Source organism: Bacteroides sp. AF29-11, from assembly GCF_003602895.1.
GTDB lineage: Bacteria > Bacteroidota > Bacteroidia > Bacteroidales > Bacteroidaceae > Bacteroides > Bacteroides uniformis.
In genome coordinates, this window is the sequence record NZ_QTLY01000002.1 from 416 (window position 1) to 58,086 (window position 57,671).

The following is a 57,671-nucleotide window of genomic DNA, read 5'->3' on the forward strand; positions in this document are numbered from 1 at the left end:
ATATACCTCCGGAACTGCTCCCCTTAATCCCTGTCATGCGTTGTTGCATACGTATTTTTCTGCTTCTTTTGTCATTCTTTTGTTATCATTACAGAACAAAGTTGGTGTAAAATGAGTTTTTTTTGGAAGAGCAAGAACTTTTCTTCCTTTCTTTCTATTCAATATCAAATGGATTTTTGTAAATTTGGCGTGAATCTAATAGGAAGGGAAAAAATCACGCAATTAATATTGTAATATAAATCATATAATAACTCCTGCAAATATGGAAAACAAGATTCAAGAGCTGACCGATAAGATCTACCGCGAAGGCGTAGAGAAAGGAAACGAAGAGGCACAGAAACTTATCGCAAAAGCTCAGGAAGAAGCCAAGAGAATTATAGAGGATGCTCACAAGGAAGCGGATTCTATCGTGGCTACCGCTCATAAGTCTGCCGATGAACTGGCAGAGAATACAAAATCTGAATTAAAGTTGTTTGCCGGTCAGGCTGTGAATGCTCTGAAGTCCGAAATCGCTACGTTGGTGACGGACAACATTGTGAATGCCGATGTAAAGGCATTTGCTGCAAACAAGGATTATCTTAATGCCTTCATCGTTGCATTGGCGTCCAAATGGAGTGTGAACGAACCAATCGTTATCTCTACTGCCGATGCGGAAGGCTTGACAAAATATTTCGCAGCGAAGGCGAAAGACCTGCTGGACAAGGGTGTGAAGATTGAGCAAGTGAATGGCATCAAAACCTTGTTCTCCGTATCGCCTGCCGATGGTTCGTACAAGGTGAACTTCGGCGAAGAAGAATTTATGAATTACTTCAAGGAATTCCTGCGTCCGCAATTAGTGGAAATGCTGTTCTAAAAACTCCCACAGGATTATGAGTAAATACTATTACTTGGTAGCCGGTTTGCCTGAACTTACTCTGGAAGACAGTAAACTGAGCTATACAGTAGCCGATTTCAAGACGGAACTATATCCTGCCTTGTCGGAAGATGATAAAAAGTTGATAGATTTGTTTTATCTGAAATTCGATAATGCAAATGTCTTGAAACTATTGAAGGATAAGGATGCTGCCATCGACCCGCGCGGAAACTATTCGTCGGAGGAACTGGCGGAATATATCTCACAACTGAAGGATGGCGACGAAGTCTCTGACAGTGTATTCCCATCTTATCTCTCTACGTTCATTTCCGAATACTTCAGCCTGCCTGCCGAGGACGGTTTCTTGTATGAAGACCGCCTGGCAGCGCTCTATTACGCCTATGCCATGGAATGCAGGAATCAGTTTGTGTCTTCCTGGTTTGGCTTCAACCTCACTCTCAATAATATATTGGTGGCGCTCACAGCACGTAAGTTCAAGCTGGACATTGCTCCGCTGATTGTGGGTGATACGGAAGTGTGCGAGGCTCTGCGTACTTCCAATGCCCGTGACTTCGGTCTGGGTACTGAGGTGGATTATCTGGAGCAGCTGGTGAAAATCAGTGAGACGGAGGAACTGGTGGACCGGGAAAAGAAACTGGACCAGCTTCGCTGGGACTGGATGGAGGAGGCCACATTCTTCGATTACTTTACCGTGGAACGTCTGTTTGTCTTCCTGCTACAGCTGGAGATGATAGAACGGTGGATTTCGTTGGATAAAGAGAAGGGTAACCAACTGTTCCGCAGCATTATCGCTGCCTTGAAAGACGAGGTGCAGATACCCGCAGAATTCAGATAAAATAAACAACTAAAAATATATGGCAACAAAAGGAACTGTTAGTGGCGTAATAGCCAACATGGTGACCCTCGTCGTCGACGGACCGGTAGCGCAGAATGAGATTTGTTATATCTCGACCGGAGGAGACAAGTTGATGGCGGAGGTGATTAAGGTAGTAGGTACCCAGGTCTACGTGCAGGTATTTGAGAGTACCCGCGGACTGAAAGTGGGGGCCGAAGCTGCGTTTACCGGACATATGCTCGAAGTAACACTGGGGCCCGGTATGCTTTCGAAAAACTACGACGGTCTGCAAAACGACCTCGATAAGATGGACGGTGTTTTCTTGAAACGCGGGCAATATACCTATCCGCTGGATAAAGGAAGCAAATGGCATTTTGTGCCTTTGGCAAAGGTGGGCGACCAAGTGGAAGCCGCTGCCTGGCTGGGACAAGTGGACGAAAACTTCCAACCTCTGAAAATCATGGTGCCTTTTGAACAGAAAGGTGTGTGCACCGTGAAATCCATTGCAAAGGAAGGTGATTACAGCATTGAGGATACCATTGCAGTGCTGACGGATAGCGAAGGTAATGACATCCGGGTGAACATGATACAGAAATGGCCCGTGAAGCGCGCCATGACCAACTATAAGGAAAAACCGCGTCCTTTCAAATTGCTGGAAACCGGTGTGCGTGTAATCGACACCGTAAACCCGATTGTGGAAGGTGGTACGGGTTTTATCCCCGGTCCGTTCGGTACTGGAAAAACGGTGCTTCAGCATGCCATTTCAAAACAAGCGGAAGCGGACATCGTAATTATCGCTGCCTGCGGTGAGCGTGCCAACGAGGTTGTGGAAATCTTTACAGAATTCCCCGAATTGGTTGACCCGCATACGGGACGGAAGCTGATGGAACGTACGATTATCATTGCCAATACTTCGAACATGCCGGTGGCTGCCCGTGAGGCATCTGTCTACACGGCTATGACGATTGCAGAATACTACCGAAGCATGGGATTGAAGGTACTGCTGATGGCGGACTCCACTTCACGTTGGGCGCAGGCATTGCGCGAGATGTCCAACCGTATGGAGGAGTTGCCCGGTCCCGATGCCTTCCCGATGGACTTGTCCTCCATCATCTCTAACTTCTACGGCCGTGCGGGTTATGTGAAGCTGAACAACGGCGAGTCCGGTTCCATTACTTTCATCGGTACGGTATCGCCTGCCGGTGGTAACTTGAAGGAGCCGGTAACCGAGAATACGAAGAAGGTGGCACGCTGCTTCTATGCCCTTGAGCAAGACCGTGCCGACAAGAAGCGTTATCCTGCCGTAAATCCGATTGACTCGTATTCCAAATATATAGAATACCCTGAATTTGAAGAGTATATCACCAAGCACATCAATGGTGAGTGGATTGGCAAGGTGAATGAAATCAAGACCCGCCTGCAGCGTGGTAAGGAGATTGCCGAGCAAATCAACATCCTGGGTGACGACGGTGTGCCCGTAGAATATCACGTGACTTTCTGGAAATCGGAATTGATTGACTTCGTTATTCTGCAGCAGGATGCCTTTGATGAAATTGATGCCGTGACCCCGATGGAGCGTCAGGAGGAGATTCTGAATATGGTAATAGAAATCTGTCATACTGAATTTGAGTTCGACAACTTCAACGAAGTAATGGATTACTTCAAGAAAATGATTAACATCTGTAAGCAGATGAACTACTCGAAGTTTAAGTCGGAAGAATACGACAAGTTCCATAAGCAGTTGCAGGAACTGGTTGAGGAACGTAAAGCCTAAGGATGTACTATGTGACTATTTACAATTTACTATTTGCCTTGCGGATGCAGGTGTACGGAGGTTGTAGATAGGAAAATAGTAGAATAGGATGGCAGAGATTTAAATAGTAAATAGTAAATTGCTAAATTGTAAATAAATAGATGGCAACAAAAGCATTTCAAAAAATATATACCAAGATTACTCAGATTACGAAAGCTACGTGTTCGCTGAAGGCAACCGGAGTGGGGTATGACGAGTTGGCGACCGTAAACGGCAAGCTGGCCCAGGTGGTGAAGATTGCCGGCGACGAAGTGACTTTGCAGGTGTTTGAGGGTACGGAAGGTATTCCCACCAATGCAGAGGTAGTATTCTTGGGCAAGGCTCCTACAATCAAAGTGAGCGAGCAGCTTGCCGGACGCTTCTTCAACGCCTTTGGCGACCCCATCGACGGTGGTCCGGCCATTGAAGGCGAGGAGGTGGAAATTGGCGGTCCATCCGTGAATCCGGTGCGCCGTAAGCAGCCCTCGGAACTGATTGCAACCGGTATTGCAGGTATCGACTTGAACAATACGCTGGTGTCCGGACAGAAGATTCCGTTCTTTGCCGACCCCGACCAGCCCTTCAACCAGGTGATGGCGAATGTGGCTCTGCGTGCGGAGACCGACAAGATTATCCTTGGCGGTATGGGTATGACGAACGATGACTACCTCTACTTCAAGAACGTATTCTCCAATGCCGGTGCGCTCGACCGTATCGTCAGCTTTATGAATACCACCGAGAATCCTCCGGTAGAGCGTCTGCTGATTCCGGATATGGCACTGACGGCGGCCGAGTATTTTGCTGTAAACAATAATGAAAAGGTGCTGGTGCTGCTGACGGATATGACTTCCTACGCCGATGCGCTCGCCATCGTGTCCAACCGTATGGACCAGATTCCTTCGAAGGACTCCATGCCGGGTTCCCTTTATTCGGACTTGGCGAAGATATACGAAAAGGCGGTGCAGTTCCCAAGCGGCGGTTCCATCACGATTATTGCGGTGACGACTCTGTCCGGTGGCGACATTACGCATGCCGTGCCCGACAATACGGGTTATATCACGGAAGGCCAGTTGTTCCTCCGTCGTGACAGCGATATCGGTAAGGTTATCGTTGACCCGTTCCGTTCCTTGTCCCGTCTGAAACAGCTTGTTACGGGCAAAAAGACACGTAAGGACCATCCGCAGGTGATGAATGCCGCCGTACGTCTGTACGCCGATGCCGCCAACGCCAAAACCAAGCTTGAAAACGGTTTCGACCTGACGAACTACGACGAACGTACCCTTGCCTTTGCCAAGGACTACTCCAACCAGCTACTGGCCATCGATGTCAACCTCGATACCACAGAGATGCTCGATGTGGCATGGAGTCTGTTCGGCAAGTATTTCCGTCCGGAAGAGGTGAATATCAAGAAAGAGCTTGTGGACCAGTTCTGGCCGAAAGCAAACTAAATAAATGTACGATTAGACGATTTACGGTTTACGATTGATATTACTGAAATTGTAAATCTGTAAATTGAGAAATTGAGTAGCTTCAGTCGTCTAATCGTAAATCGTTAAATCGTAAATAAAATGGCTATTAAGTTTCAATATAACAAAACCTCGCTTCAGCAACTCGAAAAGCAACTGAAGGTGCGCGTGCGCACACTCCCCATTATTAAGAATAAGGAGAGTGCCCTGCGTATGGAAGTGAAGCGCTGCAAGGGAGACGCTGCCGCGTTGGACGCGAGGTTGGAAAAGGAAATCCAAGCTTACGAAGCCATGTTCGCCCTTTGGAATGAGTTCGACGCTTCATTGATAAAGGTCAGCGATGTTCATCTCGGTGTAAAGAAGATTGCCGGTGTACGGGTGCCGTTGCTCGAGAATGTAGATTTCGAGATACGCCCTTACAGCTTGTTCAATGCGCCCAAATGGTATGCAGACGGGCTGCATTTGCTTAAGTCACTGGCACATACTGCCATCGAGCGTGAATTTACTGTTGCCAAGTTGAACTTGTTGGAACATGCGCGTAAAAAGACCACCCAGAAGGTGAATCTTTTTGAGAAAGTACAGATTCCGGGTTATCAGGATGCTCTGCGCAAAATCAAGCGGTTTATGGAAGACGAGGAGAACCTTTCCAAGTCATCGCAGAAAATCATGAAATCCCATCAGGAGAAAAGGAAGGAGGCAGAGGCATGATTACGAAAATGAAGAAGCTCACGTTCCTTGTGTATCATAAGGAGTACGAAGCATTTCTGGCACAAATCCGGGAACTGGGCGTGGTGCACGTTGTGGAAAGGCAGTGCGGCGAGATGGACGACACCTTGCAGCAATTCATGCAGAAGCGTACGCTCTACAAGAATATGCTTCAGAGCATGCACACCCTGGCAGACAAACAGCCGGAAGAAAAGGTGCATAAAGAGTTGTCGGCCGATGCTCTGGTGAAATTCTACGAGGACTTGCAGGCGCGGATACAAGACTTGAACCAGCAGATTCCCGCCATCGACAAGGATGTGGTGCAGATGGAAGTCTGGGGCGATTTCGATTGGAGAGCCATCCGCAAGCTGGAAGATGCTGGTTGGTTCGTGCAGTTCTATACCTGCCCGGAGAAAGACTATAACGAAGCGTGGGCAGAGGACTACAATGCCATCGTGGTGAAAGAGAACGGCGGGCATCTTTATTTCGTGACCGTCACTCCCCAACCGGTAGAACTGGATGTGGAACCGCTCCGTCTACCTTCACTCAGCCTCTCCGAACTGAGCCGGAAGAAAGCCGATACGGAAGAGGCCCTTGTGCAGGCACATGCCGGATTGAAAGAATTCTGCAAAGCGAATTACTGCACGTTGGAGAAGTACAACCTACAGCTCCAGGAAGAGATAGACCTGCTGAAAGTCAAGCTGAACAGCGAACATATGGCAGAAGGTGCCGTAGTGTTGATGGAAGGCTGGATTCCCGAAGACTGCGAGGCGGATGTGAGGAAACTTCTCGATGAAAGCGGCACTTATTATGAGATAAGGGCTGCCAAGCGCGAGGACAATGCTCCCATCAAGCTGAAAAACAACGCCTATACACGCATGTACGAAGTGCTTACCAAAATGTACGGTATGCCCGAATATGCCGAGTTCGACCCGACACCGATACTTGCGCCATTCTTCTCGCTCTTCTTTGCTTTCTGTATGGGAGATGCGGGCTACGGTCTGGTACTGATTGCACTCGGGTTCATTTTGAAAAGGAAGATGTCCAAGTCCATGAAAGGCATGATGAACCTGGTGATTACGTTGGGTATATTTACGTCCGTCATCGGTGCCATATTGGGAACCTTCTTCGGTGTAAGCCTCTTTGACCTGGAGATACCCGCCAAACTGAAGGAATTCATGATTGTGGGTAAGATAGGTGAGACTACCTATGACAAGCAAATGCTGCTGGCGTTGATTATCGGTGCGGTGCACATCTGCATTGCCATGACGGTGAAGGCCGTGGGACAGACCGTTCGTTTCGGCTTCAAGGAGTCGCTCAGTGCTTGGGGATGGCTGTTGCTGGTGGTGGGATTTATCTGCACCGGCGGACTTTCCTTCTTCAAAATAATTTCGGAAGACGTGTCTACGTGGGCATTTATCGTGATTGGCGGTGTTTCTGCCATCGGTATCTACCTGCTGAACAATATCCACCGGAATGTATTTGTCAACATCGGTGCCGGAGTATGGGATACCTATAACATGGCAACCGGATTGATGGGCGATATACTTTCCTACATCCGTCTCTATGCCCTCGGCTTGGCAGGCGGTATGCTTGGAGGCGTGTTCAACCAGCTTGCCTTCATGGTGAACGATGCTGCAGGTCCGGCCCTGGGATGGCTGTTCTGCGGTCTGATACTGATATTCGGGCATACGCTGAACATTGCCATGTCTTGTCTGAGTGCCTTTGTACACCCGCTCCGTCTGACATTTGTGGAATACTTCAAGAATTCCGGTTACGAAGGTAAGGGCGAAGCCTATAAACCTTTTACAGTAGTAAAGAAATAAACAAATTAAAAAACAAATAAAAATAGAAACATTATGAATGAAATTTTAGGTTATCTCGGTCTGGGCCTGATGTTGGCCCTTGCAGGAATTGGCAGTTGCTTCGGTACAACTATCGCCGGTAGTGCGGCAGAAGGTGCGTTGAAGAAAGACCCTTCCAAGTCAGCAAGTTATATGATTTTGTCGGCCCTTCCGGCTACGCAGGGACTTTACGGCTTCGTGGCTTTCCTGATGTCCATGGGCAGGGATTTTGCTACGGACGGCCCTTTGATGCTGGGCATCGGACTGGGTGTGGGGCTGGTATGCCTGTTCTCCGCTATCCGTCAGGGACAGATTTGTGCTAGCGGTATTGTGGGTATTTCCCAGGGACACGACGTACAGACCAATACAATGATTTACGCCGCGCTTCCTGAATTCTACGCTATTTTGGCGCTGGTAGCTGCATTGATGGTATAATCCGGATTATAAGAAAATAAACCCCAGGGATTTACAATTGAAATCCCTGGGGTTTTTTGTTTAAATTCCTGGGGCTTCAACTGAAAACTCCAGGAATTCTTTTTTGAAACTTCGGGAATTTTAGACGAAAAATGCATGGATGGGCGAGCCAATGGGGCTTTTGTGGCTAAACTATGACATTCCGCAAACGATTGTTTATGCATATTTAATCAGTTTTTTCGATTAAAAGGCTATTTTTCAAAGAATAATACGTACTTTTGCAGCCGTAATTAAGATAAAGAGATTATAACATAATATGACTAAAGAACTACTTACCCCCGATTACATCTTCGAAGCGAGTTGGGAAGTGTGTAATAAAGTAGGCGGTATCTATACAGTTTTGTCTACAAGGGCAAATACTTTACAGACTAAATTTCGCGATAGATTATTCTTTATAGGGCCGGATTTCTGGCAGGGAAAAGAGAACCCTTTGTTCATTGAGTCTGATAACCTTTGTGCAGCGTGGAAAAAACATGCAGCGTTGAAAGACAATCTTTCCGTCCGCGTAGGTCGCTGGAACATTCCGGGAGAACCTATTGTTATATTGGTTGATTTCCAACCGTTCTTTGCAGAAAAAAATGAGATTTATACAGAAATGTGGAACCGCTATCAGGTGGATTCACTGCATGGATATGGTGATTATGACGAAGCATCCATGTTTGCTTTCGCTACCGGCAAGGTGATAGAGAGCTTCTATCGCTATAATTTGACGGAAACGGACAAAGTGGTGTTCCAGGCACACGAGTGGATGACCGGCATGGCCGCCCTCTATCTTCAGTCTGCCGTTCCCGAGATAGGGACTATCTTCACCACCCATGCCACGTCCATCGGCCGCTCCATAGCTGGCAACAACAAGCCGCTTTACGATTATCTTTTCGCCTACAACGGCGACCAGATGGCGGAGGAGCTGAACATGCAGTCCAAACATTCCATTGAAAAGCAGACGGCCCACTATGTGGACTGTTTCACCACTGTGAGCGAAATCACAAACAACGAATGCAGGGAATTGCTTGACAAGCCTGCGGATGTTGTGCTGATGAACGGTTTTGAAGATGATTTTGTACCGAAAGGCGCCACCTTTACCGGCAAGCGCAAACGTGCCCGTTCCACCATGCTGCGTGTGGCAAACTGCCTGCTGGGTGAGGACTTGGGCGACGATACGCTGATTATCGGTACCAGCGGACGCTATGAGTTCAAAAATAAGGGTATCGATGTGTTCCTGGAATCATTGAACCGGCTGAACCGCGATAAAGATTTAAAGAAGAAAGTATTGGCGTTTGTCAACGTGCCCAGCTGGGTGGGAGACCCCCGCGAGGACTTGCAGAAGCGCTTGAAGAGCAAAGATAAGTTCACCGAACCGTTGCAGTGTCCTTTCATCACCCACTGGCTGCACAATATGACGCACGACCAGGTGCTGGATATGCTGAAATACCTCGGTATGGGCAATCGTCCCGAAGATAAGGTGAAAGTAATTTTTGTACCTTGCTATCAGGATGGTCACGATGGCATCCTCAACAAGCATTATTATGACTTGATTTTAGGCGAGGACCTCAGTGTCTATCCGTCCTATTATGAACCGTGGGGATATACCCCGCTGGAGAGCGTGGCTTTCCGGGTGCCTACCATCACCACCGACCTTGCCGGTTTCGGACTTTGGGTGAACAGCCTGAAAAACCAGCATGGCATAAACGACGGAGTGGAAGTGCTGCACCGTTCGGACTATAACTATTCCGAAGTGGCAGACGGCATCAAGGACACCGTAGCCTTGTTCTCTACCAAGACGGAAGCCGAAATCAAGGAAATACGCAAGCGTGCAGGCCAGGTGGCAGAGCAGGCTTTGTGGAAGCACTTTATACAATATTATTACGAGGCTTACGACATTGCACTGCGCAATGCCATGAAGCGTCAACTAAAATAAAAGAATTATTAATCAATTAGTTATCATACAATGAAGATTAAAGTTAGTAATGTAAACACTCCTAACTGGAAAGATGTGAATGTGAAATCGCACATTCCCGCCGAACTGGAGAAACTGTCTGAACTGGCACATAACATCTGGTGGGCATGGAATTATGAAGCCACCGAACTGTTCAGAGACCTTGACCCTGCTCTCTGGAAAGAAGTGGGACAGAACCCCGTACTTCTGCTGGAACGTATGAGTTATGCTAAACTCGAGGCACTCGCAAATGACAAAGTTATTCTGCGCAGAATGGATGACGTATACTCCAAGTTCCGCACATACATGGATGTGAAGCCTGACAGCAAGCGCCCGTCCGTGGCTTATTTCAGTATGGAGTATGGTTTGAGCCATGTACTTAAGATATATTCCGGCGGTCTGGGTGTACTTGCCGGTGACTACCTGAAAGAAGCTTCCGATAGCAACGCCGACTTGTGTGCAATCGGTTTCCTGTACCGCTACGGTTACTTTACACAAACATTGTCTATGGACGGCCAGCAGATTGCCAATTACGAGGCACAGAACTTTGGCCAGTTGCCCATCGACCGTGTATTGGATGAGAAGGGCGAGCAGATGGTAGTGGATGTTCCTTATCTGGACTACTACGTGCATGCTTATGTGTGGAGAGTGAACGTTGGACGTATCTCTCTCTATCTGCTTGATACTGACAATGAAATGAACAGCGAGTTCGACCGTTCCATCACTCACCAGCTGTATGGCGGTGACTGGGAAAACCGCTTGAAGCAGGAAATCCTGCTCGGTATCGGTGGTATTCTGACGCTGAAGAAGCTGGGCATCAAGAAAGATATCTATCACTGCAACGAAGGACATGCTGCTTTAATCAACGTACAGCGCATCTGTGACTACGTGGCCGAAGGTCTGACTTACGACCAGGCTATCGAGCTGGTACGTGCTTCTTCTCTCTATACTGTACATACTCCGGTTCCTGCCGGTCACGACTACTTCGACGAAGGCCTTTTCGGCAAGTACATGGGCGGCTATCCTTCAAGAATGGGTATCAGCTGGGACGACCTGATGGACCTCGGACGTAACAATCCGGGCGACAAGGGTGAACGTTTCTGTATGTCTGTATTCGCTTGCAACACTTCTCAGGAGGTGAACGGTGTGAGCTGGCTGCACGGAAAGGTTTCCCAGGAGATGTTCGCTTCCATCTGGAAGGGTTACTTCCCCGAAGAAAGCCATGTGGGCTACGTTACCAACGGTGTACACTTCCCCACTTGGAGCGCTACGGAGTGGAAACATCTCTATGCTGCGCATTTTGATGAGAACTTCCTCTACGACCAGTCCAACCCCAAGATTTGGGAGGCTATCTATAACGTGTCCGACGAAGAAATCTGGAAGACGCGCATGGTGATGAAGAACAAACTGATTGACTATGTTCGCAAGCAATACCGTGAAACTTGGTTGAAGAACCAGGGTGATCCTTCACGCATCGTTTCCCTGCTGGACAAAATCAATCCGAACGCTCTGCTGATAGGTTTCGGACGCCGTTTCGCTACCTACAAGCGTGCACACTTGCTGTTCACCGACCTCGACCGTCTGGCCAAGATTGTGAACAACCCCGACTATCCGGTACAGTTCCTCTTTACCGGTAAGGCTCACCCGCACGATGGTGCCGGCCAGGGCTTGATTAAGAGAATCATCGAGATTTCCCGTCGTCCGGAGTTCCTGGGCAAGATTATCTTCCTGGAAAATTATGACATGCAGTTGGCACGTCGCCTCGTTTCAGGTGTGGATATCTGGCTGAACACTCCGACACGTCCGCTCGAAGCATCCGGTACTTCCGGCGAAAAGGCGTTGATGAACGGTGTTGTAAACTTCTCCGTACTCGACGGCTGGTGGTTGGAAGGCTATCGTGAAGGTGCCGGTTGGGCATTGACCGAAAAGCGTACTTACCAGAACCAGGAACATCAGGACCAGCTCGATGCCGCTACTATCTACAGCATTCTTGAGCAAGAAATTCTGCCGTTGTTCTATGCACGCAACAAGAAGGGATATTCTGAAGGTTGGGTGAAGACTATCAAGAACTCCATCGCACAGATTGCTCCCCACTATACAATGAAGCGTCAGCTGGATGACTATTACGACAAGTTCTACATCAAGGAGGCCAAACGTTTCAAGATGCTGGCTGCCGACGGTTGTGCCAAGGCTAAGGAAATAGCTGCTTGGAAGGAAGAAGTTGCCGAGAAGTGGGACAGCATTGAAGTGGTGTCTTGCGAAAAGACCGAAGACCTGGTGAAAGGCTCCATCGAGAGCGGTAAGGAATACACCATTACTTACGTTATCGACGAGAAGGGCTTGAACGATGCTATCGGTCTGGAACTGGTGACTACTTATACGGCTCAGGATGGCAAACAGCATGTTTACTCCGTAGAACCGTTCAATGTAGTGAAGAAAGAAGGTAACCTTTATACTTTCCAAGCTAAGCACAAGATGGAAAATGCGGGTAGCTTCAAGGTTTCTTACCGTATGTTCCCGAAGAATGCAGACCTGCCTCACCGTCAGGACTTCTGCTACGTTCGCTGGTTCGTATAAGAGCATAAAAAAGATAATGTGCCTGCGGATATGGCGGAACACATTATCTGTTCAGATAAAAGATATCATCTGCATGATGCAGGCAGACCATCCGTTTAAAGTAAACGGATGGTCTGTTTCTTTTCTAGAGCTTGCTTTTTATTTCGGCTGTCCAGGCGTCAATGCGTTCGGCGGTTTTGTTACTTTCGTTCACTTCGTCGAGGGGAAGTCCTACGAATGCACCGTCTACCACGGCGATGGAAGAGGAGAAGGAATACCCGTCCGTGCTGACTTTGTTGCCCAAGAAGGTACACCCGCTATCCTTCAGGTCCTCGTAGAGTACTCCGATGCCGTCGCAGAATGTGTCGCAGTAGGATTCGGAGTCACCGCAACCGAATAGGGCTACGAACTTCATGGAAAGGTCGGCGCTCTTCAGTACTTTTACGCCGTCATACCAGTCGTCCTGCAGTTCGCCGTCTCCCCAAGTGGAGGTACCTAGAACCAGCACTTCATATTCCTTGATTTTATCGGCGGTCATCTTGTCAACACTATGTACGTCGGTGGAGGAAACTCCCAACTTTTCGGCTATCTGGTTAGCCAACTCTTCGCAGGTTCCGGTACTGGAACCATAAAAAACACCAGTCTTTTTCATTGTAAATAAAGTGATTAAATTGTTTGCTGCAAAGTAAAGGCTTTGCCGGAGAACGTGAAATACCTACATGTAGGGCTTTTAGTGTTGTGCCGCTCCCCATTTCGGGTTAGCTTGTGGCGTGGTTTATAGAGGTCGCGGCTACCTACTAATTGGGATGGCAGACTCTCTTTTTGATGAAAAGTAGGTATTGCCGGATTGTTAAAAATGAAGGACATTTGTACCGGTAATAATAGACAAGTGTTTATGGTTAGATTCGTACATTCCACTCATTCGCAATTCCATCCTTCCGTGGCTGGTAAGTGGCTGGTGTGGGGGACTTTGATGATGCTTCTTGCGGGGGTGGCTATCATTGTTTTTTCGGTATTCTCGCATGATGCACTCGATGCGTGCTGTAATTGCATAATCTGTACTTTCAACCGTGTCCCGAAGGAAGGGGAATATTTGTATAACCGCTACCTGTCGGTCATCAGCATGGTGTGGGTGGCGTTTCTGATACTTTTGGTATATGTGGTCCGCTATTGCATGAACAAGAGGAGGTAGCCGGGTGTTCTATAGGTAAAACTGAAAGGAGACTATATGAAAAAGATTGTTTTGCTTCGCCACGGCGAGAGTGCATGGAATAAGGAAAACCGCTTCACGGGGTGGACGGATGTTGATTTGACAGAGAAAGGCGTTGCTGAAGCTGTAAGGGCGGGTGAGCTGCTGGCAGAAAAGGGATTCCGCTTCAAGAAGGCGTATACTTCCTATCTGAAGCGTGCCGTGAAGACACTGGATTGTGTGCTGGACCGCCTCGACCAGGACTGGATTCCGGTGGAGAAATCGTGGAGGTTGAATGAGAAACACTACGGCCAGTTGCAAGGGCTGAACAAGGCAGAGACGGCTGCCAAGTACGGTGACGAGCAGGTGTTGGTATGGCGCCGGAGCTTTGATGTGGCTCCGCATGCATTGGCCGAGGATGACCCGCGTAATCCGCGTTTTGAGGACCGTTATCAAGAAGTGCCCGATGCCGAACTGCCCCGTACGGAGTCGTTGAAAGATACGATTGAGCGTATCATGCCTTACTGGAAATGTGTCATCTTCCCGAATCTGAAGACGGCCGACGAATTGCTGGTAGTGGCTCATGGCAATAGCCTGCGGGGTATTATCAAGCATCTGAAGCATATTTCGAACGATGAAATTGTGCATCTGAACCTGCCTACGGCGGTGCCCTACGTCTTTGAGTTTGACGATGAGCTGAACTTGACGAAAGACTATTTCTTGGGTGATCCCGAGGAGATAAAGAAATTGATGGAGGCTGTGGCCAATCAGGGAAAGAAGAAATGATTTTGGCGCGCGGAAGCGCGCTATTTCTTTATCCTCTCATTCCATGGAGCAGCGTCATGCTGAGCAGTACCCCGACCACTATACAGATGAGGATAAGGAACCAGTTCATGAGCCGTGCGCCCAGCTTGGTTTCCTTGTGTAAGTTCTGTTCAAAGTAGTTCTTGAAGAACAGATAGATGGCAGGTACGGTGGCGCTTGCCAGCAGGAGGTCTTCGGGAATCTTGTAGATGTAGACTTTGGAAAAGGCGATGAGCGCCCAGTGGCAAAGGAACAGAATGACGAGCAGGTTGACCCTGCGCGAGAAAGCCAGCAGCAGCCCGATGGTGAAAACTGCTACCGAGCAGGGCATCACGGTGGTAGTCATCATGGGAAATTCCATTCCGCGTGCCCACGAAAGGAGCGGGTAGAGGAAAGGCATTGCATAGAGTACCCCCACCAGTACCTTGTATTTCGGGTTGCGCTCGAACGGAGTGTAGCCGGTAAACAAATCCCATAGCCACAACACTGCAATCACTCCCCAGAAGATGGCGAGTATATGGTGGTGTCCGCGCGCTCCGCAATACATCATGTAGTACACGATGGATATCCACCCGTTCAGAAATACCATGTAGATTTTCATGGAGCGCTTTGCCCATAAGGTCGGTTTCCGGTAGAGCTGCGTGGTGAGCAGGATACCTGCTGCGGTGATGAGGAACTGTGCCCACCAGGTGGCCTCGTTGTATTGTGCGATAGTATTCCAGAATATTTCCATTTGTGTCCATTAAAAAAACGGCCGCAAAGGTAGAGTTTTCTGCCGAAAGAATGAAATCGTTTTCTACATTTTGTCTATCTTTGTGCCTCCAAAAAAAATAGGTAAAAAGATTCATGGATAAGACTTTGACTGAACAAGAGATTGCCCTGCTGCGCAGGAAACTCGATTTATTGCTTCGTACCGGACAGCTGCTGGTGGAGAGTGCGGCTGATACAAACCGTGTTGTTCGTAACCTGAACCGTGTTGCCGCCTATCTGGGGCTGCCGGAAGAAAAGCTCCACATCGACGTAAGTTATACCATGCTGGTGGTGAATGTGAGCGACGGCCTGCATTCGTTCTCCAAATTCCAGAAATGTGAAAAGCATGGCATCAACATGACTGCCATTTCCGAAATCAGCAAACTGTCCTGGCGGGCTATTGAGAATGACTATTCCCTCGACCAGTATGAGGAGGAACTGGAAAGAATCAAAAACAAGAAGCGGAACTATGTGCCATACGTTGTTGCCATCGGTGCCGGCTTTGCCTGCGGAGGTTTCTGCAAACTGTTCGGTGGTGACTGGATGGCGTTTCTGTTTACCTCTATCTGCGCTTTTGCCGGCTTCCGCGTCCGTGCCCGTTGCATGGAGTTCGGCATCAATCACTATATGAGTATTGCCATTGCCGCATTGATTTCTACCTGTCTGGCCTATGTGTCTTCGTTTGCCGGGCTCTCGGAAACTCCCTATCATCCGTTGTTGGCGTGTGCACTGTTCATCGTTCCGGGGGTGCCGCTGATAAACTTTGTGGATGATATGATTGACAATTATATCCAGGTGGGCATTGTGCGGGCTGTGAATACGGTGCTGATGGTCTGTGCAATGGCCTTCGGCATTGTAATAGCCATGCGCCTGCTGACGGTGGAGGATGTCGTGATTGACAAGAAGTTCAGCGAATTGAGTATGGTGCCTCATGACAGTTATCTGGTGTATGCCATTGCGGCGGCGATAGCTGCCATGGGATTTTCCATGATATTCAACATACAGCGGCGCTTGTTGTGGGTTGTTGCGGTGGGCGGTATCATTGCCGTTTGTACGCGTAACTTTGTCAATTTCGAATTGGGTTACGGACCGGTGATAGGTTCGTTCATGGGCAGCATGGTTGTCAGCCTGATAGCCGTGAAGGCAGTGCATTGGTTCCATGTTCCCAATCATGTGCTGACGATTCCTTCTGTCATCCCGATGATTCCGGGAGTGCTGATGTATCGTGCGCTTTTCGGGCTTATCAATATGCACGGTGTGGTAGGCGAGGTGACGGCGGTTGTTTCCAACGGCATCACGGCTTCACTGATTATTCTCTGCATAGCGCTGGGAGTGGCGGTGCCCAATATCTTTGCCCGCCGGTATATCGCCAAGGATAGGCAGCGCTTTCTTCAGGAGGAGCTGCAGAAGCGCAGGGAAAGAGGAAAATTTATAGAATGGTGATATAGGTGGAGGGTGTCAAAAAACTCTTAACACTTTCTTTTAGGCGCGGATTACGCGGATTTCACGGATTTTGTTTATTGAATCCGTGTTATTCCGTGTAATTCGCGCCTGATATTATAACATTATAAAAGTGCTCATATATTTTTGAAAACTTTTCTTCTTTTTTAAATGCCCTTTTTCGGATTATAGTGGTAAATGACGGTTTCGCCTTTTTGCAGGGATGTTTGTACGTCAATCAGACGCTGGTTGCGGCTTCCCCGGAAATAGAGTTCCTCATCCCTCAGTTCTTTCTTGAATTTGCCGTCCACCAGTACGTCGATGTACTTCAGCAGTTGGGCTTGGCGCGGGTTGCGCAGTAGTTTTTCGAAAGTATAGCCCGTATAGCACCAGATGTTTTTCCGGCTCCGCTCCTTGATGGCATGTGCCAGTTGGGTGAATCCTTCCGGCTGGAACATCGGGTCTCCACCACTGAAGGTGACGTCTGCAAAGTTGTCGGCAAGGACTTTTTCCAGAATCTCTTCCGTACTCATCCAGTGCCCGCGGTTGATGTCCCACGACTCCGGATTGTGGCAACCGGGACAACCGTTGGGGCATCCGGCAGCATAAATGGCGGTCCGGAAGCCCGGACCGTCTACTGTGGTATCTTCTAAAATATCGAGAATAGAAAGCATGAGTAGGGAATTAATAATTAAAAATTAAAAATTAAACATCGCAGGTAGGAAGCTGAACATTAATCATTAAAAATTAAACGTCAACCATTAAAAATGAAGCTCCGCTTTGCACTGCGCAGCCCTTTAATTTTTAATTTTCAATTATGAACGACCCTGTCGTTCAACTCTGCCAGCTTGGCATTGTTCCAGCGGTCGGTTGTCCCCACCAGGTAGCCGGTGATGCGTTGCAGCTTGTCGATATGCTTGCTGCCGCACTTCGGGCATTCTTCCAGGTTTGGGGTGGAGTTTTCGTGACCGCACTCCAGACAGCGGTTACGGTTGTGGTTTACCGAACCGTAGCCGATGTTGTATCGGTCCATCATGTCCACTACACGCATAATGACTTCCGGATTGTGGGTGGCGTCACCGTCTATCTCCACATAGAAGATGTGTCCGCCGCGGGTCAGTTCATGATAAGGAGCCTCCACTTCCGCTTTGTGGCGGGCGCTGCATTTGTAGTATACGGGCACGTGGTTGGAGTTGGTGTAGTAGTCACGGTCCGTAATGCCCGGCAGCGTGCCGAACTTCTTACGGTCGATGCGGGTGAACTTGCCCGACAGCCCTTCGGCAGGAGTGGCAAGCACGCTGTAGTTGTGCTGGTATTGCTCCGAGAACTGGTTGGCACGGTCGCGCATATAGGTCACGATTTTCAGTCCCAGCTCCTGGGCTTCGCCAGATTCGCCGTGATGTTTTCCGAGCAATGCCACGAGACATTCTGCCAACCCGATGAAACCGATTCCCAGTGTTCCCTGGTTGATGACGGAAGCAATCGTATCGTTCGGTTTCAGCTTCTCGCTGCCTATCCACAAGGCAGACATCAGTAGCGGGAACTGCTTGGCGAAGGCGGTCTTTTGAAACTCCATGCGCTCGTGCAGCTGGCGTGCGGTCACTTCGAGCATACTATCCAGCTTGGCAAAGAACCGGGCGATGCGCTGTTCCTTGTCTTCGATGTTCATGCACTCAATGCCCAGACGGACGATGTTGATGGTAGAGAAAGAGATGTTGCCGCGTCCGATGGAGGTCTTCGGTCCGAAACGGTTTTCGAATACACGGGTGCGGCATCCCATGGTGGCAACTTCATGCTGGTAGCGTTTCGGGTCATCGGCTTTCCAGTCCTCGCTTTGGTTGAAGGTGGCGTCCAGGTTCAGGAAGTTCGGGAAGAAACGCCGTGCCGTCACCTTGCAGGCCAGTTGGTAGAGGTCGTAGTTGCGGTCTTCAGGCAGGTAGCTCACACCCCGTTTCTTTTTCCATATCTGGATGGGGAAGATGGCGGTTTCTCCGTTTCCTACCCCTTGATAGGTGCTTTTCAGCAGCTCGCGGATGATGCAGCGCCCCTCGGCAGAGGTGTCTGTGCCGTAGTTGATGGAGCTGAACACCACTTGGTTGCCGCCGCGTGAGTGGATGGTGTTCATGTTATGGATAAACGCCTCCATGGACTGGTGCACGCGCGATACGGTCTTGTTGACAGCATGCTGCACGATGCGGTCCTCGTCCGTCAGTCCGTCCAACGGCTGTAGCAGATAGTCGGCCAGTTCCTTCTGATAGAGATGGGAATAGTCTTTTCCATTCAGTTCTTCCAGGTTCTTGACTTCCTCGATGAAGCTGTTGCGCACGTAGGGGGCAAGGTAGAAATCGAATGCAGGGATGGCTTGTCCGCCGTGCATCTCGTTCTGGGCTGTTTCTAGCGAGATGCATCCCAGGATACTGGCAGTCTCGATGCGTTTGGCCGGGCGCGATTCGCCGTGTCCGGCAGAGAAGCCGTATTTCAGAATATGGTCCAGCGGATGCTGCACGCATGTCAGGCTCTTGGTGGGATAATAATCCTTGTCATGGATGTGCAGATAGTTCTGGGTGACGGCATCCAGCACTTCTTCACTCAGCAGATAGTCGTCCACAAAAGGCTTGGTGGTTTCGCTGGCAAACTTCATCATCATGCCCGCCGGGGTATCGGCATTCATGTTGGCATTTTCGCGTGTGATGTCGTTGGACTTGATGTTAATGATTTCCAGGAACATGTCGCGCGTCTTTGCTTTGCGGGCAATGCTTCGCTGGTTGCGGTAAGCGATGTATTTCTGGGCAACGTCCTTGCGGCTGCTCTTCATCAGCTCCACTTCCACCAAATCCTGGATGGCTTCCACCGTCATCTGCGAATCTCCCTTGAAAGAGATGCGGTCCGTAATCTGGTGTATCAGTTGCAGGTCTTCCCCCTTGTCTGTATGCAACATGGCTTTGCGGATGGCCGTTGCTATTTTTTCTTCGTTGAATCCGACGACGCGCCCGTCGCGCTTGAGTACTGTCTGTATCATAACCTTTTATGCTTAAATATGACTGTCTTTTTTAGTTTAATTGCGGAAACAAAGATATTATAGTTATTGATAGGTTTTGCTTTTTGGAAAACTTTTTGTGGTTTAAAAAGTGTTAATCTATTGATTATTAATGATGTAATTGTTTAAAGTGGAAAACTTCTAATGAAAAATAATTTTTAAAGTTATTCATTACTGACTATTATTGCATGCATAAACATCATCTGATTTCGAAGTGTCAAATGAAGATAAATCTTTTGGGCAGATTGTGAATCTTCGATTTTTTTAGTTATATTTGCAACGAATTGGTTTATTTAAGGTTTTTAGTCCTTGATAATACTTCTTGTTGCCATTCGATTGTATTGCTTTGCTGCTCATGGTATTGGGGCAAAAGTATCATTATTATAATAATCAAAGAAAGGATGAACATGGCAAATGTATTTCCTCCGTTTAAAATTGATATAGCTGGGGCTTTTTGTGTACCTCGTGCATTGAAGGATGTCCGCGAGCAATATCAGAACGGGCAGGTGAGCCGGCAGATATTGCAGGCTGTTGAAGATGCGGAAGTGCGCAGTCTGGTGGAACGGCTGGAGCTGGGAGGCATGAAGGTTGTTTCCGATGGTGGTTTCCGAAGTCGCGATTTTTTGGAAAGCTGGGAGGGTATTTGTTCCAAAGACGGCCGGCCTTTCTCCGAAGGCTCTCCTTTGGAGATTACAGGACGGCTCAGTTTGCTACGGCATCCTATTCTGGAAGAATTCGCATTTCTTGATTCCATTGTGGACGGAGGGGTGATGAAAAAACAGCATATCCCTTCGCCGGCAGAGGTTATGACCCAGATTATTCAACGTGTGGAGCGGACTCAGATAGAAACCGTTTACTCCGACATCCGGCTTTTGACGGATGATATTGCTTCCTGCTACAAATTTTTGCTTACCAAACTTTATGATGCAGGCTGCCGCTACGTCCAGTTCGACGGGGTACATTCGGTGATAATGGAAGATACCATCCGGCTCAACAACCGGGTTTTGCGTGAGCGTCCTGCAGGGATGTATGTTGCATTCCATGCACCGACGGACATGCTGGTGCAACTGCATGGGGCCGATGCTTATTTCCTGAATTACGACTGTGGCGCGTGCGACCGTAACCGTCTGCTCTGGTTCATACACGAGAAGGAAGCGGTGTTTGGCTTTGTGCTGTCCCATTATCCTCAGGAGGACGAGTTGGATGAATTGCAGGCAAAAACTGAAAGTGTATTGAACTATATTCCTTTGAAACGTTTCACTTTATGTCTGCCGGATGCCAATGCGCTTCTTTCGCCTTCGGAGGCCGATGAGGAGAAACAGTGGGAAACCGTAAGGTTGGGGATGGAAATGGCTGCGCGTATCTTCTCTTGAAAAACGCCGCATTCCATCATTCCGAATGCCACACTTCAGCAAGGGAAATGCCACACTTCACAGAGGCAAATGCCATTGATTGGGCCTCGTGAAGTGTGGCATTTCGATTGACGAAGTGTGGCACTCCTTTTTTAGTCTCCGGTGTGTCCGGTTTTATTATTTGACAGCTTCGGCTATCTTTTCCTGAAGCTCGTCACCGTGCAGTCCGCGTGCAAGGATAGTTCCTTCACCGTCAATCAACACAGTGTGGGGGATGCTGCTTACGGCATAAAGCTGTGCGCCTTCGCAGTTCCAGTATTTCAGGTCGGACATTTGCGGCCACGTGATGTTCAGCTTCTTGATGGCTTCTTTCCATGCGTCAGCACTCTGGTCCAGGGATACGCCTACAATCTCGAAGTTCTTGTTCTTATATTTGGCGTAAGCTTCCACCAGGTTGGGCATCTCGCGACGGCAGGGGCCGCACCAGCTTGCCCAGAAGTCAACAAGGACAACTTTGCCCTTGCCTACGTAGTCGGACAGTTTTACCGTTTTTCCTTCCGGCGTCTGCATCTCGAAGTCTGTAAACTTCTGGCCTACGGCAGTGGCTTTCATCTTCTCAACGTTGCTCTTTATCTTGACAATGGCTTCGTCGTTGTCGTAAGCTGCAGGGATTTGGGGCATCAGCGGGTCGAGGTCTGCCACATCCATGTAGTAGTAGTTCTGCTTCAGCAGGAGTACACCCACCGGGTTGGTGATGTTCTTGTTGATGCCGGCTTTGATGGCGGATATCATGCTGTTTTCCAGATTTTCCATCTCTTTGCCTTTAGCCTCGCGTTGTTCGTCGGTCAGTGTGGTGTCCGACATGGATTCGTAGATGCTCATCATTTGTTTGTTCAGACCGTTGATTTGGGCTCTGATTTCCTGGTAGGCATCATTGTTGGCAGTACCGGTGGCAGAGTTGTTTTCCTGCGACAAGTTGATTTTAATCTTGCCGTTTTCCAGGAAGAAGTCGATGGCTGCGCCGTCTTTTCCTTCGGCTTTGTAGGAGATGTAGCGGTTGACAGCAGTATCTTGTGTACCCTTGAAGGTAAATGTTCCATCTTTGATGACAGCAGAGTCCAATTTTACGAATTGGCGTCCTTCCACGGTTTCCAGATATACGGTGTCGCCGTCGGCTGCACCCTCTACAGTTCCGGTTACGGTGTAACCGTTGTTTCCACTGTTACAAGCTGTAAATACAGCGGCTACAGCGAGCAGATAAGTAAACTTTTTCATTGTTTGTTTTTTTAATGAATGATTATAGCTGCAAATATAGTAATAAAAAATCCCCTCCGATATGAACCGGAGAGGATTTTTATAGTTTTAATCCCATTTTTAGCGATAACGCTGTGCTTACTATTATTCGGCAGCAGCTTCTTCAGCAGCAGGGGCTTCTTCGGCAGGAGCCTCTTCGGCCGGTGCTTCGGCAGCGGCTTTTGCAGCAGCTTCAGCAGCTTTCTTTTCAGCCAGTGCTTTTGCTTTTTCTTCGTTTATCTTCTTTTCAGCTTCCAGACGTGCTTTTGCTTCAGCTTTCTTAGCTTCGTCTTCCTTAGCCTTCAGAGCAGCCAAACCGCTTTGTTTGTTGTTCTTCCAGGCTTCGAACTTTGCATCAGCTTCAGCTTCGCCGAATGCGCCTTTCGCTACACCGCCCAGCAAGTGCTTCTTCATGTAAACACCTTCGCGAGAGAGGATGTTACGAACTGTGTCAGTAGGTTGTGCACCCTTCAACACCCAGTCAAGTGCGCGGTCGAACTTCAAATCTACTGTGGCAGGATTGGTGTTAGGATTGTAAGTACCAATCTTCTCAATAAATTTACCATCACGTGGTGCTCTTACGTCTGCAATAACGATAGAGTAGAAAGCGTAGCTTTTACGTCCATGTCTTTGCAATCTGATTTTTGTTGCCATTTAATTAAAATGTTTTTAGTTAATGATTTGAATTATGCTACTATCTCGTAATAGCGAGTGCAAAGGTAAGAAAAGATTTTGAGTTTTGAGTTATGAGTTATGAGTTATTTGTTGGCACGAGGGGTGTTTTTTTTAAAATGTTCACACAACGTCACCCATAACTCATCACTTGTCACCCATAACTCATCCTTCTCCCGAGTATTTCCTGGGGTAGCTCAGCAGAATGGCGAGTATGGCGCATGCTCCCATGCAGAAGGGGTAATACAGGTTTCCGATGATGCTGATGGGTGAAATGCCGGCAAGTCCGGAGGCTATCAGCATTTGCGCTCCGTAGGGGATGATTCCTTGCACGAGGCATGAGAAGGTGTCCAGTATGCTGGCTGTTTTCCGGCGGTCCAGGTGGAAGCGGAGGGCGATGTCCTTGGCTATGGGGCCGGTGGTGATGATGGCAATGGTGTTGTTGGCGGTGCAGAGATTGGCGATGCCGACCAGGGCGGCGATGCTGAATTCGGCTCCCCGCTTGCCGCTGACGTGGCGGGTCAGCCGGGAGATGATGAAGTCGATGCCGCCGTTGTAGCGGATGGTCTCGAGCATACCTCCGGCCAGCAGGGTGATGATGATGAGTTCGCCCATGCCGGTGATGCCCGTTCCCATGGCTCCGAACCAGTCGAAAAAGGCGGTACCGGTATAGATACCGATAATTCCAGTAGAGAGGATGCCCAGCAGCAGTACCAGCATGACGTTGACACCTGCTACGGCCGTGCCCAGCACGATGAGGTAGGGGATTACCTTTATCCACTCGATGGTCTGCACTTGGGGCGGGGCGGAGACGGACAGGCCTTGAAAGATGTAGAGGCCCAGCACGACAAGAGCTGCGGGGACTACAATCATGAAGTTGACGCGGAACTTGTCCCTCATCACGCAGTCCTGCGTCTTGGTCGATGCAATGGTGGTGTCGGATATGAAGGAAAGATTGTCTCCGAAGAACGAGCCTCCCACCACGATGGCGACCATGTAGGGCAGGTCGATGCCCGTCTTTTCCGCCAGTCCCACGGCTACGGGAGTCAGTGCGACGATAGTTCCTACGCTTGTTCCTATCGAGAGGGAGATGAAGCAGGCGGCAATGAAGATGCCCGCCAGCAGCAGGTTGTCCGGCAGTATATGTAAGGTCAGATTTACGGTCGCATCAATAGCGCCCATCTGCTTGGCGCTTTGGGCGAATGCTCCTGCAAGGATGAATATCCATACCATCAGCATGATGTTCTTGTTGCTGGCGCCCACGGAGAACTGATAGATGCGCTGTTCCAGATTCAGGCCGCGCGTGATGGCGATGGCATAGCAGGATGAGGCGAGGAAGGCTACCGTGATGGGGACTTTATAGAAGTCGTTCACCAGGAGCGAAGTCACTAGATAGAGGCAAAGGAACACCGCCAACGGGCTGAGTGCCCACCAGCCGCCTTTGGGTTTGGAGATTGTATCGGTTGTTGCTGACATAATTTACGATTTACGATTGGGGATTTACGATTTGACGATTTACGATGTACGATTGATATAACTCTTGAAATCGTAGAATGGTTGTTGTACAATACAAACTTCAATCGTACATCGTAAATCGTCAAATCGTAAATATATAAGCCAATTTTGCTGCAAAGGTATAAAAAACAAAGGGCGGGACAAAATGGTTTTGTCCCGCCCTCCATATATCAGCCTTTAATTTTCACCTTTCACCTTTCAATTTTCACCTTACAAAGTTACTCCCGTCTTGAAGATGGCTATTTCCTTGTAGCCTTTCTTTTCGTTGTTCACGAATTCACCGCTTGCTACTTTGATGATATACTCGATGAAGCGTTCGCAGGTTTTCTCCATCGGTTCGTTCTCGACGATAACTCCGGCGTTGAAGTCTATCCAGCCCGGCTTGTTCTTTGCCAAAGTGGAGTTGGTGGAAATCTTCATGGTCGGCACATAGGTTCCGAAGGGCGTTCCGCGTCCTGTGGTGAACAGCACCATGTGGCATCCGCAAGAGGCAAGGGCAGTGGCGGCTACAAGGTCGTTTCCCGGAGCAGACAGTAGGTTCAGTCCCTTTACTTTCAGGCGTTCGCCATACGGAAGTACCCCTTCCACGTAGCTCGTGCCGCATTTCTGTGTGCATCCCAAGGCTTTGTCCTCCAATGTCGAGATGCCTCCCGCCTTATTTCCCGGAGACGGGTTTTCACCTACCGGTTCACCGTGTGAAAGGAAATATTCCTTGAAGTCATTAATCAGCTTCACCGTGTCCTCAAACAGCTCTTTGGTGCGGCAGCGGTTCATCAGGATGGTTTCTGCACCGAACATTTCCGGCACTTCCGTCAGTACGCTGGTACCGCCTTGTGCTACGAGGAAGTCGGAGAACATGCCCAGTAGCGGATTGGCGGTGATACCGGAGAAACCGTCCGAACCGCCACACTTCAGGCCTACGCGCAGTTCGCTTAAGGGAATATCCTCGCGCTGGTCCTGGATGGCTTTGGCATAAAGTTCGCGCAGCAGTTCCATTCCTTCTTCGTATTCATCACCCACTTTCTGGGTCACCATAAACTTTACGCGCTCCTGGTCATAGTCTCCCAGGAACTCGCGGAATACATCCGGCTGATTATTCTCGCACCCCAAGCCTACCACGAGTACGGCTCCCGCATTGGGATGCAGTACCATGTCGCGGAGGATTTTCTTTGTATTCTCGTGGTCGTCGCCCAACTGGGAGCAGCCGTAGTTATGGGGATAAGCCATGATGGCATCCACGCCCTTTCCGCCCGTTTCGCGGCGCAGGCCTTCGGCAAGCTGGTTGATGATTCCGTTCACGCAGCCCACTGTCGGAATAATCCATATCTCGTTGCGCACACCTACGTCGCCGTTCTTACGTTTGTACCCTCTAAAGGTCAGGTTTGGCGCGCCAGTATTGAGGTTTAGAGTTGTAGTATTGAGGTCTACGTTGACGGGGTTGTAAGTGTATTCCAGCAACCCGGACAAGTTGGTCTTGATATTGTTTTCATTCATCCAATCCCCCTGCTTCTGCGCTTTCCGGGCGTGGCCGATGGGATATCCGTATTTAATGACGTTTTCGCCTTCCGCAAAATCTTTCAGTGCGAATTTGTGTCCGGCAGGAACATCCTCGTTCAGGGTGATTCCCTTTCCGTCCACCGTGAGTTTTTCACCGGCCGGGAGTGCTGTGATAGCCACTGCAACATTGTCGGCAGGGTTGATTTTCAGGTACTTTGCCTCCATCTTTTAAAATTTTCCATTTACCATCTACAATGTACAATTTGGCTGCGCTGCGCTAGTATTAGTCCCCTTCCGCATGGCCGAATTGTACATTGTAGATGGTACATTGTACATGCAACTATTTGTTGTAATAAAACTCTATATTCTCCTTCGTCAGCAAGTCAATCGGCATGAAGTTCTCCCTTGTGATTTCCTTCTTCAGAATCAGGTATTCGCACAAGGCCTTGATGCCGTCGAATCCTTGCAGGGTGGGCTGCTGTGCTATGAGGAAGAAGATGCTTCCCTGCTTCAGGCAGTCTACGTTGCGTTGCAGCAGGTCATAGCCCATCAGGTTGAAGTCTTTTTTCTGCTTCTTCAGCAGGTATTCCCCGATGATGTATGCTTTGGAGTTGAAGGTGATTCCGTTCTTTACGGTAGGATGCTTTTGGAAGAACTCGTCCAGCATCAGTGTGTCCTCGCTGTCGCGCTTGGCATGCAGGTCCAGTTCCCAGATGCGGCAGGCGGGATGATGCTCCTGCATGTATTCGCGGAAGCCTATTTCGCGGCGTTCCTGCTGGTTCGACCCCACGATGCCTTCATTTATCTTGCGGAAGATGACGATTTCCTGCGCGTCTTCTCCGGCAAGCAGCATCAGCATGCGGGCGGCAAAATATCCGCTCTGGTGCGAGTTCTGCCCGTAGAAGGAGAGGGCGGGCTCTTCCTTTATGTTGGAGTCTATATATATATAAGGTATATTATGTTGCGTCAGCTCATCCGTGAAGGGCTTGGTGTATTGCGGAACGGTGGGGGCAAACATCACTCCGTCCGGCTCCAGTGCCAGAATCTGTCCGGAGGCTTCCGCGAATGAATGATAGTCATACGGGTCATAGTAGGAGAGGTGCACGGCCACGTTGAAGTCAGAGTAAGTCTCTACGGCGTTGTGTATGCCCGTTTCCACGTCTGTCCAGTATTCGCCTTTCTCGTGTAGCGGCAGCAGGCAGGCAAATGCGTACTTCTTGTTCGAAGCCAGTGCACTGGCATACATATTGGGCTGGTAATCCAGTTGTTTCAGGATTTCTTCCACCCGCTTCCGGCTGGACTCGGACACACCGCTACGCCCGTGAATCACACGGTCGACGGTTCCCACGGATACATCGGCCATCTTGGCGATATCCTTTATTCTGACTCTTTCCATCTGTATATTTACGATTTAACGATTTACGATGTACGATTGATGTTGCTTTGGCTACGATTCTACAATGTAATCTCAATCGTCTAATCGTAAATCGTCCCATCGTACATCTTCTTGTGCTCGCACACAATTATAATCTTAATATTTTCGATACAAATATATGATAATTTTTTGTATTTCAAAAATTGTTGTATCTTTGTGCCCGTACACGAAGACTATGAAGAACGAATATTATTTTGATTTACTCTCCATAGTTTCAGGTGTTTAAGTTCTGTTTATACCTCGAAATGATAAATTGAAAGGAAACAAATTAATTTCATATTAAAATAAAACATAGAAAGATTATGGGAAAGAAAGTAGTTACATTAGGTGAAATCATGCTGAGGCTGTCTACTCCGGGAAACACCCGTTTTGTGCAGTCCGACTCTTTTGATGTGGTATATGGCGGCGGAGAGGCCAACGTGGCTGTCAGCTGTGCCAACTACGGACATGATGCTTATTTTGTAACCAAGTTGCCGAAACATGAAATAGGCCAGTCGGCTGTCAACGCATTGCGCAAGTATGGCGTAAAGACGGATTTCATTGCGCGTGGTGGTGACCGTGTAGGTATCTACTATCTTGAGACCGGTGCTTCCATGCGTCCCAGTAAGGTAATCTATGACCGTGCACACTCTGCCATTGCCGAGGCAGATGCGGCAGACTTTGATTTCGATGCCATCATGGAAGGTGCAGACTGGTTCCACTGGTCAGGTATCACTCCCGCCATCTCCGACAAGGCCGCCGAGTTGACCCGCCTGGCTTGCGAGGCTGCCAAACGTCACGGCGTTACGGTGTCGGTAGACCTCAATTTCCGTAAAAAACTCTGGACCAAAGAAAAAGCCCAGTCCATCATGAAGCCTTTGATGCAGTATGTGGATGTCTGTATCGGCAATGAAGAGGATGCTGAACTCTGCCTGGGCTTCAAGCCCGATGCAGACGTGGAAGGCGGCAAGACGGACGCTGAAGGCTACAAGGGAATCTTCAAGGCGATGGCGAAGGAATTCGGCTTCAAATACGTAATCTCTACGTTGCGCGAGTCTTTCTCCGCTACCCACAACGGCTGGAAAGCAATGATTTACAACGGCGAGGAATTCTACGAGTCAAAGCGTTACGACATCAATCCTATCATCGACCGCGTAGGTGGCGGCGACTCTTTCTCGGGCGGTATCATCCACGGCCTGCTGACAAAACCCAACCAGGGTGCCGCCCTCGAATTTGCAGTAGCCGCTTCCGCCTTGAAGCACACTATCAACGGTGACTTCAACCTTGTTTCTACCGAAGAGGTAGAAGCGCTGGCAGGGGGGGATGCAAGCGGACGAGTACAACGCTAAGCTCATTTACGATTTGACGATTTACGATGTACGATTGAAATTACTTCTACAGTGAACTCGGAGGAATTGAAAATACGATTGAAGGTGTTCTCTTTGAGAATAATCAAGATGGTAGATTGTATGCCTAATCGGATTTCGTCAATGGCTATAGCTAAACAAATAGTGCGTTCAGGGACTTCACCTGCTGCCAATTATAGGGCAGCTTGTTTGGGAAAGTCTGATAAGGATTTTCTGAATAAACTGAAAATGGTAGAGGAAGAACTGGATGAAACTATACACTGGTTGGAAATTATTGCTGAAAGTGAGATGATTCCTGCTAATAAACTGCTTGGGTTGCAACAAGAGGCGCATGAATTGTATAAAATAATAGTGAGTTCTATTGTCACTACAAGAAATCGGTTAGCAAAGGAAGTTTGAATCGTCAAATCGTAAATAAAAAGAATAGATATAAAGTAAAGTAATATTAATCGTAAATCGTAAATCGTCAAATCGTAAATAAAAAGATGAGTAAATTTGATAAAATCGCAGTATTGAATAAGATTGGTTCTACCGGCATGGTGCCCGTCTTTTATCATAAGGATGCAGAAGTTGCAAAGAGAGTTGTAAAGGCTTGTTACGATGGAGGTGTTCGTGCGTTCGAATTCACGAACCGTGGTGACTTTGCCCACGAGGTGTTTGCGGAAGTTGTGAAGTTTGCGGCAAAAGAGTGCCCGGAGATGGCTATGGGTGTAGGTTCCATCGTTGACCCTGCTACTGCGGCGCTGTATTTGCAGTTGGGTGCATGTTTCGTTGTAGGCCCGTTGTTCAACCCGGAGATTGCTAAGATTTGTAACCGTCGTCTGGTAGCTTATACTCCGGGGTGCGGCAGCGTTTCAGAGGTAGGTTTCGCGCAAGAAGCAGGTTGCGACCTCTGCAAGATATTTCCGGGCGACGTGCTTGGTGTCAAACTCGTGAAAGGTTTGCTGGCTCCGATGCCCTGGTCCAAGCTGATGGTGACCGGTGGAGTGGAGCCGACTCAGGAAAACCTGACCTCCTGGATTAAGGCGGGTGTGTTCTGCGTAGGTATGGGCTCCAAACTCTTCCCGAAGGATAAGGTCGCTGCCGAAGACTGGACTTACGTTACAGAAAAATGTAAAGAAGCGTTAGGTTATATTGCCGAAGCAAGAAAATAAAGAAGAAATTCATTTTGTTTAAAGGTGTTTAAAGGGGACAGCCATCGAAGCGTTTCGGCGCTTCGGTGGTTTGTTTTTTACTGGAAAGTATACTCCCGATGAACAATAAAATGTTTATAAGTGTAAACTGTACCCTTAAACTCTAAAACAATGTTATAAAACGCGCGAAAAATATGCCGGCGTTTTGTGCGTGCGGATAAAACACTTACCTTTGCAGTGCAGTTGGGAAACTGCATTTGGATTTGATAAATAATAAAAACAGTTTTCAATAAAGGATATTAGTTGTTAGGTAAAAGGATTGAAAATAGATTTTTTTCATAAGCTAAATGTTTTGAATAAATAGGTAAATTAGGTAAAGGTAAAAATTGGATTTTGAAGTTTTCAGAATAGGTAATTGAAGTTTTATTTTTCAGGTAAAGAGAAAGATTGATTTTTAGGTAACATTGACGCAGTTTAAAAGAAAAGCCTTTAAGGCTTTTCTTACAGGGGCGAGGGGTTCGTGAGAGCTTGCTCGTTTTTTTATTCCTATATTCTTCGCATTTTTTGTATATTTTGTCCGGACTCTACTTCTTTTTTGTATCTTTGTGTCGGATACCCATTAAAAACAAGCAGCAACTCTAAAGCTTAAATAGCTCTGAATTTGGAACATATATTGAATATATTCGATTGGCTTTTATACATATGGTTTGCAATAAACATACTGTATCTATTGGTTTACAGTCTGGCGTCACGCCGGCGTGACCTGCCTCTGCCCCCTCCAGCCAAGGAACACAAGCGTTTTGCCATACTGATTCCTGCCTACCGCGAAGATGCCGTGATACACGAGTGCGTCCATTCATGTCTGGAGCAGGATTATCCCGCCGACTGTTTTGATACGGTTGTCATTTCGGACCGTATGCAGCCCGAAACCAACGCTTCCCTCGCTGTGCTTCCTGTCCGCCTGGTTGAAGTGCATTTTGAGAAAAGCACCAAGTCCAAATCTCTGAATGCCGCCATGGCTGCCATCGGCAATGACTATGACATCGCTTTGGTGCTTGATGCGGACAATGTCATCCCTTACGATTATCTGAGTGATATTAACGACCTCTTCGCCAATCCGGAAGTCGAGATTGTGCAGACCCACCGGAGTGCCAAGAACCTGAACAATGACATGGCCCTGCTCGATGCCATCAGTGAGGAAATCAACAATACCATTTTCCGTCTGGGGCATGCCAAGCTGGGCTTGTCGGCTGCCCTTATCGGTTCCGGTATGGCGTTCCGTTATGACTTGTTTCGTGATACGATGGCTGACATCAAGGCTGTGGGCGGTTTCGACCGTGAATTGGAGCTGACCCTGCTCTATCGCGGCAAGCGTTTTTATTATTTGCCCGAAACCTTTGTGTTCGATGAGAAGATACAGAACACCGGTGATTTCTCCCGTCAGCGCCGCCGTTGGCTTTCGGCACAATGGCATTACTGCCAGACCTTCGCCAAGTTTCTGTGGAAGGCGCTTGCTGCGCGTAACTGGGACTTCTGCGACAAGCTTTTCCAGCAGCTTTCCATTCCCCGCCTGCTGTTGATGGGGTTCACGTTCCTCTTCTCCGTGTTGTTTACGGTTTATCGCTGGACATGGGGGCTGAAGTGGTGGCTGCTCTTGGTGTTGCTCGCTGTCGCACTGCTCGTTGCCGTTCCCAAAAGGTTCTGCACCAGCCGCCTGGCAATGGCCCTGCAAAAGATACCCTATACATTCCTGCTGATGGCAGGAAACATCTTCAAGCTGAGGGGAGCAAACAAGACCTTTATACATACCAGGCATGGGGTGGCGGAAAAATAGAAAGGGATACACAATAAACAAGTCTATAAGCAAACAAATGATATACGGAAAAATCACTTTAGAAGATTGGCGTACAGTCTGTGTAGAGGGAGAAGAGCCGGAATCTTCTTTTGAAAGTTATAATCTGAGACTTTTCTTTTTCGGAACTTTGTATAATCGGGACACCTTGCAGGCAACTCCGGATGATACCAATGCCAAGCTTGCTGCTGATGCGTTTCTATCCGATCCGGCATATGGCTTTTCACGCCTGGACGGTTCGTTCACCATAGTATATTATTCAGAAAATGAATGCGGAGTGGTGCGCGACCATCATGGCACGCATTATCCCGTCTATTGTCACATTGATGGTAATTTTGCCACTTCCTGGCAATTTTTAGAGGACCAACTGGAAGAAAATTTCGAGCCTAATCTGGTTTCATTGAGTACATTCCTTCAGCGTGGCATTTTGAAGAAGAATAATTTCGCCCTATTCGATGTTCATTCTTTAGGTGCCGGCGAAAAGTTCTACATGTTGACAGAGCTTGGTTATCTGATGCCGGTTTGGGCTTCTGTAAAGTTAGAGACACAAGCGAACGTACATTCCATGTTTGATTCGCTGAAGGAAAGAAATCCCGGCTTATATGAAAAGGTGGCAGATGACATTTATTGTCTGAAGCGCGACAGCGTTTTTGAGCATGAACCCAAGGTGGCGACTGAACGGAATCCGGATGTCGAGGCCTATTCCCGCCGTTATGGAGAATTGCATGCGCAAGCCATCCGCCGGCGTATCGGCCATAGCCGCAGGGTAGGTATCCTGCTGAGTGGCGGCTATGATTCCGGTTCAAACCTTGCTGCGCTGCGCAGCATTTACGACGGCCAGATTGACTCCTATTCCGTGGGCTTTAAAGGAGATGCCTGGACGGAGCTGCCCATGGCCCGTCTGATGTCTGAAACCTTTGGTACCCGCCATCATGAGTACGAGATTGACGGTACGGAAACCAGTGCCTTGCCCGACATTGTCCGTTTTCTGGGTGAGCCTTTTATGGAAGGCGGGCTGATGGTAAACTATTGTGCCATGCGCATGATAGGCGATGACAAGCCCGACGTGATTCTGGGAGGTGACGGCAGTGACCAGTATTTCGGTACTTCCGGCCGCGAAGTGGCGTTGCATTATCTATCCGCCCGCATAGGATTGCGTCCCTTGCTGCGTGGCATCAGCCGTCTGCTGGAGCATGAAACCTTTGATACCGGCGGAAAGCTTTCCCGCATCAATTTCCATTTGGATAAGATACTTCATATTCTGGAAGGGGAGCGTTTCGGCTTCTCCGATTCTGCCTTGTGTGCCCTTCTGCAAAATCCGAAAGAAGATTTTGAGCCGGTAAAATCACTACGGCCCGATATCCACAGTTTCGAGCATCTTTATGCGCAGCATGCCATTCTTTCCGATTTGGAGACTGTAATCAACCGTATCATTCTTTTCAAGGCTTCCAGCATGGCACGCATGTTCGGTAACAATCTGACGTATCCTTTTATGGACCTGGAGCTTTTCCATTTCCTGCAGGAGCTACCGGTAGGGTTGAAGTGCAGGGGCAACAGTGTACTGGACATTGCGCGGGGTCGTTCCGTTTCTAAATATCTGTTAAAGCACCATTATAAACCTTTACTTCCCGAGGCCATTACCTTGAAGAAGAAGCAGGGCGGTTTTGCACCTATGCCACTGTTCTTCCGTGATAGGGCCCGACGTGCTTTCTTTAAGGAATTCATTCTTGCTTCCGGCATTATGGACAACTATCTGCGTCGTGATGCAGTGGAGGAGTTTCTTACAGATTATGAACAAGTTGCAGAGAAGGAGGGTGGTTGGTTCTGGCATAGGCAGAACAAGGCTTTGCAATATTTCAATCTGTTGACGCTTGTTGTGTGGTGGGAAGAGTTTGTGGAAGGCCATGAGGTGAAATTCTGAAAATATGATTGAAAGTATGAAAGTTTCCATTATTATTCCGGTTTATAATGTTGCCAAGTACGTAGAACGGTGTTTGTTGTCCGTGTTGGACCAGACTTGGCAGGATTTGGAAGTCATTCTTGTGAATGACTGCACTCCGGACAACTCTATGGAGATAGCCAGACGGGTGGTAGCTTCGCATCCGCGTGGAACGGTGGTGAGGTGTTTGGAACATGAAGAGAACAGAGGGCTTTCTGCTGCAAGAAACACCGGTATCTTAGCGTCTGTTGGCGATTATCTGTACTTCTTGGATAGCGACGACTATATTTCTGCGAATGCAATAGAGCTTTTGGCGGATGCAGCGGGGCAGAAGCGACCGGATTTTGTGATAGGCAATTACGAGGTGACCGGCGCCAGACGTTGGGCTCCTCCTTTATCATTAGGCACCGGGTTTTATGAAGGGAATGCTCTTGTACTTTCCACTTATGTGCAGGGGAAATGGTATGTCATGGCATGGAACAAACTGGTGAGTCGTCCCCTCGTTTTGCAGCATAAACTCTACTTCCAGGAGGGCATTGTACACGAGGATGATTTATGGTCATTTAAGTTGGCATGTATGGCTCAAAGTATGTATGTCGTCGGTGAGACCACTTACTATTATTCTATGCAGCCAGACTCCATCATGCGGGCGCCGTCTATGCGTAATTTGGAATGTCGTGTGCTGGTGCTGGGTTATATCTACGATTTTATCCGGTCTTCCCGGTGTTTGCAGGATAACCGGCATATATATATTTTTTTTGAGACTCTGAAGGCAAAATATTTTGACCGTATTCTGTATTTCACGAAAGACACATCCTTTCATTATCAGAGTTATTTGGTATTCAGGAACAAAAAGTATGCGTCTTTGTTGGAGATGACGGGCCTGCGTCCCGAATGGAAGCTGATGTTGCAGAACATCCATTATGTGCTTCCTACGTATGCCGGCTATCTGTATTTTAAGGCTTTTGTAAAGTCAGCCTACTATTTGTTGGTGTTGTCTATAAAAATGAAGGCAGTGTTGCATACAAAATGAGCGAATATGAATAATCTTCCGGAAATATCCGTTATAGTACCCGTTTATAAGGTAGAAGAGTACTTGCCCCAGTGCATTGACAGTATTCTTGCACAGACCTTTACGGATTTTGAGCTGTTGCTGGTAGATGACGGGAGCCCTGACCGTTGCGGGGAGATTTGTGAAGAGTATGCCGGGAAGGATATGAGGATACGGGTGTTCCATCAACAGAACAGTGGCGTTAGCGCTGCACGTAATATAGGATTGCAGCATGCTAAGGGTACATATATTGTTTTTGTGGATTCAGATGATTGGGTTTCCACGGATTATTTGTTGCATTTATATAAGAGCCTGCCCGATACGGGTATTGGTTTGGTGATGGGAGGAGCTTTAAAATATTCAATTGATGGTAAGTTAATAGGAAAGATTGCACTTCCGGAAATATTATTAGGAAGTAATATAGGTGAAGGTTTTGCGGAGTATGGCCTTGACCGTTTTGGATTTTCTTGTTCAAAACTATATAGTGCGGAATTGATTCGTGAAAATAAATTATGTTTTGATTGTAATGTCCATTGCATGGAAGATTTGATTTTTATGATGGATTATATATTGCTTTCAGATTATATTCTTCTTTGCAATTTCATGGATTATAATTATAGAATAGCATATTCTGCAGAAACTCTTTCTTCCCGTATGAATACATACAGCGATGAATACAATCTTTTTTCAGCTTATAGAGGCAGAATGGAAAGATTTGAGGATATTTATTATTTGTCGGATGAGCTTACCTACTATTTGAGGCACTCCGTAAGTTTGGTTTTTCAGCGTGTATTGCTATCCCTCCATGCTAATTGCTATCCATTTAGGCAACGGATATCTTGTTTGGAAGATTTATTGTCCAAGGAAAAGGAATGGATAGAAGAAAGATTCATGCCAGATTATAAAGCAGATTGCATAGCGAAATATCTTCTTTGTCACATGGGAGGCGGTTTCTTTGATTGCTGGATTTCTTTGTTACGTTTTCTCCGGTTCAAAAAAAGTTTCGGGATGCATTGACTATAAATATGATAATATAGATAGAAATTCAAGATGAAAGAAGAACCTATTATATCCGTCATTGTTCCTGTTTATAAAGTGGAACAATATTTGTCGCGCTGTGTTTCCAGTATTCTTTCGCAGACATTTGCGGATTTTGAACTATTGCTGATTGATGATGGTAGTCCCGATCGTTGTGGAGAAATTTGTGACGAATGGGCATCTAAGGATTATCGTGTCAGAGTATTTCATCAGGAGAACTTTGGAGTCAGTGTTGCACGAAACCGGGGGCTGGATCACGCCACCGGGAAGTATGTGGTTTTTGTAGATCCGGATGACTGGATACTGCCTGATTATTGCTTGGGGCTTTATAATTCGCAGGCAGCCTATTCAGGAAGAGGATTAGTGATTCAGGGGATGTTGTGTAGGAGAACTGATGGTACCTCTTTGCCTTCTTTATCTTTGCCGGACCGTTATTTGCCTTTCTCCAGTATAGGTAAATCTTTTGCAGAGAATAATATTTGTGAAATGGGATATGCTGTGTCAAAAATTTATGCAAGGAGTATAATAGAAGAATTTTCAATTCGCTTTGATGAGAATATACATTGTCTTGAAGATTTGTTGTTTATGTATCAGTACTTGTTGCATTGTGATTATCTTGTATTGAACCATATGCAGAATTATGTATACGTGAAACATCCCTTTTCACTATCCCACCGTATTCACTCATTTGAATCTGAATACTGTTGTTTCGTGAAATATCAACAGCTTCTGGCAGAAATGATGAAAGTATGGAAAATACCAGTGGGAGATATGGTAGTTACAGTTAATTCTATGCTGGTTCCATTCCGAAGAGCTTTGAAAAGTGATTATCAGCCGGATAGGACTATCCCACGTGAGATGAGGGTAAAGCATCTGAAGAGGATGATTTCAGAAAGTAGGGATGTTTTTTTGAAATATTATCATCCGGTATTTAAGACAGATAAATTGGGAAAGGTTCTTTTAGGATTCAACTGCTATATATTATATGATTTCTATATTCGTCTTTTGTTCCGTTTGAATATAGGGCCGGTGTTTTATGGGCCTAAACATATGTATTAACTGATTTGTTGTCAAAAGTAAGGAGTATGGATTATACTTATACTATTATTATACCTCATAAGAATGCTCCGTTGTTGTTGCAGCGCTGTTTGGATTCTATTCCTTTCCGTGATGACATCCAAATTATTGTGGTTGATGATGACAGTTCTTCTGATGTCGTGGATTTTATGGACTTTCCGGGAAGTAGTCGGGAAGATGTAGAAATCATTTTCACCAAAGAAGGGAAGGGAGCTGGATATGCCCGTAATTGTGGCCTGCTTCATGCTCGAGGCAAGTGGCTGCTGTTTGCTGATGCTGATGATTTTTTTCTGCCCGGTTTTTTAGAGGTACTGGATTGTTATTGTGCTACGGATTACGATTTGATAACGTTCAGAGCTACAAGTGCAGACTCGGAAACTTTAGTTCCTATACGTTCACGTCAATCTGATTTTTTAGGTTTTGATGTGACTGAAAGCATAGATGCGGAAAGATTAAAATATCGGAATGATGTACCTTGGGCAAAAATGGTTTCCAGAAATATAGTTCAGAAGTATTCCATCCAATTTGATGAGACATTGGCTGGAAATGATGTAATGTTCTCTTGTTATTTGGATTATTACGCTCGGAAGGTGGCAATATGCTCTGTAGCCATTTATTGTGCTACAATACGTGAGGGTTCTTTACAATATAGTGTTGTGCTCGACAATCTGTTGGCACGGGTTGGGGTAGCATGCCGCTGTAACCGGTTTCTGAGAAAAATAAATCGGGAAGATAGGCTTGTGAGCAGCTATTACCGTGTGATGCAATGCAGAAAGTATTTCGGAAGGCGGGGATATTACAAAGCCTTGTGGATTTTTATATGCAATGAACAATGGAATATCGTGTATGGTACCTTTAGAGGTGTTTTTATGGATAAAGTGAAGAATATTTGCGAAAAGTTGAAATCATGGTAGAATCTCGTCTTAAAAAAAGCTATTTGAATGCCCGGGTAAACGTGCTTTTCTATTTTATTACCCTATTCATCTCTTTTTTTTCCCGCAAGATATTCTTGGATATGTTGGGAGCGGATTTTGTAGGTCTTATGGGGACATTGCAAAATTTATTGGGCTTTTTGAATCTGGCCGAGTTAGGTATTGGGGCATCTATTGGTTTCGTTCTTTATAAACCTTTATTTAATGATGACAAGGATAAGATACGGGATATTATTTCTGTGCTGGGGTATCTTTATCGCAATGTCGGACTGATAATTTTAGGAGTAGGGCTTGTATTGGCTTGCTTTCTTCCTTTGATATTTGCGAATATCAGCATTGATTTGGGCGTAGTCTATTTTGCATATTTTGCTTTTCTGTCTTCTGCCCTAATCAGTTATTTTATTAATTATCGGCAAACCTTATTAGGAGCCGATCAGCGTAATTATGTTGTGACTGCCTATTTCCAGACTGCAAATATTGTAAAGATATTGGTGCAGATGCTCCTTGTTTGCCATATAGGCAGCTTTTATCTATGGATTGCCATTGAGCTGCTTTTTGGTATTTGGTATTCATACATACTTAATTGGAAGATAAATAGGGTATATCCATGGTTGAAGTGCAGCATTGCTGAAGGTCGCCGAAAGTATCCTGAGAATAAGATAATCGTACGTAAGGCACGCCAAATGTTTGTACATCAATTGGCAGGGATGGGACGGTCCCAATTACTTCCTTTTTTGGTTTACGCGTTCACTTCCTTAAAATTGGTAGCCTATTATAGCAATTACATGTTGCTGTTGACCAAATTGAACCAGCTCGTCAATAATTTCTTAGGAAGTACGGGGGCTGGAGTGGGAAATTTGATTGCCGAAGGTGACTCAAAACGTATACAACAAGTATTTTGGGAACTCAGCTCTTTACGCTTTATGGTAGCTTCTTTTTTAACATTTGCCCTCTACCATCTGATGGATTCCTTTATTGTTGTATGGTTAGGGACAGAGTATGTATTGCCTCATTCTGTATTGGTAGTGATTCTTGCCAATTTTTTCATCAGTCAGTTTCGCGGTACAAATGATCAGTTTATTTATGGCTATGGTCTTTTTCAAGATACTTGGGCGCCCATTGCTACACTTTGCATTACAATATTGGTAGCGTTAATTGGCGGGTATTATTGGGGGCTGCCGGGAGTGTTGCTGGGAGATGTTGCCAGCTCCGTGACTGTCATAAGCATTTGGAAACCTTATTTTTTATATCGTGATGGTTTTAAAAAGCCTGTCAGTGATTATTGGAAGAATATCCTTTTGTATTTATGCCTATTCGCTCTGTCTTGGCTGTTGACGGACGTAATTCTTTCATTATTACCGTTATCCAAACCTATAGAGGGTTATGCGGAATGGGTTTTCTATGCTTTGGTTTCTTCACTATTGTATTTGGTGATTTTAACCTTTTCCTTTTATTGTTTTTCAAAGGGTATCCGGACATTGCTGGGACGTTTTATCCATTTGTAACTTTTTAGGATGTACAATATGTGGTTGGAAAACGGTGCATGTGGATGAAGAAGGATTATTTAGTTGTTATTATGCTGAATCTTAGAATTTTATCTTATCTTTGTGTTGGCTCTATATAAGAAGTATAACATGAAAAAATAGTTGAATATGATACCGAAGACGATTCATTATTGCTGGTTCAATGATACACCGATACCTTACAGTTTACAAGTATGTATGGATTCATGGAAGAAAAATCTTCCTGATTATAAATGGAAATTATGGAGTTTAAAGGACTTTGATGTAAATTCTTTGCCGTGGACCAAAGAAGCTTTTCATGCAGGTGCTTTAGCTTTTGTAGCCGATTATGTACGTTTACATGCATTATATACAGAGGGAGGTATATATATGGATACTGATGTCATGGTGAAAAAATCTTTTGACCCACTGTTATCTAATGGCTTTTTCACTGCTATAGAATATCATCCTGAGATGATAGAAGGAGATGAGATGGCAGGTCAACGTCTAGAACCGGATGGAACTAACCGTTTTCCTGGTGTGCGTGTACCTGGTTTGGGTTTACTGTCAGCCATATTGGGAGCTGAAAAAGGACATCCTTATCTGGTAGAGGCTATGAAGTTTTATGAAGGTCGTCATTTTATACAAGAAGATGGTAGCTGGTATACCAAGGAGATAGCACCTGATGTTCTGGCATTGGCTGCTGAGAAATTCGGATTAAAATATGACAATGAAATAGAACAACAATTAGAAGAAAGGATGCTCATTCTTCCTTCCCGTATTTTGGGAGCTGCTTGGAAGCAAGTTACAGATGACACTATTGCTGTTCATTTGAGTAAAGGAAGTTGGCGTAAGCGTACATGGCTACGGAATATTCTTACAAAACTAAATTTCTATCGAAAAATTTTCAGGGCTCATAAGTAATGGATATGAATAAAAAATGAGGTGGCAAAGCTTTTGTCCTTATAGGGCGATTTTTCTCATAATCTTCAATTCCAGTCCTGTTCTGTTTTTGAAATCTTGTATATGGCAGTTATAATTTGCACTGAAAAATGGCCGTTGCCTATTACATATATAGGCCTTTACGGAACAAAAATTCTTGAATGAAGAGGTTCTACTTATATGTTCTACGGTTGCAGCCAGTTGTTCACAGCCTGTCTTTACCCAACCTCTATATTGTCTGTCCTTCAATTCTACAAAAATCAGCTCATCGTCATAATGGAGCAACCCGTCACACACCTGTTGGGTTTCTTCCTCTTTCCCGGTTTTCAGGACCAAGCAATGGTCTATTCCATAGAAACCTATTGGTTTTGAATTAGGATTATCGACAATTCCTATCCATTTGGATTTATCTGTCTCGTCAATATAAGCGGGATTCCTCGCCGGTGGAGTATCATCACATAGCCCGAATAGCTCTTTATTGGAAACACTTCTTCCGTTATTTTCCATATTTATCTTCAAGTTGCAATAGTTCCGTAAACAAATAGCCGCTTTCTGCCAGAAGTTCATTCAGATAGTTCTCATCAGAAGGAAGTCCACAGTAATCTGCCAATTTGGATACAGTTCCCCGATTATTTATCTCGTATATTACCAGGTCATCCGGAGATAAAAGAGATTTTATCGGGACGATTCTGTCCAATTCCTTCAAATCGCTTTCTGTTCCGGCAACTCCCATCGTTGTGTCAACTTGTTTAGCCTTGACAGCCAATGACAAATCATTTATGATGTACGGGCTGTGGGTGGTTATAACCAGCTTGTTTTCTGCTGAATAATTATTGAACTCCAATAAGCTATACAACATATTCCGCTGTGAAACCGGAAACAGATTTTGTTCCGGCTCTTCAACGATATTGATAAAAGCCGTTTTATTGAACTGTGAAGATACTGCCGACAGAGCAATCCTTCTCTGCTCGTCGGTCAGAGTCGTATCAGCCCAAATGGATTTGACGGCATCATTAAAGCGTTGGGATTCATTATGGCTCATTTTTTGCGGATTCTCAACCTGTCTTCTTACAGCATTGGCCAGATAGTAGGAAACCAGATAGAGAGGAACCAGTGACTGGAATCCACTCGATGCTTCCGACAGTTCCACCTGATAATCGTTTCCGGTCACATTTATCACGTCATGCTGCTTGTCATATTTTATTTCTGCATCATTAATCGGTAGAGACAGGCCATCCTTGATTTCATCCTTAGCATTATTGAACTCTGTAATATATTCCAGCAGCGAATCCGGCAAAGACTTGAACGACTTGGCTTCTTTTATGATACTGATAAAATTTCTCTCGGCAGGCACGTACATTATCTGTGGCAGGAAATACTTCCGAGACTGCTTTTCGGATATCTGAAAGTCACCTTTCTGATATTTCATTGAATAAGCCTCACCTTCATATTCTATTTCGGCAGCATCGCTGTGGGCATTGTTAAAAAAGTAATTTGCTATACGGTGGTATCCGCAATAGGTCTTTCTGAACTTTACTGCGGAAAAGTCACTTATTGCATAATCGCCTCTGACCAATGCCTTCTCTATCCAAGTGAAAGTGGAAATCAATTTGGCGACACAACTTTTACCGCTTCCTTGATTCCCGATGAATACAGAAACTTTCTTTATGTCTATCCAACCGTCATCATCCGGACAGCCTTGCCTGATGGGGCCGAAATTCTTTATTCTTATTTTTGCCATATATTAGGTATGAAACACATTTGATAGCAAAGATACTATATTTTATTAAAAGAGAGGGTGTATACCCTCTCTTTTCTTGGTTACCACTTCTCTTTTTTTACTTCAAAACACGGGCATTGTTTCGTCCATTCCATCGGTTCCACCTCTCCGTTGTTGTTCAGGTCGGGGCTGAGGTCGCGATGTCCCGCCACTTTTGCTTCTGGATAGTCCATCAGTAAAGCGCGGACCAGTACGCGGAGTGAATGCCGTTGCCATTCGGTGCGCGTGTCTTTGGGATTTCCATAGTGGTCCAATCCGCCTTCGTAGGCGATTCCGATAGAGTGGGCATTGTAGCCGCGGGCGTGGGCGCCGGCCCTCTCGACCGGGCGTGTGGTCAGGATTTGTCCGTCACGGCGGATGTAGAAATGATAGCCCGTGCCGTCAAATCCACGTCGGCGGTGCGCGGCTTCCAGAGCCTGCCCGGTAAAGGGACGGTCCTCGCACGTGGCGCTGCAATGTATCACAATCAAGTCGATTTTTCTCATTTTTTTCTACTGTTTGCCTTTGGGGGCTGTTCGCTAAAGGGAACCACCACTGTTCATGGCGTGTGCGCTGAATGCGCCCAAAAGTGCCGAAGCTACAGCAATGATTACTTTCAGAATTTTGTCCCAGGCTGATGATTTTGTACTCATGATGTTTAATGTTTAATCCTTAATTCCTAATTCTTACTCCCTCTTTTTTATCCCAACGGATTCTCCCCCTGGTCTCCGTCCGAACCTCCACTACCGGGGGTGTTGTTGCCGGAACCGCCTCCGGAGCTGTTCTTGTCTTCGGATACAAGCTCAAAGACGAGGTTGTTGGCTCCGCCTTTGGTGGTGGCGTTGCTGTCGTTCACCAGCCGGAGGGTGTTGGCCACCTTGAAGCGGATGTTGACGCGCTCGATGTTCTTTACGGTACAGTCTTTGGCCACTTCGGTGGCACGGCATTTGAAGGTGGTGTGGAAGATGCCGAAACCGTCCAGACGGACACTGTTGCCGTCCGTAAGCGTCTGGCGCATCTGCCGTACGATGGCCTTGCCTACGTGCTCCACGTCTTCGGCCGACATGGCGCCCAGTACTTCAATGTCTTGTGCTATACGGGCAAGGTCGAAGATTTTGGCATCTTGGGGCTTGCGTTTCAGGGTGTGGACCATAGGGGAGTTGCTGTCCCCGATTTTCTTGTGGCGCTGTGTGCGCACTACCAATGCTGTTGACATGTTGATTAATTTTAAATTTAGAATTGTTCATTTCCGAAGTGGACAGCGGTGTCTCCGCGGCGATGGCCTCTGCTCCGTTTCGTTGATACAAAGATAGGACATGGGGCAGGGAAGGATGGAGGTTGGGGGAGGAAGGAGGAGGAGGGGGGAGGATAAGGGAGGTTATTGGGGATTAAGGATTAGGGGTTAGGGGTTAGGGATGTGCGGTCATCGCTTACGTTATGTTATGATTTTAGGCACGGATTTCGCGGATTACGCGGAAAAGATAAAGAAAAATCCGTGTTATTCCGCGTAATTCCGCGCCCTGAAAGAGAGCATGACAAGGTTTTTTCGGGCAGTCCGGAGAGTCCGGCTTGATTTTACATAGGCCGTAATTCCACTGTCCCATGGCTGCTGCAATTCGATACAGGGTGGAAACCGTAGGAACTGTAAGTCCTCTTTCTATTCTTGAAATATAACCTTTGTCGGCTCCTATACGTTTGGCAAGTTCCGCTTGTGTAAGCCTTGCATTTTTACGGGCATCCAATAGGATTTGGGCATTGTACTCTTCCCATGCTTTTTCGCGGTTTTTTTCACGTTCGGGAGTCCCTTCTTTAATTTTAAAGCCTTTTTAATTTCACTGTCAGGTGTTTTCTGTGTCTTCTTTTTGAATGCGTTAAAAAGTACAACAATATTAAGGATTAAGGATTAGGGATGAGCTTGTGTTCATTAATCATTAATCACTAACCCTTAATCCCTAATCCTTCCCCTTTCCTTCCTTTCCTTTTAAGAAGGCTCCCCGAAGACATCAATCATCAGCTGTACTTGTGCGGGCGTGTACCGTCGGCAATAAGGGTTCATGCCCGTGGCAAGCAGGCGTTGTTCCAGACCGGGGGCGGTGCGTATCCATTCGTTCAGCTGGTTGACGGCAGTCTGCTGGGCAATGCCCGGAAGGTAGTACATGGCCAGTTCGCCTTTCCCGTAGCTGCGGACGGGGAAACGGGGCTCTGCAAAGGAATCATTCTGTTTCATCATTATTCTTAAAGTTCAGGTTATATGTTTTTTAAGTTTCGCATGTCTTTGACCTGCTTTCAGTGAACAAGTTGACAAGGCTATAAGGGGGAGACTGCATCTTCTTCCTGCCTTGTAAAGATACGGATTTTTACTCGAATAACCTACCTTGTTCCTCACTATTTTTCAACCAATTTTCGTTGTCGAACTGCGTGTTCACCGGTCCCGGTCTGTCCCCTTCGGGGGTGGGGATATAGGCTTCCTCGCAGGGCCAGTAGCGGCCGTTCAGGTGGTTGTAGACGAACTTGGCATCGGTGTGTGCGCTGCCCAGATGCTTGAAGCGGACTTTCTCGATGTAGACGGTGACCATCTGCTTGGTGTCGTTGCGGTCTACCACGAGACAGAAGTCGGACATGTTGGCGAAGTTGGCGGAGCCGTTGATGTCGTTCATCTCGACACGGCGCAGGGTGCCGTCCTTTTCGTTGCGGTTCACCTTGCGGGGATGGGCCACGAGGATGACGAGGCACTGGTTGAGGATGGCGAAACGTCCCAGCTTGTTCAGCGTGTCGGTGATGTAGGCCATTTCCGTCTGCCCCGGTTCCAGATGTTGCTCCAGGCGGTTCATGGGGTCGATGACGAGGATGCGCACCCCTTTGCGGCGCACCACCTGGCGGGCTTTCTCCAGGATGTGGTCGATGCCGTAACTCCCGTCGTTGGGCAAGATGTGCGACACGTTGCGGTCCAGCCAGCCTACTGCCTGCTCATAGACGGCTTCCGTCATGCCCGGTCCGGGGGTGAAGCGGTGGCCGGTCAGCTTCTCCGCCAGCTTGTGCAGGTGGTAGGCGATGGGCATGTTTTCGGGGCTGAAGAAAGCGATTTTCCACTCGTGCCGCAGGCAGAGGCGCAGCACCAGTTCGTCGGTGAATTCGGACTTGCCGTCGCCGGGGCGTCCGGTGATGACCAGCAGGCGGCGAGGTTCGAGGGTACAGTGCTCGTCGAAGTTGTCCCAACCGGTGTCCGCACCGCGTTGCAGGCCGTTCTCGTAGAGGGAGCGCAGGTCGTCGCGGCAGTCTTCGGCGGTGAAGATGCCTTCGAGGGGGACTTCTTCGGCCTGCTCGATGCAGATGCGGAGGCTTTCGGCACCGAATTTCACCAAGTGTTCGTTGGCATCCTTGCAGCCCTCGCCGAAGTGCACGATGCGGCAGCGTTCCACTCCGATGCGACGCGTGAGTTCCTGCCGGAGCGACTGCCCGGCCGGGTCCTCGTCTACGGCGATGTAGATGGCCTGCTTGTCTTCGAAGTGTGACTCGACGAAGCGGTCCAGCCACGTGAGGTTGCTTTGGGCACCGGCGGGCACGGAGACGACGTCCTTGCGTCCGGCGGCGATGACGGCTGCCGCGTCGAACTCGCCTTCGGTGATGATGCACTCCGGGGTGTCCAGAATGCTGTCCACGTTGTAGGGGATGAGCTCGGCTCCCTTCACCATCATGAAGTGCTTCCGGGCGCTGCGGTACTTGGTGTTGACGAGTGCTCCGTTCTCGAAGTAGTTGAAGCAGATGCAGTTCTCCTCTTGGCCGGTTTCGGGCAGGCACACCGTCTCTTCGGTGATGCGCAGGGCGCGCAGCAGTTCCTGAGGCAGGCAGCGTACGGTGGTCCAGTAGCGTTCCAGATTCTCGGAAAGTTGCATCCGGGCAGGGTCGAAGGTGGGGCGGCGGAAGTGCTGGGGCGGTGCGGCGGGTTTTCGGCGCATGTCGCGGCGTTGCTGCTTCAGGCGCTCTTCGGCGTCGTCGGACACGTAGAACTTGTAGCCGCAGTGGTGGCAGTAGCACAAGCCTTTGTCCAGGTCTACGGAGAGTGATTTGTTGCCTTTGTGTCCGCGGGTATCGTTGCATTGCGGACAGATGGTCTTGATTCGGCCGCTGATGCGGCCACGGGTGTCGATACCGTGTTGATGAAAATTTCTCATAATGATTTTAGTTTGTTTGGCATAAGAACAAAAGAACCTGTTTGTTTTCTTGTTTTGTCTTTTTGTTCTTTTGTCTGAAAAATGATTATACATGAATGGTTTCACCCCCTCCGATGCCACACTTCGCGGGGGGAAATGCCACACTTCACGAGGGGAAATGCCACACTTGGGACATGCTGAGGTGTGGCATTCGGGGTGCTGAGGTGTGGCATTCGGAACGTTGAAGTGTGGCATTCCGGATGCCGGAGTGTGGCGTTTCAGCCGGGTTGCTGCTTCGGCCTTTTCTGCGACGGCGGTTGTTGCGGCGAGGTCCAGGAACGGGTCGTCTCGTTCCAGAAGGCATTGTTATCCGGTCGGGGCGGCGCGTCGTCGGGGATGGGGCAGCCCAGGTAGGTGCGCTTGCCGTCCACCAGTTGCTCGTAGCGATGGGGGTCGGGAGGGGCGGCGGCCTGCCGGTGGGTGTCCAGGGTGCAGAGGGCTTCGTGCAGGGTGCGTGAGGTCCGGCTTCCGGCACTGACGTAGTTGACGAAATATCCTTGCACATCGCTCATGTCCAGTAAGTTGCCTCCTTTGCCGTAGGCTTCAACATGTTGCTTGAATATCTTCACCGCTTCCCGGATGTGGCGTTTCAGCAGGCATCCGTAGCCGCTTTTCATGCAGGCGATGTCCAGCCAGGAGCTTTCGCGGACAAGGTCGTCCGCCATTTCGCGCCACGGCCGCACGGGGTGTCCCGGGCTTTGTGACTGGTCGCCATTGTTGCCGCCGTTGCCATCGTCGTCTCCGTTGCCGTCGCAGGCGGTCTGCGCTCCTCCGGACGTTGCCGGTGGCACTCCTCCGGCATCCGACGGTCGAAGAGACCTATCGGCAGCAGCGGCAGTTTCTTCTTCTGTTGCTGATGCTGCTGTTGTTTTTATATAATTATTTATATTCTCTTTATTATTTTTCTCTGCTGTTTTTGGCAATTTGCTGTTTTCCAGTGTATTGCTTGTTTTTGGGAGTTGTTTTTCGGCGTTTTCCCTCGGTGTTTTTTGCCGTTTTTCGTCATTTTTTGCCTTGGAATACGGCTCTGCCTCCCCCTTTTTTGCCGTTTTTTCGTCATTTTTGCGTGGGGGATTCAGCTCTTTCGGTGTGAAATATCCGTCTTCCTCCAGTTCGAAAAGTCCGTATTCCCGGATAATTTTCAGGAGGTAGGCAAGTGTTATTTTCTTCCCGTCGCAATGGGGACGGAGGTATTCTTGTCGTGCGCGAGGTTCGGGCAGCATTCCCAGCTTTTCGATGATGACCCAATAGGCACCTAGTCCTCTCAAGCCTTCTTTTTCTGTCAGTTGTTGCATTCTGGGGTCGTACATGGCCATCAGGGGATGTTGTAAATAGAAATTTCTTTTCATTATGGTGTTTTTTGCAAGGGAAAGTATTGCGCAAAGCGAGGTTGCTTGTTGTTGCGACGGCGTTTTTCGTAGCGTTTTCTCTTTGTTTTATGATGCAAAGGTAGGGATAATAAAATAGTGTTGCAGTCCGAACGGGTACGGTCTGCACGCATGTTTTTTATTGACAAACAGTGGTTTACGGCTTCCCAACCATTGGAAACCGTACTTGTCCTAAAAAATGCAAATAAAAGGTCTTTTTATTCTTTTTCCTGCTCGGCGACTTGTTTTATCTTTCTTATCCGGTTCTCTATGGGGATGAGTTCCTTGCTTTCTCTGAAGCTGGCTTTCCGGTCGCTCTTGAAAACGTTGCGGATTACTTTCTTGACGGTTTCGGCTATAACCAGTCTCTTTTCCGAATGTTTGGTGGTTCCTTCATAGCTCCAGAATTTCTTACCATCCAGCGTGATGGTCACTCTGATTTTTTTCCATGATTGTCATTGATTTTTCGTTTGTACTTAAAAAATGATGCGAAGGTATGAAAAAAACAAGAAGGGGATGAAGTGTTATAGGAATAAATGTTGTACATTTGTTTCATGGTGAATCAAGAAAAAAACTTATCTGTTGAAACTTTGCGTGGTATCGCTATTCTATTGGTAGTGGTGGGGCATGTCATCGGTTCCGGCCCCGGTGGGGGCATGAAGATTGATTTTCCACATCCGTTGCGCTATCTTTATGTGTGGATAGATTATATTCAGATGCCGCTGTTTACGGCTATTGCCGGCTGGGCTTATGCGTTGAAGCCTTTCTCCGCATCTTCCGGTTTTGGAAGTTTCGTCCGGAAGAAAGCTTTGCGTCTGCTGGTGCCGATGGCGGCGGTGGGCACGTTGTATTTTCTGGTACAGTATCTGATGCCGGGCACTAATAATAAAGGGGAGCTTAGCCAAATGTGGCGCATTTATGTATTCCCTTATACCATGTATTGGTATCTGCCGTCGTTGTTCTTGATTTTTGTAGTGCAATGGTGGATGGACAGCCGGAAGTGGATGGACACTCCGGGCAAGTGGGCTGTTTGTTGCATTGTGGCGCTGATTTTCAGTAGGATAAATGATGTATGGATTCTGCATGAGGTTCCCGACCTGTTCAGTTTCAAGGGTGCTTTGGGGCAGTTGCCCTATTTCTTTGTCGGTGTGGCTTCCTGCCGTTTTGCTGTGTCGCTCTGCAGTCGTCCGGCTGTCAGGCGTGTCTTGCTTGCCGTGGCGCTATGGGGGATTGTCTTGATACAGATAGTGTGGTTCTATCCCGGTAAATACGCCTCTTTGAGCATGCTGCTTTATCCCGTGACGTTGATTCCCACCTTGTTCCTGCTGCTGGCATCGAAGTGGCACAACCGTTTTTTTGTCTGGATAGGCGGCTATGCGTACAGTATTTATCTTTTTCATGGTTTCGGTACTTCCGGTGGGCGGATTATACTGAAAATGATGGGGATTGATGCGATTGTCCCCATATTGCTGTCTGCAACTTTTATTGCAACAATCGGGCCGGTATTAGTAGACAAACTGTTTAACTGTTCCAAAATGCTGCAAATGCTATTTCTTGGAAGGAGATAATGCTCTCAGTCTGTTGCGCACCCTTATCATAAAACGCCGTAGCCACGGGCATGTTTCTCCCGACTTCAGATTATAGTATAGTGATTTGGACTCATAAATCATCCGGAAAGTTTCTGTACAAAGTACCGGTTTCTTGGTCAGGCGGTTGATTTCCACAGCCTGCGGCATAGAGCTTTCTACAAACAGCATGTAGTCGGTGGATGAACCGTATTCTTTGGCTTTGAAGGAGGCGTGGCAATTCGCCCGTTGGCGTGCAGCCATATCCGGCAGGTCCAGCATGACAAGCTTATTGTATTTCACATGGTTCTTCCGGAGCCAGGCTTCCGTCTCCGGACGGTATTTCTCCAAGCGTGAAGTGACCAGTGTGCCAATGGTGACTTTGGGAATGAATAGCGGAGGAGCGTTCAGCAGGAAATGACGGTACTTCTCGCCGTCATCGTTCTCTTCCGGAGTGGGGTCTGCGCAAAGCACGCCGTCGATGTCCATGCATGATTTTTGCAGGATGGAGTGGTTCATTATGTTCCACTGGAAGAAACGGGGATAATCGACTATTTCGAAAAAATAATCAACAGAATGAGTGTGTAGTGGAACTGCATAAATGGCACAGTATTTGATGTTGTATAAATGTTCTATGTCCTTCAGGAGCTCGCGGCATTTCTTCACAGCTTTTCCCGTGGCTATGCTGTCGTCCACAACCAGTACTTTGTGTATGTGGGTCATGTTGAAAGTTTTCCCCCGTTCTCCGGTCTGATAGATATGCCCGTTGCGGAAAGAGTCTATGTCCGTGACCGGCAGGTTCAGGTAGAGTGCCAGCAGATTGGCGGGAAACATGCCACTGCGGGGCACACCGACAATGAGGTCGAAATCCCGTGGCAGAATGCTGAGATGTTGCAGGATGCAATGGTTCAAGTCGTCTATGTTACGATAGTTCATGTAGTTTTCTTCTTTAGGAATGAGTCGATTATTTCATAGATTTTCTTCACGCTATGCCCCCAACTGTGGGTCTCGGCAAAGGCTATGCGCTGTTTGGCCAGTTCTTTGTCGTCAGCTTCGGTCACAGCACGGTCTATGGCCGCAAGCCATTCCTCCGGGTTGATGGCCAGATGCGTGTGACCTGCGAATATGTTGCGCATGGTGTGGGTACTGGTTGCGACAGTGGGTTTACCCATAGCCAGATATTCGTCTATTTTCAACGGATAGTTGCCGTCGGTAATCTCGTTCACCATTTGCGGATTGATGCAGACATCGTAGGCAGCTATGTAGGCCGGTAATTCGTCCACTTTTTTTTGTCCGGTGAAATAGGCATTTTTCAAACTATGGATACGGTCCCGACGGAAAATGTCATCTTCCGGGCCGGTGAACACAAAACTATAATCGGGACGCTGACTTATTATCTGATAAAGCAGTTCTCCGTCAAGGCGGGTACTGTTTATCGTACCCATATATCCGATGATAGGATGTGGAATATTTTGTACATCATCGGGCGTTTCATACTCTTTGGCAGGATTGTATAGCGTCAGGTTTACTCCGGTTTCGATGGGGTAGGTATGCGGGTTGTAGGCTTGCAGTTCTGCAGCAAAGCGGGTGGAGTTTGCCAGAACAAGGTCGGCCGAAGCAGCCAGTTCCGGTTCAAGGCGGGTGCCGTGTCTGCGCCAGTAGGCCTCGCCTATGATGTAGTCGCGCCGATAATAGATGCTGACAGCCGGGTGGATATACTCCTTCAGATAGCGGCTGCGGTAAATGTCTGTATCAATGAGGTGAATGTAATTCTTGAAGCCGAGCGCGGTGGCCTGCTCTACAATCCATCGGGCTATGCGGGCATTGTTTTTTCTGTTGACGATATTGAAAAGCGATGCGGGCAGGAAATTGGCCGAGAGCACGGTGAAAGGACAGTCCAGTACCCACATGTTGGCGTTGATTTGCCGGAGTGGTGAAGCCTCTCCTTTGATGACGTCCATACGCCGGATGTAGGATGGAGATTGTTTGTTCCCTCTCAGCCGGATGGAAATGTCCATCGGAGTGTTTATGTAGAGCACCCGGTTCTGCTTTGAAATTTCCAATGCAGTATTCTTGATGGTACTACCTATTTCGATGTCCCATGTTTGCAGGCTGGTGATGATGAAGTCTCTCATGATGTTTGCCGATTACTGGTGAATACTGTGATATATCTTTACATATTCTTCTGCAGTGTGTTTCCAGGAGAACAGTTTTACACGTTCCAGACTGTAATTTACTTGTTGCTGATAGAATGTTGCATCATTCTCCAGACGTAGCAAGGCATCTGCTATTTTTTGCGGTTCTTGAGGGTCGACTAAAATGGCACCTTTACCGGCAACTTCGGGCATTGCCGAAACGTTGCTCGTCACTACAGGAGTGCCGCAAGCCATAGCCTCCAGTATCGGAATCCCGAAACTTTCACGCAAGGAAGGATAGAGAAATGCAAATGCTGCATTATAAAGGGTTGCTAAATCTTTGTTGCCGATATATCCCGGATAATACAGATGTTCTTTTATCCCGGTGATTCCTTCTTGCTGAAGAAGCTGGTCGATATATTCTTCTTTTAAATCGGCAATGAGAAGGGGGCGTTTCGTTTGGGATGCTTTCAGATACAACGCGTATGCTTTCAGGGTACGTGCCGCATTCTTTTTGGGGTCTGTATTTCCAAGAAAGAAAAGAAAGTCTGGGTGCGGTATGTATTTCTGCACAATACTCTCATCGGGTGTTTCCTGCATCGTAAAGTAAGCGCTGTAGCCGTTGTAAACGGCTTTAATGACTTCTTTGGGAAGTTGCAGCGCTTCGCGTATGCGGGTACACTCGAACTGAGAAACTGTAATAATATTTCTTGCTTTCTTCAGGATGCGGGGAACAATCAGGCGACGGTAATGCCATCCCATTTCCTGATAGAAGGAAGGACTGCGATGCTGACGCGGCTCCAAATAGATAATGTCATGAAGCGTCAGCACCAAAGGGACGGGACACCATAACGGGGCTGTATTCGATGTACAATGCAGCAAGTCCGCTTTCAGTTTCCTGACGGCCTGGGGCAATGCTATCTGCTCCCACAAAGGATAAGTAGGGCAGCGAAGCTCAATGATATGGAGGTTTTCCGATTCTTCCAGGCACCAGTCCTCCCCCGGAGCAACGAATACGTAATATTCATTACCGTCTTTCCGCTTTTGCAGTTCTTTCAGTGTCTCCAGGATGACAAAGTCCATGCCATGCTTGTCTTTGCGGAAAATGCGTTGGGCTTCGATGGCGATTCTCATTTTGCTGCCTTTCTTTTCTTTTTCCGTTTAAAGATTCTTGTGATGTGGCTCATGGAAGAGGTGACTACCAATATGGGCAGAGACCAGAAAGCGCTCCGGAATTTGCGGCTGATTTCCCCTTCGGGCATGGCCATCAAAAAAGTGATGAATAAAACGGCTAAAAGTGCATACCATTTTGTAGCAAGCGGCCACTCCAGAAACGTCATTGCCACGGCACATATCGTGATATATAAGATGAGCAGGAAACGGGATGGAAGTAGCCATTGGAATAATTTTTCGCATAAATCCCACTTTCCTTGTAAGAATGCTATCGGAAATTGTTGCAATGCCAGTATGGAGCTGCGATACTGTGAGCCCAACCAGCGCTGGCGTTCTTTGCTGTACCCCGATGTATCGTCCGTCTTTTTGCAATAGCAGACTATTTCTTCCATGTATTCGGTATATATGTTTTCCTTCAGAAGTTCCATTTCTGTAGCTTTGGCCAAATCGCTTCCTGATAATCTGGGAGCGATCTCCTGGAACATCTCAAAATCAAACATCATGCCCGAACCGATGAGGGCGGAGGAGAATCCCAGTGCCGTATGTGCCTTGCGGAAGAGGTGGTTGTTGATTTCTTCGCTGGTGGCGTTTAATACGGCGATGTTGGTATTCAGGTTTTCCGTCATGCGGTGGGCTTGGATGGCATCACATCCGGAGTAGTAGGCGTTGTTGAAAAGCTCCAATGCGTTAGGAACAACTTTGTTGTCTGAATTGAATATGGTGATGGCATCGTACTCATGAGGAGAATAACGCTCCATAACCTGCTGTATGGCATATATCTTTGTGCAATGCTCTTTATCGGGCACGACAATGTTGACCGGCATCTGGAGCAGCGTAACCAAGTCTTCTTCCGATAGCTGTGTAGCCGCCACTGCGATGTCGTATTTTTCTTTGGGATACGTCTGCGTATCAAGGAAATGATTGATTGACTCTATCACTTCCTTGCCGTTTTTCAACACAACAAAGAGGACCAGGAAACGATGTTGTTTGGGGGACGGTGGATAGGGATTCTTGTATTTCCGCAAGGAGGCCAATGCATAGATAAACAAGTAGGCTACGGGGATGGCCAGCAATAAGAAAAGAACCGCGTCTGTCATTTGCAAGGCATTGTTGTTCTCGTCCATCCACCAGTCGGGATTGAATATGGAAAAAATGTCGTTCATATATGTTTTCTATTTAATATTTTCTATTTCTTTTTCATTTTTTGTTGGGTCAGCAGTTGGTCGATATGCTCCCCGTTAATCAGGACTGACAAAAATAAAATGATTATAAGTCCTGTAGGGAATTGAAAGAAAAAGGCATTTCCATAGGCACTTATCATTAGTCCGAAAATGCCGCAAGCAATGGCCGTGAGTATTCCACGTAGCTCGTTATTCTTAATCCGAAACATGATAAGATAGCAACCTCTTAACAATGCACTGACATATATGGTAAGAAAAAGCACTAATCCTACAATGCCGGTTTCCATCCATATCTTGACATAAAAAGAATCGTGGGGAATGAGTGTTGTGAGACGGGAGCCATATTTTCTGGCTTCTACCCCTCCCAAACCGAGACCTTCTCCGAAAGGTCTGTATTTTAGATATTCAGCCAATCTTTTTTGGTTTTCTTTGCGGACATTGTAAGAGGCATCTTTTGTAGGTCTGAAAGCTGTACGCATGCGTCTGACGGAAGAGTTACTTTCACCGATATAGGTATGGGCAAAAAAGACATAAAAAAATAAGCCGAATATGACTGTAGCTCCCATGAGCTTGATATTTTTACTGAGAAAAGTTAACAATATGATTCCTCCAATGGGGACAAACAGCGCACCGCGGGTTCCGGAAATGAACAAGGCATATATGGAACAAATGGCAATAATTGTATAATAGAGTCTTATGGAGCGTTCTTTCACGAAGATGGCGGAAATACCGAACAGAATGGCAGCAAAACCCATGTTGGAACCGAAATTTCCAGCATCTGTGAAAAAGGAAAAATATCGGGTGACATCGGATAAAAGGTGTGTCTTGTACATTTCCGTTTCAATCAGCATGGTTGTTTCTGTCTCATCAAAACCTACATATTTTTGGTAAACAGCTTTGGCTACGGCTGTCAATGTGAATATGGACAGAAAAAGCATAATGATGCGCAATCGCTTATAGGAGGTCATTGTTAAAACGCCAATTAATGACATGACAAGGGTGCTGTATATGATTCCACGAGAGTAAATCCAAGCTTCCGTGAGAGCTGTTGGGTTTATGATTTCAGCCGCAGTATATATGGCCCATATGCAACCTCCAAACGTCAGAATATTTTTGGCGTATTTCCATGCAATCTTACCTTGTTGATGATAGGAATATATCAGAAGTGTCACAAGCAGGGTGACGGTTGCAACATCATACCAGACACTCAACCCACTACCTTGCGTGTATCTGTACCAGGGAATAAAAAAGTAATTGAATGTGAATAGGAAACATACACCGACAAAAGGGTTTCTTAATGCTTGTATTGCCGTTATCAGGAAGAAAGGGGAAAGACAAACGTATGCAATGATATCCCAAGTACTGAATAATATGCTATAGATAAGAGTGCCCAACCCGATGATGAACACTAATAATGTTACCGCTAAGGGAGATATGTTATTTCCTTTGATACCCATTTGCATTTACTTTACGGCCGCAGATTTTGATGTTAATCCTAATTGTGCCAACCGGCTGAAGAAGCTGTGAACCGGAGTATGAGGAGGTAATTCCCCAGTAAAGCTTTCAACCACTTCGCGGTCTGCATTGTTGAGATACATAAATAGAGGAGTTTCTTCCAATTCTTCCTTTAACGGTTTCAACCGAGTGTCGTCATCTCTGCCCCATAATCGGGCAGCGTTGGCTATCAGCAAATTGAAATCTGCTTTTTTCAATACCGGCATAGGTAAAGTGGCGGTACTGACAGCAGGATATTCCACTAAAATAATGTCCGGTATTTCTTCTGCTTCATTTAAAGCCCAGAAGTCAGACAATTCTTGAGCTTGTACATATCCCTTGTTTTGGGTGTCGAAATCGTGGTCGTATTTTACAAGGCGCACTTTCATACCCTCAGTTTCCCAATAATCAATGAAATATTTGGCAAGGAATGATTTTCCTTCACGTTTCTCCATACTGAGCAGGTTTATAACAGTAGGACGGTCCGGGTGCAGGTAGTTATTGAATTGTCGGCAACTGTAGGCAGCGGCAAGTCGGTTACAAGCTTTGAGGAATCCACGATACTTCAAGTTGCTTATACCATTGAATGCTGCAATTACAGATAATCCGGACAGACGTTTGCTGCGATCCGGGTCACGGAGGGTGCGGTCTAACAATTCAATCAGCAGGAAGTAACCGCTTATGAATATTAAACTGCCGAAGAATGCGGCAAGGACGTAGATAATCCTTTTTCTGCCGTTGTCTGTCAGCGGATACTCAGGTGATGCTATGACTTGCAGATTGGCAGTTGTCATCTTGATATTCTGTAAACGGAGGTGTGCTTCGGCAAGGCCTGCTATTTGTCGGCGGTAATTGTCTTCGGCAATGCCCACGGCACGCTCTTTTCGTTTGATTTGAGTACCTACGGGTGAGAATTCCCGGTATTGGTCGATAATGTCCCGTTGGCGGTCAACCAATACTTTTACTTCGGCTTTGGCTTTCGCCTCATTGATGCATGCCGTCAGCCATTCTGTTACCATTTCTCGAATACCTACACCCTCTTTGGAGAAACCATATTCATTTAAGTTATCGGAGAGATGGCTTATTTTTTCTTCCGCCTTTTGCAGGGCGTCTTTTTCTTTTTGAAGTTTACTACTGTTCTGCTGACTTTGCTCTGTGGTGAAAATTTCCTGTTCGAGAATGCTTTGGTTCAAGGTACTGACTTTTTCCAGCTCTTGTAATAAATTTGTATTTGTACGTATAATCTTGGCACGTATATCCATTTTATTCTCTAACATTTGGCGCAAGGCAACTGCACTTCCATAGTTTCGTTGGACTGCTTCCATGCGGTCGTCTGTCGAATATTTGGTCAGAGCCAATGCTTTGGATTGTTCGTCATAGTTGATGACTTGTTTCTGAACGCTATAGTCTGTCAAATCATCTTCTTCTGCAGTAAGTGCTTTTTTGGCTATGCGCACTTGCTCTTCAAAATAGGCGATGGCACTGTTCGTGGCACTGAACCGGAGTTGCTCATAAGCCTTTAACAGTTCATCTTCCAATATCTTGAGCGTATTTTGTGTAATGCCGGGATCGGAAGAGGTGTATACTAATTCTATCAGGTCGCTGGTACCCAACCGTTTGATGGTAATTGAATTTAATGCGTTATAGCTATAAAACGGATAAGGGCGGTTGAATATGGAATAGACAAAATTGCTACTGTTCTCCTTTCTGTAATTCATTAAATTAGTTACGGTTTTATCCAAAGAGGAACGGTCTACCAAAGCCAATACTTCTTTTGGAAGGATTTGGACAAGTTGTCTGTAATGTTTGGCTTGAATGTACATATTGTCTTTCCATTCATCACCGTGTACAAGATTGGTTGCAAGCAGTCGAACGGAAACCTTTGCCAAAGTGTTTTTGGACTTGCCAATATTAATGATATTGTCGAAAGTACTGTTGATGTTGATAAGCTGGCTTCCATCCAAATTGGTACTATTGGTTACGCCTGCATATAAACTACTGTTTACCGTATAACTGTATGGTAAAAATTGGGTAAAGTATATGACCAATGCCGTAACAAGAAGACTTCCCCACAATAACCAATAACGGATGCGGTAAAAGAAGCTTGCCAAAAATTGTACTATATTCATAATTAGTTTACTTGTCTGTTATAACTTTTACATTAGTCAACATTTCCAATAATACAATTGAATTGTGTAAAGCTACACGACTCTGCTCATACGTGGTCACGGCACCGGTGCGGCGCGCACGCTCTAAAGAAAGTGCAATGATGTCGATGGCTCCTTGTATGAAATTGTTTTCAGATATTTTCATTTGTGCATTATACAAGGCAGCCGTTTCTGCTTTGGCTTTGATGGTGGCTAATTGTTCGGTAACTGCATTGTAGGCTTCCAAGACCTTTAGTCTCCGTTCTTCCATGACATCTTCTTGTACATATTGCAATTGTTCTATCTGGTAGCGATAATCTTTCAGTTTCAACGGACGGTTGAATAGATCACCCAGGCTGAC

50 protein-coding genes and 2 pseudogenes (1 of these 52 cut by a window edge) are annotated in these 57,671 nt (G+C 47.0%); 25 read left to right on the plus strand and 27 right to left on the minus strand.

Features of this window, described 5'->3' with window-relative positions; genetic code table 11:
• Positions 1–262: 262 nt before the first annotated feature.
• The 9 genes from DWZ03_RS02685 (at position 263) to DWZ03_RS02730 (ending at position 12,503) form a co-directional block, all read left to right on the plus strand.
• Positions 263–853 (plus strand): hypothetical protein, encoded by a 591-nt coding sequence (locus DWZ03_RS02685; protein ID WP_005827382.1) that lies wholly within the window; start codon positions 263–265, stop codon positions 851–853.
• Between the two features lie 16 nt (positions 854–869).
• Complete coding sequence (locus tag DWZ03_RS02690; RefSeq protein ID WP_005827384.1) at positions 870–1,709, plus strand: DUF2764 domain-containing protein; 840 nt, start codon at positions 870–872, stop codon at positions 1,707–1,709.
• Between the two features lie 19 nt (positions 1,710–1,728).
• Positions 1,729–3,483 carry a V-type ATP synthase subunit A gene (locus DWZ03_RS02695; protein ID WP_005837368.1) on the plus strand — a complete coding sequence of 585 codons (1,755 nt, stop codon included), beginning with the start codon at positions 1,729–1,731 and terminating at the stop codon, positions 3,481–3,483.
• Positions 3,484–3,623: 140 nt separating this feature from the next.
• Complete coding sequence (locus tag DWZ03_RS02700) at positions 3,624–4,949, plus strand: V-type ATP synthase subunit B (protein ID WP_005827389.1); 1,326 nt, start codon at positions 3,624–3,626, stop codon at positions 4,947–4,949.
• 120 nt (positions 4,950–5,069) lie between these two features.
• On the plus strand, positions 5,070–5,675 hold the full coding sequence (locus tag DWZ03_RS02705) for a V-type ATP synthase subunit D (protein WP_005827391.1): 606 nt from the start codon (positions 5,070–5,072) through the stop codon (positions 5,673–5,675).
• The gene (locus DWZ03_RS02710) at positions 5,672–7,498 is read left to right on the plus strand and encodes a V-type ATP synthase subunit I (RefSeq protein WP_005827394.1); all 1,827 of its coding nucleotides are present in this window, start codon (positions 5,672–5,674) and stop codon (positions 7,496–7,498) included. The genes DWZ03_RS02705 and DWZ03_RS02710 overlap by 4 nt, the downstream gene beginning before the upstream one ends.
• A 33-nt stretch (positions 7,499–7,531) precedes the next feature.
• Positions 7,532–7,951: an ATPase gene (locus DWZ03_RS02715; protein ID WP_005827396.1), complete on the plus strand. Its 420-nt coding sequence runs from the start codon at positions 7,532–7,534 to the stop codon at positions 7,949–7,951.
• A gap of 295 nt (positions 7,952–8,246) precedes the next feature.
• Entirely contained in the window at positions 8,247–9,908 is a 1,662-nt protein-coding gene (locus tag DWZ03_RS02725; protein WP_005827398.1) for a glycogen/starch synthase, read from the plus strand.
• A gap of 30 nt (positions 9,909–9,938) precedes the next feature.
• Positions 9,939–12,503, plus strand: a complete 2,565-nt coding sequence (locus tag DWZ03_RS02730) for a glycosyltransferase family 1 protein (RefSeq protein WP_005827401.1) — start codon at positions 9,939–9,941, stop codon at positions 12,501–12,503.
• A gap of 124 nt (positions 12,504–12,627) precedes the next feature.
• On the opposite strand, the gene fldA is transcribed toward DWZ03_RS02730, so the two are convergent.
• On the minus strand, positions 12,628–13,134 hold the full coding sequence (fldA, locus tag DWZ03_RS02735) for a flavodoxin FldA (RefSeq protein WP_008664319.1): 507 nt from the start codon (positions 13,132–13,134) through the stop codon (positions 12,628–12,630).
• Between the two features lie 243 nt (positions 13,135–13,377).
• Between fldA and DWZ03_RS02740 the strand changes: the two genes are divergently transcribed.
• Both DWZ03_RS02740 and gpmA read left to right on the plus strand, forming a co-directional pair.
• Complete coding sequence (locus DWZ03_RS02740) at positions 13,378–13,674, plus strand: molecular chaperone DnaJ (protein ID WP_117749763.1); 297 nt, start codon at positions 13,378–13,380, stop codon at positions 13,672–13,674.
• A gap of 36 nt (positions 13,675–13,710) precedes the next feature.
• Positions 13,711–14,457, plus strand: coding sequence for a 2,3-diphosphoglycerate-dependent phosphoglycerate mutase (gene gpmA / locus DWZ03_RS02745; protein WP_117749759.1), 747 nt, complete (start codon positions 13,711–13,713; stop codon positions 14,455–14,457).
• A 28-nt stretch (positions 14,458–14,485) separates the two neighbouring features.
• On the opposite strand, the gene DWZ03_RS02750 is transcribed toward gpmA, so the two are convergent.
• Entirely contained in the window at positions 14,486–15,208 is a 723-nt protein-coding gene (locus DWZ03_RS02750; RefSeq protein ID WP_008664322.1) for a DUF6064 family protein, read from the minus strand.
• 113 nt (positions 15,209–15,321) lie between these two features.
• On the opposite strand from DWZ03_RS02750, the gene DWZ03_RS02755 reads away from it, so the two are divergent.
• Positions 15,322–16,668 (plus strand): threonine/serine exporter ThrE family protein, encoded by a 1,347-nt coding sequence (locus DWZ03_RS02755; protein WP_005827410.1) that lies wholly within the window; start codon positions 15,322–15,324, stop codon positions 16,666–16,668.
• Positions 16,669–16,832: 164 nt separating this feature from the next.
• Here DWZ03_RS02755 and nrdG read toward each other — a convergent pair whose 3' ends face one another.
• Together nrdG and DWZ03_RS02765 are read right to left on the minus strand one after the other, a co-directional pair.
• The gene (gene nrdG / locus DWZ03_RS02760) at positions 16,833–17,339 is read right to left on the minus strand and encodes an anaerobic ribonucleoside-triphosphate reductase activating protein (protein ID WP_005827412.1); all 507 of its coding nucleotides are present in this window, start codon (positions 17,337–17,339) and stop codon (positions 16,833–16,835) included.
• Positions 17,340–17,476: 137 nt separating this feature from the next.
• Complete coding sequence (locus tag DWZ03_RS02765; protein ID WP_008664325.1) at positions 17,477–19,684, minus strand: anaerobic ribonucleoside triphosphate reductase; 2,208 nt, start codon at positions 19,682–19,684, stop codon at positions 17,477–17,479.
• Between the two features lie 419 nt (positions 19,685–20,103).
• On the opposite strand from DWZ03_RS02765, the gene DWZ03_RS02770 reads away from it, so the two are divergent.
• Positions 20,104–21,075, plus strand: coding sequence for a hypothetical protein (locus DWZ03_RS02770; protein WP_005827419.1), 972 nt, complete (start codon positions 20,104–20,106; stop codon positions 21,073–21,075).
• 156 nt (positions 21,076–21,231) lie between these two features.
• Here DWZ03_RS02770 and DWZ03_RS02775 read toward each other — a convergent pair whose 3' ends face one another.
• The 5 genes from DWZ03_RS02775 to DWZ03_RS02800 all read right to left on the minus strand — a co-directional run bounded on the left by DWZ03_RS02775 (position 21,232) and on the right by DWZ03_RS02800 (position 27,427).
• Positions 21,232–22,329, minus strand: coding sequence for a TlpA disulfide reductase family protein (locus DWZ03_RS02775; protein ID WP_044468594.1), 1,098 nt, complete (start codon positions 22,327–22,329; stop codon positions 21,232–21,234).
• A gap of 123 nt (positions 22,330–22,452) precedes the next feature.
• Complete coding sequence (locus tag DWZ03_RS02780) at positions 22,453–23,001, minus strand: 30S ribosomal protein S16 (protein WP_005837359.1); 549 nt, start codon at positions 22,999–23,001, stop codon at positions 22,453–22,455.
• A gap of 183 nt (positions 23,002–23,184) precedes the next feature.
• Positions 23,185–24,495, minus strand: coding sequence for a Na+/H+ antiporter NhaC family protein (locus DWZ03_RS02785; protein WP_120128725.1), 1,311 nt, complete (start codon positions 24,493–24,495; stop codon positions 23,185–23,187).
• A 249-nt stretch (positions 24,496–24,744) separates the two neighbouring features.
• A complete protein-coding gene (locus DWZ03_RS02795) occupies positions 24,745–26,256 on the minus strand; it encodes a UxaA family hydrolase (RefSeq protein ID WP_117990782.1) in 1,512 nt (503 codons plus the stop codon).
• Positions 26,257–26,371: 115 nt separating this feature from the next.
• Positions 26,372–27,427 (minus strand): LacI family DNA-binding transcriptional regulator, encoded by a 1,056-nt coding sequence (locus DWZ03_RS02800; RefSeq protein WP_057089615.1) that lies wholly within the window; start codon positions 27,425–27,427, stop codon positions 26,372–26,374.
• 341 nt (positions 27,428–27,768) lie between these two features.
• On the opposite strand from DWZ03_RS02800, the gene DWZ03_RS02805 reads away from it, so the two are divergent.
• The 11 genes from DWZ03_RS02805 to DWZ03_RS02855 all read left to right on the plus strand — a co-directional run bounded on the left by DWZ03_RS02805 (position 27,769) and on the right by DWZ03_RS02855 (position 40,260).
• Positions 27,769–28,794 (plus strand): sugar kinase, encoded by a 1,026-nt coding sequence (locus DWZ03_RS02805; RefSeq protein WP_005827441.1) that lies wholly within the window; start codon positions 27,769–27,771, stop codon positions 28,792–28,794.
• 51 nt (positions 28,795–28,845) lie between these two features.
• Positions 28,846–29,211 (plus strand): four helix bundle protein, encoded by a 366-nt coding sequence (locus tag DWZ03_RS02810; protein WP_080650799.1) that lies wholly within the window; start codon positions 28,846–28,848, stop codon positions 29,209–29,211.
• Positions 29,212–29,297: 86 nt separating this feature from the next.
• Complete coding sequence (locus DWZ03_RS02815) at positions 29,298–29,966, plus strand: bifunctional 4-hydroxy-2-oxoglutarate aldolase/2-dehydro-3-deoxy-phosphogluconate aldolase (RefSeq protein WP_120128728.1); 669 nt, start codon at positions 29,298–29,300, stop codon at positions 29,964–29,966.
• Between the two features lie 640 nt (positions 29,967–30,606).
• Positions 30,607–31,779 carry a glycosyltransferase gene (locus DWZ03_RS02820; RefSeq protein ID WP_087333077.1) on the plus strand — a complete coding sequence of 391 codons (1,173 nt, stop codon included), beginning with the start codon at positions 30,607–30,609 and terminating at the stop codon, positions 31,777–31,779.
• A gap of 37 nt (positions 31,780–31,816) precedes the next feature.
• Positions 31,817–33,718, plus strand: a complete 1,902-nt coding sequence (locus tag DWZ03_RS02825) for an asparagine synthase C-terminal domain-containing protein (protein ID WP_120128731.1) — start codon at positions 31,817–31,819, stop codon at positions 33,716–33,718.
• A gap of 16 nt (positions 33,719–33,734) precedes the next feature.
• Entirely contained in the window at positions 33,735–34,769 is a 1,035-nt protein-coding gene (locus tag DWZ03_RS02830) for a glycosyltransferase family 2 protein (RefSeq protein ID WP_229122429.1), read from the plus strand.
• A gap of 6 nt (positions 34,770–34,775) precedes the next feature.
• A complete protein-coding gene (locus tag DWZ03_RS02835; RefSeq protein WP_120128736.1) occupies positions 34,776–35,804 on the plus strand; it encodes a glycosyltransferase family 2 protein in 1,029 nt (342 codons plus the stop codon).
• 33 nt (positions 35,805–35,837) lie between these two features.
• Positions 35,838–36,884, plus strand: a complete 1,047-nt coding sequence (locus tag DWZ03_RS02840; RefSeq protein WP_057089609.1) for a glycosyltransferase family 2 protein — start codon at positions 35,838–35,840, stop codon at positions 36,882–36,884.
• Between the two features lie 26 nt (positions 36,885–36,910).
• On the plus strand, positions 36,911–37,816 hold the full coding sequence (locus tag DWZ03_RS02845; RefSeq protein WP_120128739.1) for a glycosyltransferase: 906 nt from the start codon (positions 36,911–36,913) through the stop codon (positions 37,814–37,816).
• Complete coding sequence (locus tag DWZ03_RS02850) at positions 37,810–39,339, plus strand: lipopolysaccharide biosynthesis protein (RefSeq protein WP_120128741.1); 1,530 nt, start codon at positions 37,810–37,812, stop codon at positions 39,337–39,339. Before DWZ03_RS02845 ends, DWZ03_RS02850 begins: the two co-directional genes overlap by 7 nt.
• Before the next feature lie 147 nt (positions 39,340–39,486).
• Complete coding sequence (locus DWZ03_RS02855; protein WP_120128744.1) at positions 39,487–40,260, plus strand: glycosyltransferase family 32 protein; 774 nt, start codon at positions 39,487–39,489, stop codon at positions 40,258–40,260.
• A 39-nt stretch (positions 40,261–40,299) separates the two neighbouring features.
• On the opposite strand, the gene DWZ03_RS02860 is transcribed toward DWZ03_RS02855, so the two are convergent.
• The 11 genes and pseudogenes from DWZ03_RS02860 to DWZ03_RS02905 all read right to left on the minus strand — a co-directional run bounded on the left by DWZ03_RS02860 (position 40,300) and on the right by DWZ03_RS02905 (position 48,049).
• Complete coding sequence (locus tag DWZ03_RS02860) at positions 40,300–40,785, minus strand: hypothetical protein (RefSeq protein WP_133302937.1); 486 nt, start codon at positions 40,783–40,785, stop codon at positions 40,300–40,302.
• On the minus strand, positions 40,775–42,019 hold the full coding sequence (locus tag DWZ03_RS02865; protein ID WP_057089603.1) for an AAA family ATPase: 1,245 nt from the start codon (positions 42,017–42,019) through the stop codon (positions 40,775–40,777). Before DWZ03_RS02865 ends, DWZ03_RS02860 begins: the two co-directional genes overlap by 11 nt.
• 80 nt (positions 42,020–42,099) lie before the next feature.
• The gene (locus DWZ03_RS02870) at positions 42,100–42,543 is read right to left on the minus strand and encodes an N-acetylmuramoyl-L-alanine amidase (RefSeq protein ID WP_005827473.1); all 444 of its coding nucleotides are present in this window, start codon (positions 42,541–42,543) and stop codon (positions 42,100–42,102) included.
• A 33-nt stretch (positions 42,544–42,576) separates the two neighbouring features.
• Complete coding sequence (locus DWZ03_RS19910; RefSeq protein WP_016273911.1) at positions 42,577–42,690, minus strand: smalltalk protein; 114 nt, start codon at positions 42,688–42,690, stop codon at positions 42,577–42,579.
• A gap of 47 nt (positions 42,691–42,737) precedes the next feature.
• Entirely contained in the window at positions 42,738–43,253 is a 516-nt protein-coding gene (locus tag DWZ03_RS02875) for an HU family DNA-binding protein (protein WP_120128747.1), read from the minus strand.
• Between the two features lie 382 nt (positions 43,254–43,635).
• Positions 43,636–43,851 (minus strand): annotated as a pseudogene (locus tag DWZ03_RS02880) (helix-turn-helix domain-containing protein); the annotation flags it as partial.
• A gap of 29 nt (positions 43,852–43,880) precedes the next feature.
• Positions 43,881–43,934 (minus strand): annotated as a pseudogene (locus DWZ03_RS20435) (hypothetical protein); the annotation flags it as partial.
• 84 nt (positions 43,935–44,018) lie between these two features.
• Positions 44,019–44,267 carry a DUF4248 domain-containing protein gene (locus tag DWZ03_RS02890; protein WP_016273909.1) on the minus strand — a complete coding sequence of 83 codons (249 nt, stop codon included), beginning with the start codon at positions 44,265–44,267 and terminating at the stop codon, positions 44,019–44,021.
• 127 nt (positions 44,268–44,394) lie between these two features.
• Entirely contained in the window at positions 44,395–46,209 is a 1,815-nt protein-coding gene (locus tag DWZ03_RS02895; protein WP_120129092.1) for a bifunctional DNA primase/helicase, read from the minus strand.
• Between the two features lie 257 nt (positions 46,210–46,466).
• Positions 46,467–47,597 (minus strand): DUF4373 domain-containing protein, encoded by a 1,131-nt coding sequence (locus DWZ03_RS02900; protein ID WP_120128750.1) that lies wholly within the window; start codon positions 47,595–47,597, stop codon positions 46,467–46,469.
• 236 nt (positions 47,598–47,833) lie between these two features.
• Positions 47,834–48,049, minus strand: a complete 216-nt coding sequence (locus DWZ03_RS02905; RefSeq protein WP_057089600.1) for a hypothetical protein — start codon at positions 48,047–48,049, stop codon at positions 47,834–47,836.
• Between the two features lie 120 nt (positions 48,050–48,169).
• Between DWZ03_RS02905 and DWZ03_RS02910 the strand changes: the two genes are divergently transcribed.
• Entirely contained in the window at positions 48,170–49,183 is a 1,014-nt protein-coding gene (locus tag DWZ03_RS02910) for an acyltransferase family protein (protein ID WP_229122430.1), read from the plus strand.
• On the opposite strand, the gene DWZ03_RS02915 is transcribed toward DWZ03_RS02910, so the two are convergent.
• The 7 genes in view from DWZ03_RS02915 to DWZ03_RS02945 are tightly spaced (at most 23 nt apart) and all read right to left on the minus strand, a layout consistent with a single transcriptional unit that may run on beyond the window.
• Entirely contained in the window at positions 49,163–50,116 is a 954-nt protein-coding gene (locus tag DWZ03_RS02915) for a phosphoribosyltransferase (RefSeq protein WP_117601354.1), read from the minus strand. The two genes, DWZ03_RS02910 and DWZ03_RS02915, sit on opposite strands and share 21 nt — an antisense overlap.
• A complete protein-coding gene (locus DWZ03_RS02920; protein ID WP_120128753.1) occupies positions 50,113–51,315 on the minus strand; it encodes a glycosyltransferase in 1,203 nt (400 codons plus the stop codon). The genes DWZ03_RS02915 and DWZ03_RS02920 overlap by 4 nt, the downstream gene beginning before the upstream one ends.
• A 12-nt stretch (positions 51,316–51,327) precedes the next feature.
• Complete coding sequence (locus DWZ03_RS02925) at positions 51,328–52,449, minus strand: glycosyltransferase family 4 protein (RefSeq protein WP_120128756.1); 1,122 nt, start codon at positions 52,447–52,449, stop codon at positions 51,328–51,330.
• Positions 52,446–53,651 carry a glycosyltransferase family 2 protein gene (locus DWZ03_RS02930; protein WP_057089596.1) on the minus strand — a complete coding sequence of 402 codons (1,206 nt, stop codon included), beginning with the start codon at positions 53,649–53,651 and terminating at the stop codon, positions 52,446–52,448. Before DWZ03_RS02930 ends, DWZ03_RS02925 begins: the two co-directional genes overlap by 4 nt.
• Positions 53,652–53,674: 23 nt before the next feature.
• A complete protein-coding gene (locus DWZ03_RS02935; RefSeq protein ID WP_120128758.1) occupies positions 53,675–55,132 on the minus strand; it encodes an O-antigen ligase family protein in 1,458 nt (485 codons plus the stop codon).
• A complete protein-coding gene (locus DWZ03_RS02940) occupies positions 55,133–57,292 on the minus strand; it encodes a GumC family protein (protein WP_120128761.1) in 2,160 nt (719 codons plus the stop codon).
• Positions 57,293–57,299: 7 nt separating this feature from the next.
• A protein-coding gene (locus DWZ03_RS02945; protein ID WP_165859849.1) for a TolC family protein crosses the window boundary here: on the minus strand, positions 57,300–57,671 show its 3' portion. 465 nt of this gene lie beyond the right edge of the window; the window shows 372 of its 837 coding nt (coding positions 466–837); the start codon falls outside the window, past its right edge; its stop codon occupies positions 57,300–57,302.

Coding starts and splice junctions, on each gene's coding strand:
- DWZ03_RS02805 (WP_005827441.1), top strand. CDS start 27,769: ATGGGAAAGAAAGTAGTTACATTAGGTGAAATCATGCTGAGGCTGTCT.
- DWZ03_RS02690 (WP_005827384.1), top strand. CDS start 870: ATGAGTAAATACTATTACTTGGTAGCCGGTTTGCCTGAACTTACTCTG.
- DWZ03_RS02785 (WP_120128725.1), bottom strand. CDS start 24,495: ATGTCAGCAACAACCGATACAATCTCCAAACCCAAAGGCGGCTGGTGG.
- DWZ03_RS02865 (WP_057089603.1), bottom strand. CDS start 42,019: ATGGCAAAAATAAGAATAAAGAATTTCGGCCCCATCAGGCAAGGCTGT.
- DWZ03_RS02765 (WP_008664325.1), bottom strand. CDS start 19,684: ATGATACAGACAGTACTCAAGCGCGACGGGCGCGTCGTCGGATTCAAC.
- DWZ03_RS02730 (WP_005827401.1), top strand. CDS start 9,939: ATGAAGATTAAAGTTAGTAATGTAAACACTCCTAACTGGAAAGATGTG.
- DWZ03_RS02890 (WP_016273909.1), bottom strand. CDS start 44,267: ATGATGAAACAGAATGATTCCTTTGCAGAGCCCCGTTTCCCCGTCCGC.
- DWZ03_RS02915 (WP_117601354.1), bottom strand. CDS start 50,116: ATGAACTATCGTAACATAGACGACTTGAACCATTGCATCCTGCAACAT.
- DWZ03_RS02715 (WP_005827396.1), top strand. CDS start 7,532: ATGAATGAAATTTTAGGTTATCTCGGTCTGGGCCTGATGTTGGCCCTT.
- DWZ03_RS02770 (WP_005827419.1), top strand. CDS start 20,104: ATGAACATGGCAAATGTATTTCCTCCGTTTAAAATTGATATAGCTGGG.
- DWZ03_RS02830 (WP_229122429.1), top strand. CDS start 33,735: ATGAAAGTTTCCATTATTATTCCGGTTTATAATGTTGCCAAGTACGTA.
- DWZ03_RS02875 (WP_120128747.1), bottom strand. CDS start 43,253: ATGTCAACAGCATTGGTAGTGCGCACACAGCGCCACAAGAAAATCGGG.
- DWZ03_RS02725 (WP_005827398.1), top strand. CDS start 8,247: ATGACTAAAGAACTACTTACCCCCGATTACATCTTCGAAGCGAGTTGG.
- DWZ03_RS02695 (WP_005837368.1), top strand. CDS start 1,729: ATGGCAACAAAAGGAACTGTTAGTGGCGTAATAGCCAACATGGTGACC.
- DWZ03_RS02860 (WP_133302937.1), bottom strand. CDS start 40,785: ATGGAAAATAACGGAAGAAGTGTTTCCAATAAAGAGCTATTCGGGCTA.
- DWZ03_RS02900 (WP_120128750.1), bottom strand. CDS start 47,597: ATGAAAAGAAATTTCTATTTACAACATCCCCTGATGGCCATGTACGAC.
- DWZ03_RS02700 (WP_005827389.1), top strand. CDS start 3,624: ATGGCAACAAAAGCATTTCAAAAAATATATACCAAGATTACTCAGATT.
- DWZ03_RS02740 (WP_117749763.1), top strand. CDS start 13,378: ATGGTTAGATTCGTACATTCCACTCATTCGCAATTCCATCCTTCCGTG.
- DWZ03_RS02840 (WP_057089609.1), top strand. CDS start 35,838: ATGAAAGAAGAACCTATTATATCCGTCATTGTTCCTGTTTATAAAGTG.
- gpmA (WP_117749759.1), top strand. CDS start 13,711: ATGAAAAAGATTGTTTTGCTTCGCCACGGCGAGAGTGCATGGAATAAG.
- DWZ03_RS02850 (WP_120128741.1), top strand. CDS start 37,810: ATGGTAGAATCTCGTCTTAAAAAAAGCTATTTGAATGCCCGGGTAAAC.
- nrdG (WP_005827412.1), bottom strand. CDS start 17,339: ATGCTTTCTATTCTCGATATTTTAGAAGATACCACAGTAGACGGTCCG.
- fldA (WP_008664319.1), bottom strand. CDS start 13,134: ATGAAAAAGACTGGTGTTTTTTATGGTTCCAGTACCGGAACCTGCGAA.
- DWZ03_RS02920 (WP_120128753.1), bottom strand. CDS start 51,315: ATGAGAGACTTCATCATCACCAGCCTGCAAACATGGGACATCGAAATA.
- DWZ03_RS02750 (WP_008664322.1), bottom strand. CDS start 15,208: ATGGAAATATTCTGGAATACTATCGCACAATACAACGAGGCCACCTGG.
- DWZ03_RS02795 (WP_117990782.1), bottom strand. CDS start 26,256: ATGGAGGCAAAGTACCTGAAAATCAACCCTGCCGACAATGTTGCAGTG.
- DWZ03_RS02870 (WP_005827473.1), bottom strand. CDS start 42,543: ATGAGAAAAATCGACTTGATTGTGATACATTGCAGCGCCACGTGCGAG.
- DWZ03_RS02800 (WP_057089615.1), bottom strand. CDS start 27,427: ATGGAAAGAGTCAGAATAAAGGATATCGCCAAGATGGCCGATGTATCC.
- DWZ03_RS02755 (WP_005827410.1), top strand. CDS start 15,322: ATGGATAAGACTTTGACTGAACAAGAGATTGCCCTGCTGCGCAGGAAA.
- DWZ03_RS02930 (WP_057089596.1), bottom strand. CDS start 53,651: ATGAACGACATTTTTTCCATATTCAATCCCGACTGGTGGATGGACGAG.
- DWZ03_RS02710 (WP_005827394.1), top strand. CDS start 5,672: ATGATTACGAAAATGAAGAAGCTCACGTTCCTTGTGTATCATAAGGAG.
- DWZ03_RS02845 (WP_120128739.1), top strand. CDS start 36,911: ATGGATTATACTTATACTATTATTATACCTCATAAGAATGCTCCGTTG.
- DWZ03_RS02855 (WP_120128744.1), top strand. CDS start 39,487: ATGATACCGAAGACGATTCATTATTGCTGGTTCAATGATACACCGATA.
- DWZ03_RS02685 (WP_005827382.1), top strand. CDS start 263: ATGGAAAACAAGATTCAAGAGCTGACCGATAAGATCTACCGCGAAGGC.
- DWZ03_RS02940 (WP_120128761.1), bottom strand. CDS start 57,292: ATGAATATAGTACAATTTTTGGCAAGCTTCTTTTACCGCATCCGTTAT.
- DWZ03_RS02835 (WP_120128736.1), top strand. CDS start 34,776: ATGAATAATCTTCCGGAAATATCCGTTATAGTACCCGTTTATAAGGTA.
- DWZ03_RS02935 (WP_120128758.1), bottom strand. CDS start 55,132: ATGCAAATGGGTATCAAAGGAAATAACATATCTCCCTTAGCGGTAACA.
- DWZ03_RS02775 (WP_044468594.1), bottom strand. CDS start 22,329: ATGAAAAAGTTTACTTATCTGCTCGCTGTAGCCGCTGTATTTACAGCT.
- DWZ03_RS02825 (WP_120128731.1), top strand. CDS start 31,817: ATGATATACGGAAAAATCACTTTAGAAGATTGGCGTACAGTCTGTGTA.
- DWZ03_RS02705 (WP_005827391.1), top strand. CDS start 5,070: ATGGCTATTAAGTTTCAATATAACAAAACCTCGCTTCAGCAACTCGAA.
- DWZ03_RS02910 (WP_229122430.1), top strand. CDS start 48,170: ATGGTGAATCAAGAAAAAAACTTATCTGTTGAAACTTTGCGTGGTATC.
- DWZ03_RS19910 (WP_016273911.1), bottom strand. CDS start 42,690: ATGAGTACAAAATCATCAGCCTGGGACAAAATTCTGAAAGTAATCATT.
- DWZ03_RS02815 (WP_120128728.1), top strand. CDS start 29,298: ATGAGTAAATTTGATAAAATCGCAGTATTGAATAAGATTGGTTCTACC.
- DWZ03_RS02895 (WP_120129092.1), bottom strand. CDS start 46,209: ATGAGAAATTTTCATCAACACGGTATCGACACCCGTGGCCGCATCAGC.
- DWZ03_RS02780 (WP_005837359.1), bottom strand. CDS start 23,001: ATGGCAACAAAAATCAGATTGCAAAGACATGGACGTAAAAGCTACGCT.
- DWZ03_RS02925 (WP_120128756.1), bottom strand. CDS start 52,449: ATGAGAATCGCCATCGAAGCCCAACGCATTTTCCGCAAAGACAAGCAT.